Genomic DNA, 57,671 nt, shown 5'->3' with positions numbered 1-57,671 from the left:
ATGGGGTACTCGCCATTCTAGCTTATTTTGGAGCCAAAAGATATGGACTATTTGAAAAATTTAATATAGACTTAGGATCTCTTTTAGGAGATATAAATATCTTGATGCTAGTAGAACTTGCAAGTCTTGTTATCCTAAGCCTACTTATATACATGATCCTTGCAGCCATGTTAGGTTCTCTTGCCAAAAAACAAGAAGATGCCGGCAAAGTCGGGACACCCCTAATCCTTGTCATAGTTTTTGCCTTTGTAGTAGCCCTAAGCTTTATGGGTAAGGAAGAAACTCTCCTAATAAAAGTCCTCTCCTACCTACCTTTTGTATCAGTTTTCTTTATGCCGATGAGGCTTATAAAGGGAAGTGTAGGCCTAGGATACGGGTTTATATCTATACTAATAATGCTTGTTTCTATAGTCCTTGCCTACAAAATAGCAAGCAGGATCTATAAGAAAAATATCTTAAACTACAGCTCAAATTCTCTAATGAAAAAGATTTTTAGGAGAAAATAGAAGGAAGTCTGGATGAAAGTCCAGGCCCTTTTGTTTTAAAAAATCGTTTTCTATGTTAAAATTGTTATATGAAGAAAAGGAGTAATTTATGAACGTATATGAAAAAGCTTTAGAAAAACACGAACAATGGCAAGGAAAAGTTGCTACAGATGTCAAGGCTAAGGTAAATAATGCCGAGGATTTGACCTATGCCTACACACCAGGAGTTGCAGAACCTTGTAGGAAAATCGCCGAAGATAAGAAGAAGGCCTATACTTATACATCAAAGGCTAATACAATCGCAGTAGTAAGCGATGGGTCTGCTGTTCTAGGACTTGGTAATATTGGTCCTGAAGCTGCTATGCCAGTTATGGAAGGTAAGGCTGTCTTGTTTAAGGAGTTTGGTGATGTAAATGCTGTGCCAATTGTCCTAGATACTCAAGACGCTGATGAGATAATTAATGTCGTAAAAAACATAGCTCCAGGCTTTGGCGGAATCAATCTAGAGGATATATCATCTCCAAGATGCGTCTACATAGAAGAAAAACTTAAAGAAGAGCTCGATATACCAGTCTTTCACGACGACCAACATGGAACTGCAATTGTAACTCTTGCAGCTCTTATCAATGCCCTTAAGATAGTGGGAAAAAATAAAGAAGATATCAAGGTCGTAATATCTGGAGCGGGAGCTGCTGGTTTTTCAATATCTAAGCTTTTAAGAGATTATGGAGTAAATCATATTATAGTTTGTGATTCGAAAGGGGCTATCAACAAAGACCATCTAGAAGGAGATAATCCTGTTAAGGCAAAGATTGCTGAATTTACCAATGAGGAAAACTTTAAGGGAAGCTTAAAGGAAGCTATGGTGGATAGTGATGTTTTTGTAGGAGTTTCTGCCCCTAATATCATAGATGGAGAAGATATTAAGAATATGAATGAAGATGCTATTGTATTTGCTATGGCAAATCCAGTTCCAGAAATCGACTATGACGAAGCCAAGAAAGCTGGTGCGAGAATTCTTGCAACTGGCAGGAGCGATTATCCAAATCAAATCAACAATGTCCTAGCCTTTCCTGGAATATTTAAGGGAGCCTTGAAGGCTCATGCTTCAGCTATAACAGATGAGATGAAGCTTGCTGCGGCAATTGCCCTTGCCCAAATGATTGATGATGATAAGTTAAATGAAGAGTACATCATACCAGGAGCCTTTGAGGAAAATGTAGCTTGTAAGGTAGCCCAGGCTGTGATGGATTATGTTAAATAGTTAAGATATTGGGGCGAAGCTTCTAGCTTAGCCCTTAATTTTTATCTAAAAAGGAGAAATACTTGTAAAATTTTTCTTCCAAGTCCTCGTTTACTTCGTCATTAAAGTCCTTGTAGGCTGTCATTATTTTTCTTCCTTCGTCTGTGAGGATACTCTTTCCCCCGTCTGCTCCACCTCTTTGTCTTTTTATAATATCAAAGCCCAATTCCCTCTCACATCTTTTGATAATCTTAAGTGCCTTGGAATAAGATAGGCCCATGGCTCCTGCGGCTTCCTTTGTCGATTGATATTGATCAATTAGGATTAAGAGTTCATTTATACCTGGTCCGTAGAAGTTTGTTCTATCACTTTTTATAACAAGTTTTATTTTTGCTTTGTACTTTTTCAAGATATATCCTTTCTTTGAAATTAACACTTTTAATTATTATAACACTTCTTTATCATAGCCTTCAATCAGATTGAAAATAAGCCCTTATCTAGTATTATAATATAGTCTAAAACGAAAAGGAGTCTTATGAAAAAAGATATAAAACTAATTGTATTTGACATAGATGGTACTTTAGTAAATGATAAAAAAGAAATGCTTGACGAAAACGTCGCAGCTATCAAAAAACTAAAAGAAAAGGGGGTTAAGATAGTCCTAAACTCTGGCAGGACCTTTAATGCTATGTGGAGGATGCGTCAAAAGCTTGATCTTATGGCCTATGATGACTATTCTATCTGCGGAACTGGAGCCTTTGTAAGGAGAAATGCTGATGGTAAGGCCCTTATATCAAATCCCTTAGGAGAGAAAGATTACGAAAAGATCAAGAGCTTGGTAGGAGAAGAAGACTTACAGATTACAATCCACACCATGAATATCCTCTACTTAAATGCAGAAGTCCCAAATGATGCCTTCTTGTACGATCAATGGCAAGTTTCTATGCCTTGGTTTAAGTTTGAAAAGTTTGAGGACATAGAGGACAGCATATGTAGGATTGCCCTTGCAGGAGAAAAGGACCTTCTCGATAAGTTTACTGAGGAAAATAGGAAAGAGCTTGTCAAAGACTATAAGATTATGAGAAATGAAAAGCGTCTTCTAGAAATCTTAAATAAAAACTCAGGTAAGTCTGAAAGTCTAAAGAAACTAGCCCAAATGCTTGAAATCGACAGAGAGAACATCATGTATTTTGGTGATGGGATGAATGATGTGAAGAGCTTGGACTTTGCAGGATGTGGTGTGGCCATGGCTTCCGGTATGAAAGAAGCCCAAGATGCGGCAGACTTTGTCATAGGATCAAACGAAGAGCCTTCCATAGCTGAGTTTCTTAAGGAGTATTTTAATCTAGATGTCTAGATTTGTAACCTTATCTTCTGGATCATCAGGCAATGTAAGCTTTCTCGAATACAAGGGTTCTCGCATACTAATCGATGCGGGATTTTCCGGAAGAAAAATAGAAAATCTCCTAGGCCAAATAGGGGAGAAAGCAAAGGATCTCGATGGGATATTTCTCACTCACGAGCACAACGACCACATCCAAGGAGCAGGAGTTCTATCGAGAAGATTTGATATTCCAATCTATGCCAACGAGGGAACCTGGAAGGGTTTTTCTAAAAAGGCTAAGAGATTAAAGGAAGAGAATATAAAAATATTTAAGACAAATCAGTTCATAAACTTTAAGTCAATGGATATCCTCCCAATATCCATCCATCATGATGCTATGGAACCTGTTGGATATGTTATCTATCTGGGAAATAAAAAGATAAGCCTTATTTCTGATACAGGAATAATAGATGAGAAAATTGCCTACGAGATCAAGGGATCTGATATATATTATATGGAAGCAAATCACGACCTAGAAGCCCTAAAGCTTGGGCCATATCCACATAATCTTAAGCTTAGAGTTATGGGGAATATGGGACATTTGTCAAATGACCAGTCGGCGGAGGCTCTAGCAGATGCCCTAGTTGGTAAGAATGAGACAGTTTTTCTATCCCACCTATCAGATACCAACAACACCCCAGAGCTTTCAAGACTTACAGTAGATAATTATCTTACAAGTTTGGGACTTGATACAGAAAAAGATATAAGCTTGGAGGTTTGTGAAAGATACATACCTTCAAAAATAGTGGAGTTATAATGGAATTAGTAGAAATTAAAAGATCACTTATAAAAAAATACAGGAAGGAAATCTGGTCGCCTTTTATCAAGGCGGTCAAGGAGTTTTCCTTGATAAATGAAGGAGACAAGGTCGCTGTTGCCATATCTGGCGGCAAGGATTCCTTGATTCTTGCAAAGCTTATCGAAGAATTACATAAGCACTCTAGGGTAAAGTTTGATGTAGAATATATCTCTATGGATCCAGGCTACGATAAGGAAAATAGAGACTTACTAGAAAAAAACCTGGCCTATCTTAATATAGATGCTACAATTTATGATTCGGAAGTTTTCGAAGTAGCCGAGACCATAACCAAGGGAGACTACCCTTGCTATATGTGTGCTAGGATGAGAAGGGGATTTCTCTATGCCAAGGCAAAGGAGTTAGGATGCAATAAAGTAGCCCTGGGCCATCATATGAATGATGTAATCGAGACAACCATGATGAATGTCCTCTATGCAGGAAACTTCAAGACTATGAAGCCTAAGCTTATTGCCCAAAACTTTGAGGATATGGAGCTAATTAGGCCTCTTTATTATCTTCACGAGGATGATATCAAAAGATGGAGGGATTACGTATCTCTATCTGCCCTAAATTGTGCCTGCACAGTCACCAAATCTAGCGAATCTTACACTAGAAAGAAAATAAAAGAATTAATAGCAGAACTTAAAAAAGACAACCCAGATGTAGAAAAGTCAATCCTAAGATCAGCAGAAAATGTCAATTGCGATATGGTCCTAGGCTATCAAATAAAGGGAGAAAAACACTCGTTTTTGGAGGAATTTGAATGATAATAGATTTTATAAAAGTCCTAATCCTTTCTATAGTAGAAGGAGTTACGGAATTCTTGCCAGTATCATCGACTGGGCATTTGATCTTAGTAAATCAATTTGTAAAGCTCGAACCAGAAGGATTTTCCAACGCCTTCAATATAATCATCCAACTAGGGGCAATCCTATCTGTCGTAGTGATTTACTTTAAAAGGCTCAACCCTTGGGATAGGGAAAAGACAGAAAGATACTTTCCTAGAAACTACGATAAGCTAAATGGTCAATCCAGATTCTACTTTAGACTAACCCATCCAGACAAGAAGACAATAGAGCTTTGGAAAAGAGTTATAGTAGGAATCCTTCCAGCCATGATCTTAGGCCTACTCTTTGATGATTTCATAGATGAGCACCTATTTAATCCAATGGTTGTTGCAACTATGCTACTAGTATGGGGTCTAATAATAATCTTTGTAGAAAAAAGAAATAAAGGAAACAAGGGCTTTAGGCACGATAATATAGCTATGGTTTCCTATAAGACCGTGCTTGCTATAGGATTCTTCCAAACTCTTGCCATGATTCCAGGAACAAGTAGGTCAGCTGCAACAATTATGGGAGCCATGATCCTAGGAATATCAAGATCTGCTGCAGCAGAATTCTCATTTTTTCTAGCCATTCCTACTATGCTTGGGGCAACTTTACTTAAAGTAATTAAGAACTTCGGAGGATTTAGTGCCTACCAATGGCTCCTAATCCTTTTGGGCATGGTCCTAAGCTTTCTTGTAGCATATTTTGTTATAAAGAAATTCATGGCTTACATCAGAAACAATGACTTTATTCCATTTGGAATCTATAGAATAATACTAGCTATCGTAGTATTTATTTACTTTTTATTCTTTTAGATGAAAAAAAGATGCGAATGGGCCAAAGGTGATCTCCTTGAAAGATATCACGATGAGGAATACGGAAATATAAGCCACGATGATGATTATATCTTCGAGATCCTTGTCTTGGAATTTATGCAGGCAGGTATTAGCTTTGAAATAATCCTAAAGAAAAGAGAGGCCATGAGAGAGGCCTTCGACGGCTTTAATTATAGAAAAATAGCCTCCTATGATGATCAAAAAATCGAAGAGCTCATGGCAAATGATAAAATAATCCGAAACAAGAAAAAGTTAATAGCCTTGGTAAAAAACGCCAAGGCCTTCATAAAAGTAAGAGAAGAATACGGATCTTTTGATAGGTATCTAGAAAACTTCATCAAAGAGCCCATAGACTATAGGAGAAAAGAAGGAGAAGTAATAGCAAAAAGCAAACTTTCCGATAAACTATCAAAGGATATGAAAGATAAATCATTCTCCTTCGTAGGACCAGTTACAATTCACTCCTTCCTAGAAGCCATAGGAAGAATAAATTGCCACTCTCTTTCTTGCTTTAAACACTAAAACAGCTAGACTAAGTTAATCTTGGTCTAGCTATTTTTATGTTGATATATAAATTTAAAATATTAGGGCCTATCTATAATCGCTAGGACTTTTGTCATAGAATTCCTTAAAGGCCTTAGAAAAATATAAGGGATCCTTAAAGCCTACCGAATAAGCAATTACCTTTACCGATTCCTTGGTATTTTCTAGAAGCTGATAGGCTCTTTTCATCCTAATTTCTTGTAGATACTGTTTGGGAGACATAGATGTGTATTCCTTAAAGATCCTTGTTAGATAGCTTCTATTGACATTAAGCTGAGATGCAATATCCTGGATTGATAAATCGGCCTTGTTATATTGGGTTTCTATTATACGCCTACAATCAAGGCATATTTGTGTGCGACTGCTTACTTGCTTTTTATTAGCTTGTGGAGCAATCTTAATTAACTCATATAAAACTTCGTAGCTTTGACCAATAAGCTTAAGAAGCTTTAGGTTATGGTCGTCTATACTTTCAGAATGCTCGACCATCGATTTTATTATGCTTCCTAGCTTTTTCGTATCACAAGTATCAGATGATTTGATATAAGAAAATTCATGAATGCTAGATAAAGACAGATAATCCTTAATCCTATTGCCGTTTATACCAATCCAATAATAAGACCAAGGCTCGTCCTTATCTGCCTGGTAGTAGGTAAGTTCATTTGCCTTTAATAAAAACAAATCACCCCTCTTCAAAAATATTTTTTCTTTCTTGTAATGAAAATAGCCCGACCCGCTACTTATATAGTGAAGGACATAATTATCCCTTATGGCAGGGCCGAAATCTTGCAAAGATTTGCAGTCTTCGTAACCCACAAAATCAACCGATACATCCATACTAAGTGTATCAAATTCAGAATAAATAACCATAGTACTCTCCAATAGTAACATTTTACCATATAGGAACAACAAAAGTCCATTCAAGGAATCGCTTTCATATTATATAATTTATATAAATAGAGGAGGAATCTATGGGAATTATTATTAAAGATAGGCTCTACTACGTGCATGCTAAGGGCCTGTCGATGATTTTAGAAAATCGTGATGGAGATTTGTTACTTAAACACCTAGGAAAAAGTATTAAGAATTATAATTTTTCGAATAGGGTATTTGAAAAGGACCACGCTTTTTCAGCAACACAAAATCCCGATGACAGGACTTATAGTTACGATACGCAAAGGCAAGCCTTTGGAGTCCATGGCTTTGGGGACTTTAGGCATCCATCGATTAAAATTGAGCATGGTAACAATGAACTTACACTATTTAAAATAAAAGAAAGTCATATTCTAGATTATGAAGTCGATGCAGAAGGACTTCCAAATCCACACTCTAAAAATGGGGCTGAGACTCTTCTTTTAGTTTTGGAGGATGAAGTTAGTGAGCTTGAACTAAAAATCTACTACACAGCATACGAGGATTCTCCAACCATATCTACCTTTACAAGCTTGGTAAATAAGTCAAACCAAGAAGTAGTTATTCACAGAGATTTATCTGCTATGTTTGATATGCCTGCTTCTTCTTATGATATAATAAGCTTACAGGGAGCCTACGCTAGAGAGAAAACTCTCCGCCGCCGAAAGGTAGATCAGGGAATGTTTTCGGTATCTTCAAACCGTGGGGCATCTGGCCACTCTCAAACTCCAGCTATAATCTTATCAGACTCTCTGGCAAATGAAGATTATGGTGAAGTCTGGGCCCTTCAGCTAATGTATAGTGGCAATTTCCAAGCAAGTGTTGAGAAAAGCCAATTAAATGAAGTCAGGGTTTCGATTGGAATTGCTGATGATAATTTCGCTTGGAAGCTTAGACCAGGTGAGAGCTTCGATACTCCAGTAGCCTTACTAACTTATTCAGATAAGGGTCTTACAAAACTAAGCCAGGAAAGTCAAAGCTTTGTACAAAACCATATCATGGCCAAAAACTTTGCTTATGAGAAAAGACCAATCCTAATTAACAACTGGGAGGCTACATACTTTGACTTTGATAAGGATAAGATAGCTAGCTTAACCGATGAAGCAAGTAAGCTTGGAATTGAGCTTTTCGTCCTCGATGATGGCTGGTTTGGCAATCGTTTTGATGACAATAGGGCTCTGGGAGATTGGCAGGTAAATGAAAAGAAGATCGGCTGTAAGCTTAGTGAACTTATAAGCGATGTTCACAAAAAGGGGATGAAATTTGGCCTTTGGGTCGAGCCTGAAATGATTTCTGTGGATAGTAATCTTTACAGAAAGCATCCAGACTGGGCTATCCAAGCACCTAAGAGAGACCATAGTTATTCAAGAAATCAACTTGTCCTTAATTTAGCGAACCCAGAGGTAGTGGCTTATCTTAAAGAAATACTAGATGATCTTCTATCAAATCATGATATCGATTATATAAAATGGGATTATAATAGAAATATTACAAATATTGGAAATGGTAAAGATTATCTCGAAACGATTGAGCAAGCCCATAAATATATGCTAGGATTTTATGATTTAGTTAAGTTCTTGACAGAAAAACATTCAGATGTACTCTTTGAGTCATGCTCGGGAGGTGGTGGAAGAAACGATCTTGGAGTTATGAGATATTTCCCCCAAGTTTGGGCAAGCGATAATACAGATGCTATAAATAGGCTTCCAATCCAATATGGTTCGACCTTCCTTTATCCAACTATAAGTATGGGAGCCCATGTTTCAGCCTCACCTAATCACCAGATGAAGCGAGTAACTCCTCTTAAAACTAGAGGTCATGTCGCTATGATGGGCAATTTTGGTTATGAACTAGATTTAAGCAAATTAAGCGAGGAAGAAAAAAACGGGATAAAAGAGCAAGTAAACTTGTACAAAGAAATTCGCCCTATAATTCAATTTGGAAGACAATACAGGTTAATTAATCCGAGCAGAGAGAGTAATGAAGCTGCTGTAGAATTTGTAAAAGATGATAGGATTCTAGTGACTTATGTAAGGAAACTTTCAACTATAGAAGAGATTGAAACTACTCTTAAGCTAAAGGGTCTTGAAGAAGAAAGCATATATCGTTTGCATGGAACAAATAAGGTATACTCAGGAGCAGAGCTTATGTATGCTGGTCTAACTATAGCAATGGATGAGGGAGATTTCCTAAGTAAACAATATTACTTTACTAAAATTGAAGCTTAAATTTCTAAAAGGAGAAAGAAATGAAAAAAAATAAGAGATTTATTATAAGGAGGATGGTCTTCTTTTTGATCGTTCTCATAAATCTTACTTCCTGTTCTAATAAGGAAGAAAAGTCCGCAGACGGTAGGGTCGTGATCGAATTTTTCAACCAGAAAAAAGAAATGGTCGACACCTTAGAGGAAATAGTAAAAGATTTTGAAAAAGAAAATCCTGACATAAAGGTAAACATGACAAGCGTACCGGATGCCGGAACAGTGCTTAAAACCCGTATGCTTGCGGGCGATAGCCCAGATATCGTTAATATACACCCACAAAATATGGACTTTAAGGAATGGGCCAAGGCGGGCTACTTTAAAGATTTAAGCGAAGCGACTTATCTTTCTAATATAGTAAATGATTATGAGAAAAAGTACGCCATAGATGGAAAAATTTACAATGTCCCTTTATCAGCTAACTTCTATTGTATCTACTACAACAAGACAAAATTCGATGAATTAGGACTAAAGGTTCCTGAAACTTGGGAAGAATTCAAAAAGCTAGTAGAAGATATTAAGGCTAAGGGAGAAGTTCCTTTTGCCGTAGCAGGTAGTGAGGGTTGGACCCTGAATGGGTACCATCAACTTTCCTTGATTAATATTACAGGAAGTGATGAGAAAGCAAACGATTATCTAAGATATTCTGAGGTAAATTCAATTAATGAAAAGGACGATATCCTAGTAAAAGACAGCGAGTACCTAGACTTGCTAGCAGATAAGGGAAATGCTCAAAGAAACTGGGAAGGGGCCTCATACAATGATTCTGTGGTTGCCTACGCAACAGAAAAATCCCTAATGCTTGCTGGTGGATCTTGGGTACTTGCGGCAATTAGCCAACAAAACCCTGAATTTGAAGTAGCTACCTTTGCTTTCCCAGGAGTAAATAAGAGAGAGGAAGTTACAGTAGGAGCAGGAGACTTGGCACTTTCTATATCAGAAAATACTAAACACCCTGAAGAAGCAGACCGCTTTCTAGAATACATGACAAGTAAGGAAGCTATGCAAAAGTACTACGATGTAGATGGGTCACCGGTTGCTGTAAAGGGAGTAAAGGAGAATGAAGATTCGCCACTTGCACCTTTGTATAAGCTTGCTTTTACTGACAGACACTATGTTTGGTTGGGTCAAGAGTGGAATAGTGAAGAGGACTTCTTCCAAGCTACAACTAATTATCTACTAACACAAGACAGGGCCCAATTAGCTAAGGAGCTCAATGCTTTCTTTAATCCGATGAAAGCTAGCAATAAAAAGGAGTAAATAACATGAGAAAGTTTTTAAATAAACATTGGGGTTGGACCTTTTTAATCATACCTTTGATATTACAAGCCATATTTTTCTATTTTCCAATGTTACAGGGAGCTTTTTACAGCTTTACCAACTGGACAGGGCTAACCTATAACTTTGATTTCGTAGGAATAAATAACTATTCAATCCTTATGACTGATGAGAAGTTCTTTAAGGCTTTAGGCTTTACCTTGATACTTACTGTATGCCTTATAGTTGGAGAAATAGTATTTGGTATATTAATAGCTAGAGCCCTAAATTCAAAAATCAAGGGACAAACTTTTTTTAGAGCCTGGTTCTTCTTCCCAGCTGTCCTATCAGGCCTAACCGTATCTTTGATTTTCAAACAAATCTTTAACTACGGACTTCCAGCCATAGGAGAATCCTTAAATATAGAATTTCTAAAGACTAGTCTTTTGGGAACGACTTACGGTTCTATCTTCGCTGCTATATTTGTAATGCTCTGGCAGGGAGTTGCTATGCCAATAATAATTTTCCTATCAGGTCTACAGACAATTCCAACAGAAATAAAAGAAGCGGCGGCTATTGATGGGGCAACTAGTAGACAGACATTTTGGAGCATAGAACTACCCTACCTCTTGCCAAGCATATCTATGGTCTTTATCATGGCCCTTAAGGCAGGGCTTACAGCCTTTGATCAAATCTTTGCACTTACAGGAGGAGGTCCTAGCAATTCCACAACCTCTATAGGACTTTTAGTTTATAACTACGCCTTTAAGAGCAACCAATACGGCTACGCCAATGCCATAGCCCTTATACTATTTTTGCTTATAGCCATAGTTTCTATTGTCCAAATTAAGATTTCAAAACGTTACGAAGTATGAGGAGATAAATATGAAAATAGAAGAAAATAATAATAGATTCTGGAAGTATGTTCTCTTGATAGTGGGATCTTTCCTAATATTGATTCCTCTACTAGCTACGATTTTCAGTTCCTTTAAAACGACCAAGGATATAATGCAAAACTTCTTTGGCTTTCCAAATCCAGTTACCTTGGATAACTTTAGACGCTTGATAGAAGATGGAATTGGAAAATATTTCTTAAACTCAACTATAATTACAATAGCATCAGTTGTCCTAGTAACTATATTTATACCAGCTGCTGCTTATTCAATAGCAAGAAATATGTCAAAGTCCCGTGCATTTAATATTATGTATATCCTTCTAATTTTAGGGATTTTTGTACCCTTCCAAGTCATTATGATTCCTATTACAGTTATGATGAGTCGTATTGGAATGGCAAATATCTTTGGCCTAGTAATCCTATATCTAACCTATTCAATCCCACAAACCTTGTTCCTCTATGTAGGCTATATCAAGCTAAGTGTGCCAGATAGCTTGGATGAGGCAGCTGAGATTGATGGAGCGGATAGATTTACAACTTATAGGAAAATTATATTTCCTATGCTAAAGCCAATGCACGCTACAGCCCTTATAATAAATGCCCTTTGGTTTTGGAATGACTTTATGCTACCACTTTTGATACTTAACAAGTCATCAGACCTTTGGTCATTACCTCTTTTCCAATACAACTACACAGGCCAGTATCTAAGTGACTACGGTCCAAGCTTTGCATCTTATGTTGTTGGTATTATTACAATAACAATAGTTTATCTAATATTCCAAAAGAATATTATTTCAGGAATGAGCAAGGGTGCTGTTAAATAGGCATATCTACTTATGAGAAAATAGGAGAAACTTATGGGAATTCAAAACAAAACTATGCTTATTACTTATTCAGATAGTTTAGGCAAAGATTTAAAAGATTTAAAAGAAAATTTAGAAAAATATTTTAAGGATGCCGTAGGGGGCGTCCATATATTACCATTTTTTCCATCGACAGGGGATAGGGGCTTTGCTCCAATCGACTATGATGAGGTAGATCCTAAGTTTGGAGATTGGGAAGATATTAAGGCCTTAGGAGAAAGATACTATCTTATGTTTGATTTTATGATCAATCATATTTCTCGAAAGTCAAAATACTATAAGGACTATCAGGAAAAGCATGAAGATAGTGAATATAAAGATTTATTCCTAAATTGGGATAAGTTCTGGCCAGAAAATCGTCCTAGCCAAGCCGATATAGATTTAATCTATAAAAGAAAAGACAGGGCTCCCAAGCAAGAAATTAAATTTAAAGATGGATCTGTTGAAAATCTTTGGAATACATTTGGAGAAGAGCAGATTGACCTAGATGTTAGAACTGAAGTCACTATGGATTTTATAAAGAAAAATATAGATAATCTTTCTAAAAAGGGCTGTGACATCATAAGACTTGATGCCTTTGCTTATGCTATCAAAAAGCTAGATACAAATGACTTTTTTGTAGAACCTAAAATATGGGGTTTACTAGATAAGATAAGAGAGATGGCAGTTAAAAATAATGTAGAAATACTGCCTGAAATTCACGAACATTACAAGATACAGTTTAAAATAGCAAGTCATGATTATTTTATATATGATTTTGCCTTGCCGATGCTAACTTTATATAGCCTTTATTCTGGAAAGGTAGACAGACTTAAAAATTGGTTAGAAAAAAGCCCTATGAAACAATTCACCACCCTAGATACCCACGATGGTATTGGTGTGGTTGATGTAAAAGATATAATGACCGATGATGAGATAGCCTTTACTACAGACCAGCTTTATAAGGTTGGAGCCAATGTTAATAGGAAATATTCAACAGCAGAATATAACAATCTCGATATATATCAGATCAATACTACTTACTATTCAGCTCTTGGAGATGATGATAAAAAATACTTTATAGCTCGCCTTATTCAAGCATTTGCTCCTGGAATTCCTCAAGTTTATTATGTGGGATTTCTAGCGGGGAAAAACGACTTAAAGCTTCTTGAAGAAACAAAAGAAGGGCGAAATATAAATCGTCATTATTATTCCAATGAGGAGATAGCTAGGGAAGTGGAAAGACCTATAGTGAAAGCCCTCCTAATGCTTTTTAAATTTAGAAATAGGTCAGAAGCTTTTGACCTAGAAGGTTCGATATCAGTCGAAAATGAGGGAGAAAACATAATAATAATTACTCGTAAGAATAAAGATGGAAGTGCAGTAGCTAAAGCAAGAATAGATCTTAAGAATCTGGCCTATAAAGTTACTGAAGATGATAAAGAAATAGAATTTTTAAATATATAGTTAGGAATTAGCACATGACAACTTTAAAATTAAATCATATATACAAAAAATATCCGAAATCTACCCACTATGCAGTAGAAGATTTCAATCTAGACATAAAGGACAAGGAATTTATTGTCTTTGTAGGACCTTCTGGTTGTGGTAAGTCTACCACCCTTCGTATGATTGCAGGTCTTGAAGATATAACAGAGGGGGAGCTTTTCATAGATGATGAGCTAGTTAATGAAAAATCTGCTAAAGATCGTGAAATCGCTATGGTATTTCAAAACTACGCCCTCTATCCCCACATGACTGTCTACGATAACATGGCCTTTGCTTTAAAACTTAGAGATCTAAAAAAGGATGAAATTGATAGACGCGTCAAGGAAGCAGCAGAGATTCTTGACTTAACGGAACTATTAAAACGTAAACCAGCTGATCTTTCAGGAGGTCAGAGGCAACGTGTGGCAATGGGTAGGGCAATTGTACGTGAAGCCAAAGTCTTCTTGATGGATGAGCCCCTATCAAACCTAGATGCTAAGCTTAGAGTTTCAATGAGGGCAGAAATTTCTAAGATTCACCGCCGTATTGGAGCAACAACCATATATGTAACCCACGATCAGACCGAAGCCATGACCCTAGCTGATAGGATTGTAATAATGAGCTCAAGGAAAAATCCAGACGGGTCTGGTACCATAGGAAGAATAGAGCAAATAGGAACACCTTATGAACTTTACAATAAGCCAGTCAACAAATTCGTGGCAGAATTTATAGGAAGTCCTTCAATGAACTTCTTTGAGGTAAATATTCTTGGATCTGAAATGATGGATAGTAATGGCCTTTGTATACAAATACCTGAAGGACACAGAAAGACCCTAGAAAAGAAGGGCTATGTTGGCAAGAAAGCTATTTTCGGCATAAGACCAGAAGATATATCAAGCAGCGAAATAGCAAGAGAGACCTACCCAAGTTCAACAATTGATGCGGAAGTAGTAATGTCAGAGCTACTTGGAAATGAAACAATCCTTTATACAAAACAAGGAAATAACGAGTTTGCTTCAAGGGTTGGGGCAATGGAGTACAGAAATCCAGGAGAGCGTGTGAAGCTTAGCATAAATGTAGCCAAGGGACATTTCTTCGATATAGATACAGAAAAGACCATTAGTTAAAAATATTTGTTAGATATTAGAAAAAGACTAAAATGAAATTACGGGGCAAAATTTGCCTTAAAGAATTTAGGAAAGAATTTAGAGAGGTGGAATATGAAAAAACATTGGTGGCATAAGGCAACTATTTATCAGATTTATCCAAGGTCTTTTATGGACTCAAACAATGATGGTATAGGAGATCTCAAAGGAATTATTTCTAAGCTCGATTATCTCGAAAAGCTCGGGATCAATGCGATTTGGCTTTCTCCAGTTTATCAAAGTCCAATGGATGATAATGGCTATGATATTTCTGATTATAGGGCTATTGCAGATATTTTTGGCGATATGGATGATATGGAAGAGCTTTTGGCAGAAGCTAAGAAAAGAGACATTAGAATCATCATGGATCTTGTTGTAAACCATACCTCAGATGAGCATGCTTGGTTTATAGAGGCGAGAGACAATCAGGCTAGCTCTAAGCGTGATTATTATATTTGGAGGAAGAAGAAAAACGGCCTAGAATCTACCTTCTCTGGCTCTGCCTGGGAGTATGATGAGGCTTCAGGAGAATATTACCTCCACTTATTCAGCAAGAAGCAACCAGACCTCAACTGGGAGAATGAAGACTTGCGTCATGAAATCTACGACATGATGAACTTTTGGATTGATAAGGGAATCGGGGGCTTCCGCATGGATGTAATCGACCTACTAGGCAAAGTTCCTGATAAAGAAATCAAGGAAAATGGACCGATGCTTCATACTTACCTTAAAGAGATGAACAAAAATACCTTTGGTAAGCATGATCTTTTGACAGTGGGAGAGACTTGGGGAGCAAGTCCTGAAATTGCCAAGAAATATTCAAATCCAGAAAACGAAGAGCTATCTATGGTATTTCAATTTGAGCATATTGGCCTCCAACACAAGGAGGGTATGCCTAAATGGTTCTATGAAAAGGACCTTGATGTAAGTAAGCTTAAGGAAATTTTCGCCAAATGGCAAACTGAACTAGAGCTTGGCAAGGGTTGGAACTCGCTATTTTGGGAAAACCACGACCTTCCTAGAGTCCTTTCACTCTGGGCAGATGTCGGCGAATATAGGGAAAAATCAGCTAAGGCTCTCGCCATCCTCCTTCATCTTATGAGAGGAACTCCTTATATCTATCAAGGAGAAGAAATCGGCATGACCAATTATCCTTTCAAAGACCTAGCAGAATTTGAAGATATTGAATCAATAAATTACGCCAAGGAATGTCTAGAAAAGGGAGAAGACGAGGAAGAGATCCTAGATAGGGTATCTGTTATAGGTCGTGACAATGCTAGAACTCCTATGCAATGGGACGACTCCAAGAATGCTGGCTTTTCTAAGGCGGATTCAACCTGGCTTCCAGTAAATCCAAATTACAAGGAAATAAATGTAGAAGAAGCCCTAAAAGATCCTGATTCAATATTTTATACCTACCAAAAACTAGTTGACCTAAGGAAAAATAACGATTGGCTGGTAGATGCTGACTTTAAGCTTTTAGAAACTGAGGAGAAAGTCTTCGCCTACACAAGAGAGACAGACTTAGAAAAATACCTCATTGTGGTTAATTTTTCTGGAGAAAGCCAAGACTTTGACTTAGAAGAAAATTATACTGATATTGTAATTTCTAATACAGATGTCAAAGAAGTTAAGGATTCAGGCAAGCTTAAGGCCTGGGACGCGTTTTGTGTGAAAATTAAATAAACAAATGTGGCGGTCTTATCGACCGCCTTTCCTATGCCAATAAATCTATAAAAAATGTAATGACTAGAGGGTTGAAGAGATTTACTGCAACTGCTAGGACTATGGGAAATACGAACATTGCTATATCTGCTGGGCCCTTTTCTTCTATAACTGCTTCCATATTTGCCATGGCATTTGGTGTCTGTCCAAGGCCTACTCCGCAATGACCAGCTGCCATTACTGCAGCATCGTAGTCTTTGCCACAAAATCTGTATGTCACAAGGCTTGTATAGACTCCTATAAAAATCGCTTGGGAGATTAAGATTACAAACATAGGTCCTGCAAGGCCTATTATTGCCGAAATATTTAGGTTGATTAGGGCAAGGGATAGGAAGAGGTTGAGGGAAATATTTCCTACTATATTTACATTAGTAAGGTCCACGTCTTTTCCTAGTAGGTCGTAGATGTTTCTTACGATTAGACCTCCGAATTGGCAGCCTACATAGTAGGGAAAGCTTAGGGAAGTTAGGGCAAGGATTTTGTTTATAAAAGTTCCCAAGAAGGCTGACAGACTTATGAGTATTATGGCCTTCATCAAGGAAGATTGATTTATTATTCTTCTAATATTGTTATCTTTTGATTCGTACAAGGCACCCTTTGACCTAAGCGAGTGACTTTTTATTAGTCTTTTTGCGACAGGTCCTCCTACCAGGCTTCCAACCAAAAGTCCGAAGGTCGCCGCTGCTACCCCTATGGAGGTGCTTCCCACTGCTCCCTTAGCCTCCATGATTTTTCCAAAAGATATGGCAGATCCTATTCCTCCAGTCATTGAAGTCGATCCCATAGCCACACCGTGGAGTGGATTTATGCCCAGGATGAGGGAAATTCCTACAGAGATTACATTTTGTAAGGGTAAGAGGAGGATTATTACGATTGCAAGCTTAAGGCCAATCACTCCCGCCTTTTTCAAACTTTTAAAGGATGCGGCAAGGCCTATGGATGCAAAAAAGATATTCATAAAGAAGTCTTGGAGGGTTCCGTCGAATTTAAAGTCGATCTCGGCCCTTTCCTTGATTATAAATATCACAAGGCTAATAATAAGACCTCCTATTACAGGAGATGGAATGAAAAATTTTCTAAAAAATTCAAATTTATTTTTGATTAAGACTCCAATAATATAGGCAATCATACCAATTCCTAGAGTCTGTATAATGTCTAATTCTATAGTCATAATGTATCCTTTCCTACCTATTAGTTTATCCCTAGTGATAATTTTTACAAGCTCTTACAAAAAAAGCTTGAAAAAGGGCAATCTCGATTTGCTTACAGTATAATGAATGTTATATAATAAGCTAAGGAGAGTGCTTATGAAAATAATATTTTGGGTGTCGGCCTTTGCAATATTCTATCCTATGATAGGCTACCCATTGACACTTTTGTTATTAGATAAAATTATAAAAAGGAAGAACGCTAAAGATTACACATACAAGCCCAAAGTTTCTGTGATTATCTCAGCCTATAACGAGGAGAAAGTCATTGAGAAGAAGCTCAATAATATTATAAAAACTGACTATCCAGATTTTGAAGTTATTATTGCAAATGATGCCTCAAATGACAAGACTGTGGAGCTTAGTGAAAATTTTATAAAAAGTCATCCGGACTTTGATATTAGAGTAAATACCGTAAGAAATCATTTAGGCAAGACCAACGCCCAGGACGAGGCGGTAGAGGTCGCCAAGGGAGAGATTTTAGTCTTTTCTGATGCAAATTCGATCTTTAAGGAAGATGCCATAAGTGAGCTTGTTTCATATTTTACTTCAGACGATATAGAATATGTCTGCGGGTCTCTTATCTACAAGGAAGATGAGACAGCTTCGGTTGTAGCGGAGAATACCTATTGGAATATGGAACTTACTATGAGAAAAATCGAGTCAAATATTAAAACAATAGCTGCAGGAAATGGTGCAATTTATGCTTGTAGGAAGAAGGACTATAGGAATTATAACTTAGTAAGCTCTCACGATTACGAAATGCCCCTTCACGCAGCTCTTAACGGCAAGAGGGCCCTTTATAATGAGGATGCCCTAGCTTTTGAGAAGGCAGGATCTACTACAAGAGATGAGTTTAAGAGAAAGGTCAGGATGCAAAGAAGGATTCTTACAAATATTAGGACCAATCTTAGAAGGCTAAATATTTTCGAATACGGTTGGTTTTCCTTCTTCCATTTCAACCACAAAACCTTGAGATTCTTGCAGGCTTTCTTTCATATAGTATTATTTATAAGTAATATATTTCTTATTAGACAAGGATTTATCTACAAGATAATCCTTCTAGGCCAGATAGTCTTTATAATTCTTGCCGCTTTGGGTCAGGCAAGCAAGTCTAAGAAAAAAATCGTCTATTTTCCAAGATATTATTCTATGATGATGCTTGCCCAAATACTCGGAGCAAAAAACGAGCTTACAGGTAAGAGTAAGGCCACTTGGGAAAAGGCAGAAAGTACGAGGTAATATGAATATAGAAGTTTTGATTTCTGCTATGAATGTATGCGATATTAGTTTTTATAAGAGATTTAACTTAAGTACGGACTGCTTAATTATCAACCAAACAGATCATAATTCCTACGAGGAAGTCGAGGAAGATGGCTTTAGAGTAAGGATGATATCGACTGATACGAGGGGACTTGGTAGGTCGAGAAATCTCGCTATTTTAAATTCTAGGGCAGATGTCGTCTTATTTTGTGATGACGATGAAGTCTTAGAAGATGATTACGAAAGAAAAATCAAGGAAGCCTTTATCGAACATCCTGATGTAGACTTTTTTGTGATGAAGACCATAATTTATAAGGATGGAGCTGAGACTATCAAGGTCAAGGAAGAAAAAGACCTAAAGATCTACAATGCTTTAAGATATGGATCAGTTCATTTCGCTTTTAAGCGAGAGAAAATCCTTGAGAAAAATATATTATTGTCCACATATTTTGGAGCAGGAACTGGAAATGGTGCGGGTGAAGATTCGATCTTTATCGCAGATTGCATTAGAAATAAGCTAAGAGTGAGGACTTCTACTAAACTTATAGCGAAAATCTACAATGACGATTCGACTTGGTTTACAGGCTTTGACGAGAAGTTCTTTTATGATAAGGGAAAACTTTCCAAGGCACTTTTTCCAAGAATGTATAGGTTTTATATAGAATATTTTGTTAGAAACTATCCTGATAAGGTAGGAGAATTAGGCATAAGAAAAGCAAGGCGGTTGATGATTGAAGGCGCTAAGGATTTTGGAGGTTAAAATGAAAGAAAAAAGATCGCTATTTAGTGCAATTCCAGTAGGACTAATCTGTGGAATACTAGCAGCAGTTATATTCTACTTCGCCCTAAGCTATTCAGGTTTTAATGAATATAGGGCAAAAAGTAAGATTATAACTACAGATATTGAGGATGTAAATGAGAATGCAGGAGATGCAAGTACCTACGCAGCCACTATTAACTCAAATAAGATTAAAAATACAGTACTGGACAACCTAGGAATAGATATGTCTTTGGGAATGCTCGATGCAAAACTTAGCATAGAGCCTATAGAAGGCTCATCTGTAGTAGATATTGTAGTTACAGATACAAACAAGCTAAGGGCAGAAGACATAGCAGATGAATACGCAGACCTTGCTGTTAGAGTTATAGGAAATATTTACGGAACAGATGCCCAAGTTATGGAATACTCCTACCGATCTGCAGGCAGGATAAACAATGGCAAAACTTACGCATCTATTGTAGGACTTGGAGTATTTGTCCTAGCGACTCTTATAGGAATGATTAGGGTAAACTCTTTTAATAACAAGATCCTTCTAGCTAAGGCACAAAAAGTAGAAGAGCTTGAAGAAGACCTTGAAGATTACGAAACTTATGAAGATGATTATGGGAAAATTACTTCTGATTCCAAAAGAGAAGTAAAAGACGGAAGAGTAAGTTTTAAGAAAGAAGAAGACTATTCATCCTATGCCTATAATGATGACGATAACGATGATGATAGAGACTTTACAGGTACACAAAAAATTGATCCAATAAATGTCGATGAAGAAGATTTCGGTGAAACTACAATAATAGACCAAGATGAGATCATTTATGGAATCAATAAACAAAATAGGTCTAATAAGGATACTACAAAGAAGGATTATCCAATAATTGGTAAGCTTGCCCCATATAGTAAAGGAGAATTAGATGTTTAGGAAAAAAGACGAAGAGAAAAAAGAAATAGCTCTTCAAGCCTTTTACGATCTTGAAGATGAGATAATAAAAAATCTCGACAATGACGATAGGCTTATAGGATTTACATCTACAACAAACCACACCGACCAGGACCTAAATATTTATATAATGGCCAAACATCTGGCTGAAGGAGGAGATAGGATCCTAATAATCGATGCCAATCTAAGGGAACCTGCCCTAGAAGATTTGACTGATATGAATGAGGAAAGGGGCTTTATCGATGGAGTACTTGGAGGTTATCCAAAAGACGACCTTATCAAATTCGACGAAAAGTTCGACAATATCTACCTGATGTATTCGGGCAAGGTTTCTGATTATGCAGATGAGTTCCTAGAACCATCAGAGATCAAAAACTTCATAGAAAGCCTAAGAGATTCATTCGATTATATCTTTGTAAATACAACTGCAAACAAGGATATACCAGAAGCCAATATGTTCCTTGCTCTTTGCGATAAGGTCCTAGTATTTACTACCTTTGCCAACAAGGACAATGACCTATACGGAGAGTCTATAAAACAACTTGAAAATGTAAATGCAGAAATCCTAGGTATAGTTTTAACCAACTACATCCACAGCGAAACCGAAGTTAAAGAAATGTTTGGAGAAGATTAATGAAAAAGATTAAAGTACTTATGATATTAGCCTTAAGCCTTGTTATGGCTTCATGTGCTAATGACACTTACGAATCTAAGCGTCATCCAGAAGCAAATGAAGAAAGCCAAGTTAGTCAAAAGGCTGAAGATACAAATAGAGAAGAAGATACTGAAGAAGAAAATACTGAAGTAAATGACCAGGGCGAGACTCTAAAAGATGAAACAGAAAAAGATGGGTCTTCGAATGTGATGGCTGGAGTAGATTACCAAGTAGAAGATATTGTAAATATAAGACTTGACCCAACAACAGATTCTGAAATAGTAGGAGAGGCTCATCCTGGAGATGAGATCCTAGTGCTATTAGAAAAAGACGGCTGGTCAAGAGTATCGGTAAATGGCCAAGCAGGCTACATCAAGTCTGACTTGTTAAAGCCAGTGGAATAATTAAGTTACCAAGCAAGAGTTTAGGTCTTTGCTTGGTATTTTTTTGTGAAATTCGGAAATTATCATATTAAATTAAGGAAAATACTATCAAATATAATTTTACTTATGATATAATTATAGACAGAGGTATTATGATAAATTTATTTTTTGATTATCTATTATGGCCCTTGCTTATGGTTATTGCTGCTATAAGCTTTCTTAATTCGATTATGGAAAATAAGAAGAGCAAAATCATTATTTCGGTGATACTTTTGCTTGCGGCTGTAGTGATAATGATGTTAGTTTACAGAAAATTTGACGAGGGGATTTTTATACAGATTTATCTATTCCTATTTTTCTTATCGATAGCCTTGGTAATTCTAGCCCTAAAGAAACAAGAAGATCGGTTTACCCTAATTGGAATAGGTCTGATGCTTGCTATGCTTATAATCTTATTGGCCTTTCCCTTGGAATAATTATTAAAGAGGTATTATGATTAATATTGAGAATCTAAACAAAGTTTATGAAAATGGTTACGAGGCCTTAAAGTCTATCGACTTAGATATAGAAGATGGAGCCTTGGTTACTCTTCTAGGACCTTCTGGCTGCGGTAAGTCTACTATACTAAACATAATAGCAGGAATCCTTGACCCAACTAAGGGAGATATCAAGTTCGATGGGGAAAGTGTAATAAACAAACACCCCAAAGACCGTGATATAGGCATGGTTTTTCAAAACTACGCCCTATATCCTCACATGACCGTTCTAGAAAATATTATCTTCCCACTTACAGTTGGAGATAAGAAAGTAAAAAAGCAAGAAGCAATCAAGATTGCCCAAAAATACATGGATCTCGCCTATATTGGAGAGATAAAAGATAAAAAGCCTGGACAAATCTCAGGTGGTCAACAACAAAGGGTGGCTATAGCACGTGCCCTTATCCAAAATCCAAAGACTCTTCTACTAGATGAGCCTTTAAGTAACCTAGATGCAAGACTTAGGCTTTCTATCAGAGAAGAGATTAGAAATATAGTCAAGGAAGTTGGCGTGACTACGATTTTTGTAACTCATGACCAGGAAGAGGCTCTTTCCATATCTGATTATATAGCCTTGATGGATAAGGGAGTTATCCAACAATATGATAAGCCACAAAATCTCTACCTCAACCCAGCAAATCTCTTTGTTGCGAAATTTATAGGAAATCCTATTATAAATATTTTTGAATTTGAAAAGAAGGATGATAAGCTAATTTCTTCTGACCTAAAGCTTAAGCTAGAGGATTTCGAGAAAGAAAGATTTAAAAAAGAGTTAAATGATGGAGACTATCTAGTAGGCATTAGGCCAGAGCACTTTATCCTTGATGATCATAGTGATATTAGGGTAAGGGTTGATTCTATAGAGATGATAGGAAGATATATGATCCTTCACTTTGACCTAGATAATATATCTTCTAAGATGATAGTAGATAGCAAGCTTAAGATTAAAGCGGGCGATGAGATAGGAATATCTATAGACTATCCATCAATTTATATTTTTGAAGAAGACGGAAGTAGGGTTTACTAATGAAAAAGCTTAAGTATTCTGCGGAAAAAAACAACAAGGCTTGGCTATACCTGGCCCCAGCCCTTATATCTATCCTTGTATTTTCTGTCTATCCTTTGTTTAGGACCTTTGTGATGAGTATGCAAAATAACAACATACTCGCACCTAGCTTTGTAGGCCTTTCAAATTTTCCGATTGTATTAAAAGACCCTCTATTTAAGAGGGCTATGATAAACACCTTAATATATGCGGTAACAGTTGTTCCCTTATCAATAATTATATCTATGCTTATAGCCCTAGTCCTAAATACCAATATCAAGGGAGGTAAGTTCTTCGAGACCTTGTTCTTTATCCCTTACCTAACCAGCGTTATAGCTATAGGTATTGTGTTTAGATATTTATTCCACGGCCAATACGGTTTTATCAATTATGTCCTAGGCTTTGTTGGTCTTGCACCGATAGACTTTCTAAATGATCCTGATTATAATATGACAGCCCTTATAATTTTTGGTGTATGGAACGCCTTGGCCTTTAATATTATAGTAATACTCGCAGGTCTTAGGTCAATTGATAAAAATTATTACAAGGTTGCTGAGATGTTTGGAGCAAGTAGCTGGGAGCAATTTAGGAAGATCACCCTCCCACAGCTTAAGTCAATCATTACCTTCTTGTTTTTGACAAGTTTTATCACAGCCTTTAAGGTCTACAATTCAATCTTTGCCCTCTTTAATGGCAGGGCAGGTGTCGGCAATAGACTTGTAACTGCGGTATTTTATATCTACAACAAGTTCTATGTGGAATACAGATACGGTCAGGCTATGGCTGCAGGAGTGATTTTATTCTTATTCCTCCTCTTACTTACTTTCTTACAGAAGAAGGCAATAGAAAGGTTGGCAAAATAATGCAAAAAGTTTTAAGAATAATTGGATATATTTTTGTTGTAATCATGGCGATTATTACAGTATTTCCATTTCTTTATATGATTTCATCATCGCTAATGAGCTTTCAAGAAGTAACGAGCATTCCGCCTAAGCTTCTTCCACAAAAGCCAATATTTTCAAATTACATCGAGGCTATGAAGGTTGCTCCTTTTGGGAGGTATTTTCTAAATACAGTTTTTGTATCTTTGACCAATACCATAGTTACTTTGATAACTACAACCCTTGCGGCCTTTGCCCTAAATTTTTGTAATTTCAAATACAAAAAACTCCTAGAAGCCTTCATGCTATCGCTCCTAATGATTCCTTTTGAGATTATAATCTTTACTAACTTTTCAACAATTGCAAGATTAGGACTCATAGATACTTATACTGCCCTTATAATTCCTTTTTTGGCATCAGTATTTTATATCTTTTACTTAAAGGAATTTCTCAAATCTATTCCGATGGATTTCTACAAGGCAGCTAAGGTCGATGGGGCAAGTGACTTTGAGTTTATTAGAAAAGTAATGATTCCTATGAGCAAGTCAAATCTCTTTACCATAGGGCTCTTAAACTTTATTACAGGATGGAACTCCTTCTTGTGGCCAATCCTTGTTACAAATACCACAGAGATGCGACTTATATCAAATGGTCTATCAGCCTTCGCTACTGAAGCAGGCCAGTTAATTCACCTTCAAATGGCAGCAAGTACTATTACTATAATGCCAATTTTAATATTATATTTCCTCTTTAGAAAACAAATCTTAAGCGGTGTTTCCTACGGGGGTATCAAAAGATAGAAAAAGGGTATATAATATTAGTGAAGGAAAATATAACAAAGGAGATTTTATGAAAAAGAAATTATCGTTGTTAATGGCTCTAGTTTTGTCACTAGGAGTATTCACAGCATGCGGATCTAATGAAGAAGCAAGTGAAGAAAAGGCAGACAGCAAGGTTGAAGAAAGTGCTGATCAAGCTAAAGATGACAAGAAGGAAGAAGGAAAAGAAGAAGATAAGTCAGAAGGTGAAACAGAAATAGTATTCTGGCATGCTATGGGTGGAGGCCAAGGCGAAGCTCTTGAAGATTTGACTAAGAAATTTGAAGAAGAAAACCCAAATATCAAGGTAACTCTTCAAGGCCAAGGAAAATACGGAGACTTAAACCAAATCCTCGTTGCATCAATGCAATCACCAAAGGAGCTTCCAACAATAACTCAAGCTTATCCTGACTGGATGCTTCAATTCAAAGATGCTGATATGATAGCAAATCTTACAGATTATGTAAAAGATGGTATGGACGATTACGATGACATATTCCCAGGTATAAGGGATGAAATCGAACATGATGGCAAGATCGAAGGACTTCCATTTAACAAGTCAACAGAAGTATTTTGGTACAACAAAGACCTCTTCGATGAACTAGGACTTATGGTTCCAACAAACTACGAAGAGCTTAAGGAAGTATCAAAGAAAATCTACGAAGAAAAAGGAATACCAGGAGTTGGTTTCGACTCTCTATCAAACTTCTACATCACTTATCTTAAAAACAAGGGCATAGATTTTGATAAAGATCTAGATGTAGCTGGACCTGAGTCCGTAGAAGCAGTTGAGTATTATCTAGAAGGAATTAAAGAAGGTTACTTCAGAATCGCTGGAACAGACCAATATATGTCAGGTCCATTTGCTAACGAGCAAGCAGGAGCCTACATTGGTTCAAATGCTGGTGAAGTTTATGTTAAAGAAGGAGTAGACGGTAAGTTCGAATACGAAGCAGCTCCTTATCCAGCAGAAAAAGCCTTCCAACAAGGTACAAATATCTATATGTTTGATAAGGCAAGCGATGAAGAAAAGAAAGCAGCTTTTGATTATATCAAATACCTATCTAGCAAGGATAGCCAAATCGACTTCGCTCTAGCAACAGGCTACATGCCAGCTAGAAAATCTGCTGTAACAGATGATAAGTACAAATCTTCTGATTCTAAGATTGCTCCAATCCTAGATGATGCAAGTGAGAAGTTATTCTCTAGACCACTTGTTCCAGGAAGCCAACAAGCCTACAACGACGTAGCAAGCTTACTTGAAAGTATACTTTCAAATCCAAATGCAGACGTTAAGGCAGAGCTTGAAGCTTTCGCACCACAATTTAAGGCAGACTTCGAAGCTCAATAAGTTTAAGAAAAACAGGCGAGAATTAAGAATCTTGCCTGTTTTTCTTTACTCAATATCTAGTTTAAGCTGGATATTATATTCGTCTTTTATCTTTTCAATAAGTCTTCTCGCAACTTCTTCCATATCCTCGTCCCTTAGAATTTCTTCTGTCTTTACCTTATCATAGGGGAGTAGGACATAAGATATCTTGCTATTTTTGATAATTGCAGCATAACCGTTTCCATCAGCTGCCCTAGTTATTTTCGAAAAATTAGAATTAGCCTCAGACATAGTATATAGATTTTCATCAGAAATATTCATAAAAGCCTCCTATATAGATTATAACCTATTTGTAGGATACTTAATCATCGTAGAAAGTAGGAGCGAATTAAGATTAAAGTAATACGAGATATCAATTTGCTTATATTTAAAAATTATAAAAACAAAACACTTTTCTATAATAAAAATTTGCAAGCAAAAAAGCCAAAGGCATATGTGCCCTTGACTTTAATAGACTTATTTATTTGCAGCATCTACAATAAGTTGTAGGTAGTTTGCTGTATCTTTTAGAGTTGCTCCTGTTACAGAATCAATTGTTCCGTCTTCGTTCTTAGCTGCGATAGCTTCTTCAATTTCTGCTGCAGTTTTTCCAGCAACGAATTTTTCGATTGCTTCAAAGTTGTCCTTGATTGAAACTGTTGATTGAGCTTTTTCTGTCATTAAAGAAGAGTATTTATCGTTGTTTTCAAGTTTAGAAACTAGAGCCTTATTGCTATCAGCATAGCCTTGAGTGAATTCATCTTCTGCATTTGTGATTCCTTCAGCATCTTCCATGTATTGGAATTCGTCGAAGCTTGCTGCAATGATCTTATCGCCTTCCATAGCTAGAACGCAATCAGCGAATGATTTTTCTCCGTGAGGAGCACCTGTAATAGCCTTGAATGTGATTTCTTCAGGATTTTCTGCATGTCCTACAGATACGAATTGATTATCTCTTGCAACTGCAGTTACGTAGTTTAGTAGGGCAGGAGTTGACTTAAATGTTGCTCCTGTTACAGCTTCGATTATTTCGTCTTCACTATTGTCTTTTAGGAATGTTTCAACTTCTTCGATTGTCTTACCCTTTACGAATTCAGATATTCCTTCGTAAGTTTCCTTAAGACTTGTAGGAGATCCTGCTTCTTTCATTTCTGATGAGTATTGCTCTTCGTTATCCATCTTTGAGATAAGGACTTTACCTTCAGCAGTTCCTTCTCCAAATCCCTTATCAGAATTTGGTGTAGCTTCATAACCCTTATCGGCGCCAGCGTATTGGTATTCGTCTATGGATACGTCGACAATCTTATCTCCGCTTGTTGCAACAACTATACGTGGGAATGATCTTGCTCCTTCGCTTTTTGGATATCCTCTGTGAAGAATTACATTGCCTTCAGCTTGTTCAGCATTTTCTGGTTTAACTTCTTCAACCTTTTCTTCCTTGTCGGCTTCTTCTTTGTTATCAGTAGCCTTATCGTCTTTGTTTTCGGCAGGTTCTTCTACCTTAGTATCTTCTTTCTTGTCAGCTTCCTTGTCAGATGTGTTTGCACATGCGCTTAGGACTAAAGCTGTCGCAAGCATAAGAGATGCTATATTAAATTTTTTCATTAGTTTCCCTCCTAACATTAAAAATATCTAATTTATATTATATGTAACTTACTTAAGTTTGCAAGTTAAGCAATGGTAAGCTTTTCTTTCGCTGAAATTTTTGGTATAATTAAGATATAAAATTAAAGATGTTGGCGGAGCTAATTGATTATAGGTAGTTTTTTGAGAAAGAAACTGCCTTTTTTTTAAGGATATTTAAGGAGAAATTATGAACAATATCAACGTAAATAACGAAATCAACAAACTCAAGAAGGTCCTCGTACATAGGCCAGGCAATGAACTTCTAAATCTTACACCAAATGCCTTGGACGAGTTACTCTTTGATGACATACCGGACCTGGATAAGGCCAAGGAAGAGCACGATGAATTTGCAAAAATTTTTAGAAATGAGGGAGTAGAGGTAGTTTATCTTGAAGACTTGATGGCAGAGACTCTCAAAGATAATAAGGACCTCAAAGAAAAATTCCTTGACCAATACCTAAAAGAGGCAGATATAGAAGATGATCTAGTCCTTAGTGAGGCGAGAAAGCTCTTAGCTTCTATCAAAGACGAGAAAGAATTCGTCCAAAAAACTATGGCAGGCCTTACCCTTAATGAGTTAGGAATAAAAAACGACCACGTCCTATTTGACTATAAATACACCGCCATAAATCCCATGCCAAACCTTTACTTTACTAGAGATCCCTTCTCCACAATAGGAAAGGGAGTATCCATCAACACCATGTATTCAGTTACAAGATCGAGAGAGACAATATATGCTGACTACATATTTAACCACCACAAGGATTACAAGGGGACGAAAAACTATTATGGTAGGGGAAAGAAATACCATATCGAAGGCGGCGATATACTAAATATCAACGAAAAACTCTTGATGATTGGAATTAGCCAAAGAACTCAGCTCGCGGCTATCAAGGATCTTGCCCACCATATCTTATTCGATGATGAGGCAAAGATAGAAGAGATTATCGCCATAAATATCCCTAACGAAAGAGCCTACATGCACCTTGATACTGTCTTTACTCAAATCGATTATGACACCTTCACCTACCATCCTGGGATAATTTCTACCTTCCATGCTATTAAATTTAGTAAAAAAGATGATAAGATTGCAGAAGAGATAATAGAAAAATCCTTAGACGACCTTTTAAAAGATGCCTTAAAGCTAGATGAAATAAAGCTACTTCCATGTGGTGGCGGAGATCCAATAGCAGCCCTTAGGGAACAATGGACAGATGGATCAAATACACTAGCTATTGCTCCAGGTAAGGTAATTGTTTATAAGAGAAACACCGTAACCAATCAAATGCTCGAGCTAAATGGCATAGAAGTAATAAAGCTTGACTCATCAACCCTAACTGTGGGTAGGGGAGGACCAAGGTGTATGTCCATGCCACTTGTAAGAGAAGATTAAAGATAAATTAAAAATAAAAACATATAAATTAATAAAAACTAATTTGAAAATCAATAATATGGAAAGTATAATCAAGATATAGAAAGAAAGGCCAACTAGGGTAGAAAATCTACTCTTTTGAAAATTAAAGAAAGAGGCAGAAATGTTTGATTATAAAAACAATAGAGGCAGAAAAGAAGAAAATACAGTAGGAAAAGTTCTATTTACAGCTGCTGCAACAGCGGTAGGAGCTTATCTATACCTCAAAAACAACAACAAAATCGACGAAGTTAGAGATAAGGTAGACGATATAAAAGACGAAATAATAGATGCAGTAAAAGGCGAAGACCTTTTGTAATGTAGCCTACAAGGCTTTTGAAATCGGCAAATCCACTAAAATGAGATTTGTCGATTTTTTATTTAGGAAATATATCATTAGATTATAGGTGGAAAAATCAAAAACAAGTAAAAGACAAGGCAGTAGTTCGCACCTACTGCCTTTTTTGTCTTGAATCTCATGAAGATTCATACTCTACATTTCCTTGAAGTTTAGTCAAGGGCTTTTTTGGAGATTGAAGAGCTTGCTTCTATTAATGATATTATATATTTTATCCTTTAATTTTAAAATATTTAGGTTCGTTAGAAAATAGTTTCCAACTCTTAATTTACCTATGAAGAAAGTTTTACATTTTTTGATTAAGTATATTTACATATAATATAGAATAAATATTTTAACAAGGTACATTAATTTTAAAGGAGTTATAATATGGATATGAGCGAGATTTTAAAAATTGATAACGACTTAGATAGGAACGAAGAATTATATAAGGTATTTGATGAAGATAAACGTCTTAAATCAATAACTGGTCTTGTAGAAAAAATAACTACTTTAACAGAAATAGAAAAACTAATTAGTTCAGACTCAAAAATCCTTGATGTTGGTGCTGGAACTGGAGCCTATAGCCTTCCACTAGGTCAAAAAGCTTGTGAGATAGTAGCCTTTGAGCCATCATCTTCAAATTTCAAACTTTTAGAGTCTAAGTCAAAAGCCTTTGTCAACATAAAAGTCTATAATAAGTCCTCTTTTGACTTAAAAGATCTAGAATCAAATTATTTTGATATAGTGCTTTTATTTGGGCCAATGTATCACCTATCCAAGGAAGAAGACAGAAGGGACGTGCTTAGACAGGCAAAAAGAGTGTGCAAAGATGATGGTTATATATTAATATCTTTTATAAATCATGACACAGTCCTAATAAGCGAAACTATTAACTACAACACAAATATTTTTTCAAGTGATTCATATATTAGTGAGAAACAAAGATTAATAGATAGGCCTTTTGTATTTTTCAAATTAAAGGAAGCAAAAGAAATGATTGAAAAATCAGGCTTAACTATAAAAGAAATAGTTGCAAGCGATGGCTTTTCCGAGATTTTAAGTCAAAAATTGGAAGAAATGACAGAGGAATCATTTGATAACTATCTAGCTTTCCACCTTAATAATTGCAAAAATCCAGAAACACTAGGAGCTAGTAACCACTTACTTTTTGTGTGTGAGAACAAAAAATGAAAAATATAAAATTATATATACCGAAAGAAAATGAATTAGATTTTGCTAAAATTCTATTAAATGATCCCTTTACTATGGCTTACAACAAAGGATATGACCTGCCATTTGCTGGATACGATAAGACTACAGGCTGCATAATTTACGATAGAAGCTTTCGGAGAAGTCGGTATGATATTTATTTTTTTTAATCCAGTTGATTATTTTTACGCCTATATCTATGATGAAGACTTAAAAGCATTTGTAGGTGATGTAAATTTTCATCCTTCAAGCTTAGGATTTCTTACCAGGGATATAGGTATTGTAATTAAAAATGAGTATAGGGTACATGGTTACGGTAAGGCTGGTCTTAAACTTTTAATCGATAAGGCTTTTTCCTTTGAAAACATAAAGACCCTACATAATGATTTTGAGAAAACTAGATTGTATGCATACAAAATTCATAGGGATTGTGGTTTTAGAATTATTGGCGTGGAAAATAATATAGTCGATTTAATTTGTGAAAAAAAGATAAATTAGATAGAAATTTATTTTAATGATTGAGTTTGACAAGCTCCCTTTATTTTGCTATGATAATTGGTGAAAAATTTATGGAGGTATTATGAAAAATTCTAAAAAAATTTACAAAGTAGAAGAAAAAGTTCCATTAAAATTATTGTTACCCTTGTCGATCCAACATACTTTTGCAATGTTTGGCGCTAGTGTCCTAGTTCCTATTTTATTTGGCATTAATCCAGGTATCGTATTATTGATGAATGGTATTGGAACTTTATTATTTATATTAATTACTAAACAAAAAGCACCTGCTTATTTAGGTTCTTCATTCGCATTTTTAGCTCCAGGTACAGCTATTATCGCAAGCGAAGGTTTCCAGTATGCTCAGGGTGCTTTTATTGTGGTCGGAATTCTCGGTTGCCTATTGGCTTATATTATATATAAGTTTGGGACAAGCTGGATAGATGTCCTTCTTCCACCTGCTGCTATGGGAGCGGTTGTTGCCCTTATAGGCTTTGAGCTTGCTGGAAATACCGTAACAGGAGGAACAATCGGGGCGAATCTTATGACAGATACAGCAAGTTCTAAGGACTTTTTGGTCTTTTTTATAACGTTATTTACAGCAATCATTGGATCAGTTGCCTTTAAGGGCTTCTTCTCAACAATTCCAATCTTAATCTCAATTATGGTAGGCTATATCGCTGCGGTATTTTTTGGCATGGTAGACTTTACTCCAGTAAGAGAAGTAAGCCTATTTACTCTACCAGAATTCAGGGCTCCTAGGTTTTCAGCTAGTGCAATTCTTGCTATGCTTCCAGTAATCCTAGTAATTACGAGCGAGCATATTTCTCACCAAGTAGTAACAAGCAATATCATAGGAATAGATTTGTTGAAAGAGCCAGGTCTACACAGATCAATCTTTGCCGATAATTTCTCATCAGCCCTATCAGGATTTGTGGGCGGTGTTCCTACTACAACTTACGGAGAAAACATCGGAGTTATGGCTATCACAGGAGTGTATTCAGTTCAAGTTATTGGGGGAGCTGCAGTTATTTCGATAATTATGGCCTTCTTTGGACCATTGGCTGCAATTATTCAGACCATTCCAGGAAATGTAATAGGAGGAGTTACCTTCTTACTTTATGGAATGATAGGTACAAGCGGTATAAGACTATTGGTAGATCAGAAGGTAGATTATTCTAAATCTTCTAACCTAGTTTTGACATCAGTAATATTTATAGCAGGTCTTTCAGGACTTTCTTTAAAGTTTGGAGCAATAGAGCTACAGGGAATGGTCCTAGCCTCAGTTGTAGCGGTTGTACTTTCTGCCTTTATGAGCCTTCTTAGAAAATTAAATCTAATTAATCAGTAAAAATAAAGCTCCCCAGTTAAGGGGAGTTTTTGGTTGATATTATTGTAAAAATAAGTGTTCGATTAAAATCTTAGTTCCAAGACCTATGAGGATTATTCCTCCTGTAAGCTCTGCTATCTGCTTACTCTTCATACCAAGTTTTGATCCAATCTTAAAGCCTATAACTGAAAGTAGGGCAGTTACAATTCCTATTGTAGATGCAGACTTTACTATATCTATATTTAAAAAGGCAAGTCCTACTCCTACTGCTAGGGCATCAATAGAGGTTGCAACTCCCATCTTTGATAGGGAAAGAAAGTCAAAGCCACGGTTGACCTCACAATAGGCATTTCTCGATTCTTTTATCATCTCAAGTCCTAAGATTAGAAGCAAGAAAAAGGCTATCCAATGATCAATTGCCTTGATAGCGCTAGCAAATCTTCTTCCTAACAAGAAGCTAATAACTGGCATAAAGGCCTGGAAAAAGCCAAAACAAAAACCAACCGACAAACTGTTTTTTATAGAATGTGTCTTTTCAGATAAGCCCTTGCAGATACTTGCGGCAAAAGCATCCATGGCAAGGCCAACTGACAAGATTAACAATGATGCTGTATCCAAAAATCCCCCTTTATCTTCCTTAAGTAAATTGCTTATATATTTAACCAGAAAGCTAACTTAATGCAAGTATACAAAGAAAAAACGGCCATGTTGGCCGATCTCACTCAGATAACTTATTCAAATTGGCTAATTATACTTTCTGCTCTTGCTATAATATCATTACTTCTACTTAGTAGGTCATTTGCTTTATCGCCAATTGTGCGAGCTATAGCAGGATGTTCGTTCATTAAATACTCAATTGCTTTTATAGTGATTTTTTGCTCTTCAATAGTGTATTTTAATTCTTGGACTGCTAGCACTTTCTTACCATATTCTTTTAGATTATTCTTAGCGTTATTAAGTCCGATTGTAGCATTTCTAAGCTCCTCATAGCTTGCGTTATTATTGTTTAGGACTGATTTAGCATATTCTAAGGCTTGGTTATATTCTTTCTTTAGGCTTTCTTTGTTTATTATTCCATATGCTTTAGATGAGAAAATATTTTTGCTATCATTAACTCCTTCTTGTAATTGTTGTCTTTGAATTGTTATATCGTCTTCAGCTGCATAGCTTATGCTTACTGGAGATATGTTATTAAAACCTGGGACTATTGCTAGAAAAGCAAAATTTATTGTAAATATTATGGCTAGTATTTTTTTCTTAATCATTTTTTCTCCCTTTTCTTATTTAATTCGTTCTGTATTTTTCCGAGATTTGCTTAGATTTTTTGATTACCGTAGCAGATTTTCTAGTTAAGCTCTTATCTTATCATTGTAAGTATTCTTCAACTGTTTAAAAGCATCTTAGTATATTTTCTTTAGTTTTCCTCTTGACTAGTTTCGTAAGAATTTCATACATTTGTTTGGTTATGGTCGATTCCTAAAACGAACATTAACGATAGCCATTAGCAGTTTTCTATTTTAAAGATCATTCATTTCCATAAAAACTCCTTTTTCTAGTTCTATTCTTCATTATTATACCATATAGCCATTGAGCTTTCAGCATCTTTCTAATCTTTCTTAAAAATTAATTTGTTTTGATTCTTATATGTATTCTTACCCATTTTGTGATATAGTATAGTATATATTATGGAGGCTATATGAAAAAAATTGGAAAAGTTATATTGGCTCTTGTCCTAACGGCAGGAGTTGGTTTTACAGGCTATGTTGTTGGCCTAAATCGTGATTTAAACGCTACAAATAAGAGTGAAGACCAAGCGCATATCGAAGATATGCATATGCTAGAGAGCTTACTTGATAAGAACTACCTCTTTGATTATGAAAAAGAAGATCTCTATGAAGGATCTCTTAAGGGAATGTTTGCCAATCTTGGCGACCCTTACACCCAATATTATAGCAAGGATGAGTTTTCCAAGCTTATGGAAAATCTTGATGGAAGATATAAGGGAATTGGAGTTTTGGTTCAAGCGAGCAAAGAAGGCTTTATCAAAGTCGTTCAAGTCTTCGACGGATCTCCTGCTTCTGAAGCTGGTCTTAAGGAAGGAGATTATATAATTAAGGTCGAAGGTAAGGAATATTCCGCAGATCAAATGGAAGAAGCTGTCGCTATTATGAAAGGTGAGGAAGATACTAATGTCAAAATCACTGTTAGAAGAATGGAAGAAGATGGCAAGAACTTCAAAGATATAGATATGGAAGTCGCAAGACGTGATGTCAAAGTCGATACTATTGATGAAAGTATCATTGAGGAAAAAGATAAGAAAATCGGCTACATCCATATCAAATCCTTTGATGATGTAACAGGAGAAGACTTCGAGGATTCTTATAAGAAGCTAAAGGATAATGGTATGGAAGGGCTTGTCTTAGACCTTAGGAACAATCCTGGTGGATCTCTTGACGTTTGCCTCGATATAGCAGATAAATTCCTAGATAAGGGAGTAATAGTTACTACAGAAGATAAGAAGGGAGAAGTAATCACTGAAGAAAGTGACGAAGAAAAAGACGATATCCCAATGACAGTCCTAGTAAATGAAAACTCTGCTTCAGCAAGCGAAATCTTATCTGGAGCACTTAAAGATAGAGATAGGGCTAAGATTATCGGTAAGAAGACTTTTGGTAAGGGAATTGTACAGAAACTTTTCCCATTAGATGATGGGTCAGGGGCTAAGATTACAATAAGCGAATACCACACACCATCAGGTGCAAAAATCAATAAGGTCGGAGTAGAGCCAGATATCGAAGTAGAAAATAGTGAAGAATCTCTTGAGATTTCAAGGAAGAACTTCTCAAAGGATGATCAATTCAAAAAGGCCCTCGAAGTCCTCTTAGATCAAATGGGTGAATAGATGCAAAACTATGCTGATTATTCAAAAAGAGTAGAAGAGTTAAATTCACTTCTAGAAAAGCGTGATGGGACCAATCTTTCAAAGCTTTTAAGAAGGACAAATCCTGTCGACATAGAAGAATTCATATCGACCCTAGGTGCTGAGGATGCCTTAATAGTCTTTAGGCTCCTTAAAAAGGAAGATGCCATAGAAGTTTTTGCAGAGCTTCGTCCAGAAGATAAGGATAAGATAAAAAAGGGTCTAAATGATACGGAATTTCATTCGCTTTTGGGCCAACTAGACTTTGACGATATGATCGACACCCTAGAGGAGATGCCAGCTTCTGTCGTTCAAAAAATTCTAAGAAATACCGATATAGAAAAGAGAAAGAAAGTAAACCAATATCTTAAGTTTCCAGAAGATTCTGCAGCGAGCCTGATGACTCCAGAATTTGTGGAGCTTAAGATAACAATGACTGTAAAAGAGGCTCTACAGACTATAAAAAAGGTTGGCAATAACAAGGTCACCGTCTATACCTGCTATGTTACAGATTCTACCAAAAAGCTTTTAGGCTATGTGTCTTTGAGAAATCTCGTCACAAGTGATGGGGAGACTCTAATATCGACTCTTCTCTATGAGGATGTAATCACAGTTAGGACAGACGACGACCAAGAAGACGTAGCTAGGGCCTTCCAAAAATACGGCTTCACCGCCCTACCAGTAGTAGATAAGGAAGATAGGCTTGTAGGAATTATCACAGTAGATGACATCATGTGGATAATCGAGCAAGAAGCTACAGAAGACTTCCAAATCATGGCAGCTACTACACCGGAAGAGGAAGAATATAGCAAGATGAGTGTTTGGGACCTTGCCAAAAACAGGATTCCCTGGCTGATGTTTCTTATGATCTCATCTGCTTTTACCTCAAGTATACTTAAAAACTACGAGGCGGTTATTAAGTCTATAATTGCTCTTAATATGTTTATACCGATGTTAACCGACTCTGGAGGAAACGCTGGAAGTCAGACCTCAACCCTTGTAATCCGTGCCATGGCCACAAAGGATATTGAATTATCCGATTGGGCCAAGGTCGTTTGGAAGGAATGTAGGATTGGAATGGTCTGTGGCCTATTTTTAGCCATGGTAGGATTTTTCAAATGCTATTTATTTGATAAGGTAGGAATTGAGATTGCCCTTATGGTTTCTGTTACACTTTTCTTTATAGTTGTTACTGCCAAGGTGGTGGGATCTCTTCTTCCTATAATTGCTAAAAGACTTGGAGCAGACCCTGCTATAATGGCAAGTCCTCTTATCACGACTATAGTGGATTCCTTGGGCCTAATAGTTTACTTTAACATAGCTCAAATGTTTATGGATGTAGCACCATTGTAGGAAGAATTATGAAATATAAGAAAAAATATTCTATAGGACATATGTTCTGTGACCGCTATGGCTATTTGACCATGAGAAATCTAGCAAGTTTGATGTTTGATGTTAGCTTCGAGCAAGCAAGTATTCTCGAAAAAGATATCGATATGGAAAAGTTCAGATGGATTGCTTATTCGTGGGAGATAGATATCAAAAAACACGTAAAGCTTGATGATAAGATAGAAATCACAACCATACCCACCCATATGAATAGGTTTTATGCCTATAGGGATTTTGTGGTAGAAAAGAATGGAGAAATTCTTGCCCTAGCTAAGTCGGTGTTTTTATTGATGGATATAGATAGGCTTCGTCCGGTGAAAATCCTTGATGAGCTAGTAAAGGCCTATGGCAGGGAAGAGGAAGTATTTATTTCTTACGACGTAAAACTAGAAAAAGACCTTGACTATATCAAGGATATACAAATTAGAAAGGCAGATATAGATACAAATTTCCATGTAAATAATGCAGTTTACTTTGACTATATCAATGAACTTTCGGATGTCTTTGCTAAAGACATAGGCTATATCAAATTAGTTTACAGAAATGAAATTAGAAATAAAAAAGGCGTAAGGGCCTTAGGTAAAAAATCGAAAGATGAATTCTCCTTTGCCCTAGAAGAGGAGTCCGCTAAGACCTACGCTTATGGAAAGATGAGATTAGATGTATAAAGAAGGATATGGGAATATTCCCAACAAGGACAAGATAATAGATTATTTAGAAAAAGCCTTTAGGGATAAGTCTGATAGGTGGATTATTAAATCCTGGCTTTGCGGAAAAACTGCAGAAAAAATGGCTAAAGACTTGGGACTTGATCCAGATATAGCCCTAGCTTCTGCCTCACTTGCTCAGATTGGCAAGTCTTCTGCTTGTAAAAATGAATTTCTAGAAGGATTCAAGATCCTTAGGGCTGATTCATATTATTTTCCAGCGAAGGTTGCCATAAGCCAGAGCTTTCCCCTAAAGAACTTAGAGCTTTACAAAGATATTTACGACCTAGATCCAAAAGAGAAGGAATTTTTAAGAAATTTCTTATATAGTTATGAGTACACAGACTATGACTATCTAGTCCAGTATCTTTATATGATATTTGATGAGAACTTTGTAGGACTTAAGAAAGGGATGGATCTTTTCTTAGATGAATACTATCCAGCTAATTTTAGGGAAAGATATTATGAATTAGAAGAATATTTCCTCCCTAAACTTAAGAAAGACTTGGAAGATTATATTATAAGAGTCAAAAAATCCAAGTTTCCCTACAAGCTTTTTAGGGACTAGGATTATTAAAATTTAAAGAATATACAAGCTAGATCCTGTTTGCAAATATGAGTAACAGCAGTATATTATTAGTGAATTTATTTTACCAAACCCAAGGAGGCTGTTGCAATCTCGCAAGAGTCTCCTGATTTTTTTATAGGAGTTTTTATGAAAGTAAAAGTGTGCAAAAAATGCTCAAACGTTGATATAGATAAGCTAGAAAAACTTAGCGACGAATATGGATTCAAACTAAAGACAGGCTGTATTGGTCATTGCAAGAAGGGGCAGAAAGATACATCCTTTGGAGAGATTAAGTCAAAATTTGTTAAGGTAAAAGACTCTGATGAATTTATGAAAAAGGTCGAAAAAAAGGCTATTAAGGCAAATGAATCCAAGAAAAAGAAAAAAGACAAGAAGAAAAAAGATAAAGAGAAAAAGAAGAGTAAATAAATCTATATGGAACTTAAGAATAACAAACACTACGATGACGAAACTCTAAAAAGATGGATAGAAGACGAATCCCTCACAGATGAGCTTAACAAGAAGGCAGATGCTATTAGAAAAGAAATCTATGGAGATAAGGTCTTTGTCAGGGGTCTAATAGAGTTTTCAAATATATGCAAGAACGATTGTTACTATTGTGGAATAAGAAAGTCCAACGACAAGGTCGAAAGATATAGGCTTAGCGAAGAAGAGATTCTAGCTTGTGCAGACCTTGGCTATAAGCTTGGATACAGGACTTTTGTCCTCCAGGGAGGTGAGGATGGTCATTTCACAGATGATATGTTCATTGACATTGTAAAAAAGATCAAAAATCTCCACGATGATGTGGCCATCACCCTATCTTTGGGAGAAAGATCTTACGCATCTTATAAGAAATTGTTTGAGGTTGGAGCCGATAGATATCTTCTAAGGCAGGAGACTTCAGACAAGGACCATTACTCGAGGCTTCACCCAGAAACTATGAGCTTTGAAAGTAGGAGACAAGCCCTAAGAGACTTAAAAGAAATTGGCTTTCAAGTTGGAGGAGGCTTTATGGTGGGATCTCCCTACCAAAGAACAGAAGATATTATAAAGGACTTGAGATTCCTAGAAGAGCTGGAGCCTGCCATGATTGGAATTGGTCCTTATATGACCCAGCATGACACTCCCTTCAGGGACTTTCCTAATGGATCATTTGAGATGACCCTAAGACTTGTCTCAATCCTTAGGATTCTTTTCCCTTATGCCCTAATACCGGCTACAACTGCCCTAGGAACAATCAATCCCTTGGGAAGAGAAAGAGGTCTTCAAGCAGGGGCCAATGTCCTAATGCCTAATCTTTCACCAACCATGGTTAGGGAGAAATACTCTCTCTATGATAATAAAATCTGTACAGGAGATGAGGCGGCAGAATGCAGGTCATGCCTTGAACTTAGGATAAAAAATGCAGGATACGAAATCGTAACCGACAGGGGAGATGTAATAACCTACGATAAGAAAACAAGAAAATACTCATAAGAAAAGACCTAAAAGCCTTAAGTACAAGTAAAAGCTTTTAGGTCTATTTTATTCTGGCAAAGATACGTCTTCGAGGATTCCCTTAAGATAGGCTATGGTTATGCCGTAATTGGTCATAGGGATATTTCTTTTCTTGGCCTCAGATACCTTGCTTAGCATGGTAGTCCTATTGAACATACAAGCACCACAAGATATGATTAGGTCATATTTGTCGTAGTCGATTGGATCATCGCCCCTATTAAATTCTATTTTAAGCTCTGGATATTTTTTCTTTAACATCTTTGGAATCTTGACGGTTCCTATGTCCTCATCGATTGGAGGATGGGTGCAGGCTTCTGATATTAGTATTTTTTCTAAAGGCCTATCAAGTCTTTTTACAGAATCTATAAAATAGTCTAAGTCTCCCTTAAAGGCAGAAAATAGAATGGAGAAGCTAGTAAGTCTTGTTCCTTCTTCTAGTAGATCTTTTGTTTCCTTAAAAACCTGTGAGTCACAGATTACAAGGTCTGGCTTATCCTTTAAGGCCTTTAGTGTGTTTTCTAGGCTATCGAGGTCACAAGCTATGGAAGTAGCCTTCTTATCTATAAGCTCTCTTATAGTCATAACCTGAGGCTTGATGAGCCTTCCCTTTGGGGCCGCCTTATCCTGTGGGATTACTAGAAGGACTACATCACCGCTATTTACGAGATTTCTGGTGATGGTTAGGTCTTCTTTTTTGTAAAGATTTTTTATCTTAGCGAAGATCTTTAGCCTGTCATCCTTATTTATCACATCGATTGGGATAGGGGAGAGAGCCTTGTATTTTTCGTAAATCTTAGCCCCTTCATCCCTATCTTGCTTGCCTGCTACATAGATTATTGGCTTATTTTTCTTTTTTATTTCCTTTAAGATTTCAAAATCTTCATCAAGGCTTAAGCAGTATATAAAGATATCGCACTTATCTATTATAGCTAGACTTTTGGCAATTCTCTTACTGCCGAGAACACTTTTATCAAACACTCCAGCCGTATCTATGAAAAGGACCGGACCAAAGTCTGTTATCTCCATGGCTTTTCTTACTGGATCTGTCGTAGTTCCAGCAACTTCCGATACAATCGCAGTATCAGTTCCTGTCATATAATTTAAGAGGGTAGACTTGCCGGCGTTGGTCTTACCGAATATTCCAATGTGAACTCTCTCACTGTTTTGCGTTTTCATATTAGATATAAAGGTCTCTTTGTCCTTGTTTAATTTTTTCTAGATTTTCTCTAGTTGACTCACGAACTTCTGGATTTGGAATGTTATTAAGCTCTATTTGGATAAGGGCTTCGGCATCTTTTGCTGTCTTATCACTTGCGTAATCTATTACATATTCTTCGAGAGTTGTTAGGGCGTTTGGATGGCAAATATTGCCGATTCCGTGTTTTTTGACCATGCCCATAAAGGTCTCGCCAGTTCTACCCATCCTGTAGCAAGCTGTACAGAAGCTTGGAACGTGGTCTTTTGATATTAGCCAGTCGATTACTTCATCTAGTGTTCTGTTATCTGATAGTTCGAATTGATCACTACCCTTTGTTTCATTTTCTGTATATCCTCCTACAGAAGTCTTGGAACCTCCAGAGATTTGGGAAATACCTAGATCTAAGAGCTTAGCACGTACCTTTTCACTTTCCCTAGTAGATACGATCATACCAGTATATGGTGCTGCAACTCGTATGCAGGCTACGATTTTTTCAAACATTTCATCAGATAGGGAATTGTCGAAGTCGTTTGGATCTATATCATCAGCTGGTTGGATTCTAGGAACAGATATTGTGTGAGGACCAACATTAAATCTCGCCTCAAGGTGTTCTGCGTGCATCAATTGACCAACGAATTCATACTCATAAGAATCAAGGCCATACAAAACTCCAAGTCCTAGATCGTCGATTCCTCCCTCGAAGGCCCTATCCATAGCTTCAGTGTGATATTCGTAGTTTGACTTAGGGCCAAACTTGTGGAGGGATTCGTAATTTTCCTTGTTGTATGTTTCTTGGAAGAGGATATAGGTTCCTATTTCTGCCTCGTGAAGTTTCCTGTAATTTTCAACAGTAGTAGCTGCTATATTTACATTGACCCTTCTTATAGCTCCGTTTTTGTGTTTTATGTTATAGATTGTGTCAATTGACTCTAGTATGTATTCTAGAGGATTGTTTACTGGATCTTCTCCAGCTTCTAGGGCAAGTCTCTTGTGTCCTAAGTCTTGAAGGGCTATAACCTGCTCACGAATTTCTTCTTGGCTTAGCTTTCTTCTTGGAATAGTTCTGTTTTGTCCGTGGTAAGGACAGTAAGAGCAACCATTTACACAATAGTTAGACAAATACAAAGGTGCGAAAAGCACTATTCTATTTGCGTAAAACTTATGTTTAAGCTCTTTCGCAAGATTAAAGATCTCCTCGTTTAGGTCTTCTTCCTTACAAGATAAAAGCACAAAAGCTTCCCTGTGACTTAGGCCCTTAGCCTTTTTTGCCTTATTTAAAATATCTATGATAAGCTCTCTGTTATGGGCATTTTCTCTTCCATAATCGAGAGTCTCTAAAATTTCTTCATGGTTAATAAATTCACTAGCCTTGCTAGATTTTGGATTATATACTACCATATTACCTCCCTTTATAAATTCACTTATATTATAATACTTATCGGCCTAAAATGAAAATTTATCTATATTTTAAGGGTAAATTTTCCCTAAAAAATATAAAAATCTGCTATAATTAAATTGTTATCATCCCTATACTGGTAACAGTTAGGAGGTGTTAAAATGTCAAAATTACATTCCTTATTGTTTGCTATCGCGATAAATATAGCTAGTTACTATGTTTGTAAGTGGTTAGATAGCAAGTTTTTAGATGATGATAACTAGCCCAAAATAAAAAGCAGGAGTTGCAGCTCCTGCTTTTTATGTGTTAAAATTAATTACATTCCCTATGTGATATCATTATACTAAGCTATGATCCTTTAAGCAAATTTTAGTTATAGATATAATAAAACTAATACTTATACAAATTATTTTAAATTATTTGACAAGGAAAAAATACCATGGTATTATAGGATTATCAAATAAATACAGTTTTGACACCATTTGAAAAGAAGAGTAGTCTAGAAAGATGTTCTACAGAGAGCCCCGTTTGGTGAAAGGGGTGGATGTTGATTTAGATGAAGATGGCCTTTGATGGGATAGTTCGATATTAGAGCTATACGGGTCTTCCCGTTACAGAAGTAGAGTATGTCTGTACTTGATGAGTGCCTATGCGTGTGAGCGCATATGAATTAAGGTGGTAACGCGAATTTTCGTCCTTAGTTTCCTTCGGGAAGCTGGGGACTTTTTTTATTACAATATTAGGAAGGGAAATATGATTGAGCTAAAGAATATTACAGTCGACTTTGATGGCTTTAAGGCAGTCGATGATGTAAGTATCAAAATTGAAAAACAAGATGCCTACGGGATTGTGGGCTTTTCTGGAGCGGGTAAGTCAACTCTTGTAAGGACTATCAACCTCCTTCAAAGGCCTACTGAAGGAGAGGTTGTAGTAAAGGGAGAAAATCTCCTAGACTTATCAAAGAAGGATTTAAGAGATAGGAGAAAGAAGATAGGAATGATCTTTCAACATTTCAATCTTTTGAATAATATTACAGTTTTGGATAATGTAATCTTTCCAATCAAGAGAGATAAAATTTCAAAGGAAGAAAAAATTAAAAAGGCCAAGGAACTTCTAGAGCTTGTAGGAATTGGCGATAAGGCAGACGCATACCCTAGAGAGCTTTCTGGAGGGCAAAAGCAAAGATGTGCTATAGCCCGTGCCCTTGCCTCAGATCCTGAGATCCTTCTTTGCGATGAGGCGACAAGTGCCCTAGATCCTAAGACTACCAAGCAAATCCTAGTCCTCCTTAAAGAGCTTAATGAGAAGCTTAAGCTTACTATTGTAATCATTACCCACCAGATGGAAGTTGTAAAAGATCTTTGCAACAAATGTGCTGTAATGCAAGGAGGAAGGGTCATCGAAGAGGGAAATACCTTGGATATTTTCTCCGATCCAAAAGAAGAACTTACAAGAGAATTTGTAGAAACTTCAACTAATGTTGAAGCTACCATAGAAGAAGTTAAGGAAAACATAGGAATCTTAAAAGAAGACGAAATCTTAGTCCAACTTAACTACAAGGGAGCAAGTACAACAGAGCCGCTTATAAATGAAATCTATGATAAGTTTGGAATAAAGACCAATATCCTTGCAGCAAATATAGAATTTATTAGCCAAACACCAGTTGGGAATCTCATAGTAACATTTAAGGGATCTGACGGTAGTCTCGATGAAGTACTTGCTTATCTAGAAGAAAGAGACGTTAGAATTAGAATTTTAGGAGGTAGAGATGGGATACTTTGATTATGCCCTATCTATATCAGATAGGATTGTAAAAGAAACTTGGGCCACCCTACACATGCTTGTCGTTTCTGCAATATTTGCAGGAATCTTTGGCCTCATACTAGGAGTAATCCTCGTTGTGACAGATAGGGGAAGAATACTAGAAAATAAAAAACTTTACTCAGTACTTGATAAGATAACCAACACCTTTAGGGCAATCCCCTTTGTAATCTTACTTGCCCTAATTGCACCAATAACTAAGCTTATAGTTAACACTAGGATAGGTCCTACAGCAGCTATAGTTCCATTAATATTTTCAACAGTGCCATTTTTTGCAAAACAAGTCGAACAGGCTCTTGCAGAAGTAGATCCTGGAGTAATAGAAGCAGCAGAAGCGATGGGTAAGGGACCGGTTGAGATAATCTGGTCAGTTTATCTTAGAGAAGGACTTCCTTCCATAATTAGAGCATCATCAATCACCCTAATCTCCCTACTAGGCCTTACAGCAATGGCTGGCCTAATCGGTGGAGGAGGAATCGGAGACCTTGCCATAGCGGTAGGCTATCAAAGATACAAGGACGACGTGGTCCTAATATCAGTAGTAATAATCTTAATCATAGTATTTATAATCCAAGGAGTATCAAATATACTCATCAGAAAGACCAGTCATTAGGAGGAAATATGAAAAAAATATTTGGACTACTTTCAGCCCTATCCCTGGCGGTCTTAATCACAAGCTGTGGCGGGGCAGAGAAAAACGAAAGCAAGGAAGCTCTTAAGCTTGGAGTAGTAGGTGAGAGAAATGTCGAATACGAAGACGCCATCAAAAGATACGAGAAGGATACTGGCAAAAAGATTGAGCTTGTAAGATTTAACGACTACAATCAACCAAACGATGCCCTAAAGGACGGAGACATCGACCTATCATCCTTTGCAACCTATATATTTATAGAAGACTATAATAAAAACCAAAATGCAGACTTCACTTATCTTGCAGATACAATAATATCGCCAATGGGAGTTTACTCACAAAAGATTAAAGATATAGAAGAAGTTCCTGAAGGAGGAAAGATTGCCATACCAGTTGAAGTATCAAATAACTCCAGGGCCCTATACATCTTGGAATCTGCAGGAGTAATTAAGATCAAAGATGGAAGCGGAGACTTTATAACTCTAGATGATATAGAAGAAAATCCTAAAAATATTGAATTTGTAGAGCTTCCAGCAGACCAAGTATCGAGGGCCCTAGAAGATGTGGATGCAGCTCTAATAAACTCTGACATGGCAATGGAGGCGGGACTTTCCCCAACAGAAGATTCAATCTTTCTTGAAGATCCAGAAAATGAAAGAGCCAAGAACTTTATAAATGTAATTGCAGTCAAAGAAAATAACAAAGATAACAAAGATATCAAAAACTTCATAGAAAACTATTATCTAACAGATGAAACTAAAAAGGTCATAGAAGACGAATTCAAGGGAGCAGTAATCCCAATATTTAAACTAAGATAGGTTATTAAGATTTATATCTTTAATAATATAAATGTAAATTATAGGAGGAAATAATGAAAAAATTTACAAAAATCGCCCTAGCACTTGCTCTAGTCCTAGGATTTAGCGCATGTGGAGCAAACAAGGAAGCAAAACCAGCGGACAGCAAAGAACAAGTAAAAACAGAAGAGAATTCAAAGAAAAAAGAAGATGGAACAATCAAAATAGGTGTAGTTGGTGAATACAACGACGTCCTAAACGAAGTAATCAAAAGATACGAAGAAGGAACAGGCAAGAAGGCAGAGCTTGTAGTATTCTCAGACTACAGCCAACCAAACGAAGCCCTTCTAGCAGGAGATATCGACCTAAACGCCTACCAACACTATAAATTCCTAAACGAATTCAATGAATCAAAGGGTTCAGATTTAGTATCAATTGGAGATACAATGCTTGCCCCAATGGCCCTATACTCAAACAAACTCAAATCAATTGACGAGCTAGAAGATGGAGGCAAAATCGCCATACCTAACGATCCAACAAACGGAGCAAGAGCCCTCTTCCTACTTCAAGAAGCAGGCCTAATCAAAGTAGAAGGCGAAGCAGGCGACCTAATAGGACTCGACAAAGTAACAGATAACCCTAAAAACCTAGAACTAATAGAAATGGACGCATCCCAAACAACAAGAAGCCTAGACGACTGCGACCTAGCAGCAGTAAACGACACCTTCGCCCTAGACGCAGGACTCGACAAAGAAACAGCAGTATTCAAAGAAAACCCAAAAACAGAATCAGTAAAACAATACATCAACCTAATAGCAGCAAGAAAAGAAGATGAAAACAACGAACAATACAAAGAATTCGTAAAATACTACCAAACAGAAGAAACCAAAAAAGACATGGAAGAAATAACAAAAGGATCATGGATACCTGCTTGGTAAGCGCCGCTGACGCGCCGCTACCCGCCCTGGTAGGGTCGCAAAGTAGCGAAGCGCTTTGCGATTCAAAGTCTATCTTGTTTAGAAAAAACAAGGCAGATACATAGGAGCAAGAAATCTCCTAAATGGAGATTTCGAAGCGGAGTAAAACCAAAGAAAAAGTACGCTTTCGAGAGAAGAAAATAGCGTCATCTCACTTATTTAAAAACCAACATGACTTGAATCCACAGCGGATTAATCCTAGAAAAAGTCAATCTGACCCGCAGCCTCAGCGCTTTGCAATCCAAATTCTAACTTTTTATAACATCAAATCTATAAAAAAGATTTGGATTTAGCTTTTGACTTCCCTAATCCATGTGAATTTATCAATTCCAAAACAATACACATTAGCATAAAATGCTGGCTCATTATTTTCTAAAAGCATTTGTCTCTCCAAGATTTGAAATAATAATTATGGAAAATATGGGCTGGTATTTTTTTACCCAAAAGGAGCTAGAAATGAAAATTTTAAAAGAAAATAAATCTTCCCTAATACTATTACTGTCGATGTTTATTGGAGCTATTCTAGGACTTATCTTAGGAGAATCTGCAAAGAGCCTTCAAGGAGTAGCCAATATCTTCCTAAATCTCTTGTATGTATCAATAGTTCCAATGATTTTCACATCAATTGTATCTTCGATTACTGGGATGAAGACTACCAAGACTATCGGAAAGATATTAGGACTCATGTTTATTATATTTATTATTACAGGATTATTTGCAGCAATTTACATGCTTGTCTTTACTCAAATATTTGACCCAAACAAGAATGCTGTCCTTAATTTCAAGGATTTTGAAATAGAGAAGAGTCCCAGTATCGATTTTCTCGCCATGCTTACAGTGGATGATTTTTCTAAATTACTTTCCAGGGAAAATCTGATGGCCCTTATAGTCTTTTCCTTCTTCGTAGGACTTGCTATTTCTAAGCTTGCTGATGAGGCAAGGCTTGTAAAGGACTTTATAGACCAATCCTCTAAGGTCGTTACAAAGATTATATCATATATAATGAAGCTTGCTCCAATTGGCTTGAGTGCATATTTTGCAGTCCTTTTAGGAGAAAATGGCAAACAGATTGTAGGTCCCCTATCAAGGACAATCCTGATATTTGCCCTTGCTTCAATCATATATTTCTTCTTTGTAAACTTCATCATGGCCTTTATCGGGGGAGGACTTAAATCTTGCAAAAGGCTATTTACATACATGTGGCCACCAGTTCTTACAGCCTTTGGGACAAGTTCCTCTGCGGCAGCCCTTCCTCCAAATCTTGAGGCAGGAAGAAAAATTGGAATCAGAGAAGATGTGAATTCAATAGTCCTTCCCATAGGGGCAAATCTCCACAAGGATGGAACGGTCTTGATTCAAATAATAAAGATTGCCCTCTTGTGCCCTATATTTGGCATAGACTTACTAGATCCTTCTAATCTCTTGACAGCTATAGCAGTATCAGTCATAGCCTCATCAGTTATGGGGGCAGTTCCAGGAGGAGGCTATACTGGAGAGATATTCCTCATATCAGCCTTTGCCTTCCCTCAAAGCTCGATTCCAATCATGGTCCTAATAGCAACCATAGTAGACCCCCTAGCCACAGCTATCAACACAAGTACAGACCTTGGGGTTGCTATGATAGTAGAAAGATTTGTAAAATAAAGTAGGGGGCTGTTGCAGAATGAATAAATCGTACTGTTATCGTTAGAAGAACCTCCACGGAAAGTCTCACTAAGCCGACGGGCTAATCGACTCCATCAGTCGGCAGGCAGCAATAGGCCTACCGGCCAGGAGAGGTAAAATTTCCTAAGAGAACCTTCTAACGATAGTACGATGATTATTCATAGTTTTGCAACAGCCCCTTTTACGTAAAATCTTTTCTATTTTTCTGTACGAATATCGTGTTTATAGTCATAGGGACAGGGTAAGTGAATAAGGTGGGGGCTTTATGAAATAAAACTTAAAGCCTTAAATTAAAATAATAGGGGAAGATTAATTATGGATAGATTAAATGAAGAAAATTTAGATAGGATTATCGATGAATTGCTTAAGGGTGATGAAACATCTACAGAGGAGAAAAAAATCTTATTTAGATACAAGAAAAACCATGATAAAAGCTTTATGAATAGGGTCCATTATCTTAAGGAAGATCTTTCAATCCTAAATCTAGAAAAAGGCATAGCTAATGGCCTAAGCCCTAATGTTTTTAATTTATACAAGGAATTAATAAGACAGCATCCCAAGACTGGACCTGCATCAATATTTAATGGACTGATAAAGTGAAATATCCATAATTTAGAAATGCTTCTAAGCCATGAATATCTTAAAATTAAAAGCAGGAGGTCTAACTTATCTCAAATCGAAAATTGACGAAACAAGTTAGCTTATAAGCTCCTGCTTTTTTAATCTTTATTTAATTGTCTCTACATCTGAGATCTTGTATGGGGTGTGTTGGTAGACATAGTGGTTAATCCAGTTGTTAAAGAATATGTATCCAGTTGACCTCCATCTCTGGATAATTTTTTTATTTGGATCATCGTCTAGATAATAGTTTTCGGCAGGCTTGGTCCCAAGTCCCTTTTTTATGTCCCTCCTATATTCATCATCTAGGGTATTAGTATCGTATTCTAGATGATTTAGGTTAAAGACAAATCTGTTGTCGATACTCTTAATTATAGTAGATCCCATCTTATCATCGGCTAGGAGGACTTTAAGCTTTGGAATTCTTTCGACTTCTTCCTTTCTGATTGTCTTATATCTTGAGTTTGGCATATAAAAGCTATCGTCAAAGCCCAGAAAGAGAGGATCGGAGCTTTGCTTATAGTACCTGTTAACTGTAAATATTTTCTTATCCAAGGAGTCGATATTCACACCGTAGTAATAATCAAGGGCTGCTATGGCAGACCAGCAGATGAAAAGAGTCGAGTAGACATTTTTCTTTGCAAATTCAAATATTTTTTTAAGCTCCTCCCAGTAGATTATATCGTCGTAGGCCTTATGCTCTAGGGGAGCTCCGGTTATGATTAGGCCGTCGTATTTTTTATCCTTTATTTCTTCATAGCTTACATAAAACTTCTCCAGATGTTTTTGATAATTCGAAGACTTGTAGCTTGCCATCGCTATCAAGTCTATTTCGATTTGGAGGGGAGTGTTTGAGATTAGTCTTAAAAGCTGAACTTCTGTTTCCTTCTTGGTAGGCATGAGATTAACTATGCCGATCTTAAGGGCCCTTATATCCTGTGACTTGGCCCTATTTTCTTCCATGGTGAATATGTTCTCTTTGCCGAGAGTTTCTTTGGATATTAAATATTCTGGTATTATTACTGGCATCTTATCTCCTTACAGCCTTATCTAGGGCTTGGATTATATCTTCGATTAGATCATCCGCATCTTCTATTCCTATTGAAAGTCGGATTAGGCTCTTTGATACTCCAACCTTTTCGAGCTCTTCATCAGATAGTTGCCTGTGAGTAGAAGAAGCTGGGTGGAGGGCAAGGCTTCTTACATCTGCCACATGGACAGCGAGCGTGATTAGGTTAAGAGAGTCGATGAATTTGCTAGCCTCATCTCTTCCTCCTTTTATCTCAAAAGATACGACGCCAGAGCCTCCCTTAAGATATTTCTTGGCATAAGGATATGATGGGGAGGATTCTAGGAAAGAGTAGGAAACAGATTTTACCTTTTCATTATTTTCAAGAAATTGTGCGACCCTTAGGGCATTTTCTGAATGTTTGTTCATTCTCAAAGCTAGGGTATCAAGGCCTAGAATTGTGAGAAAGGCGTTTTGTGGAGAGATAACCGCTCCGAAATCTCTTAGTCCAACTGTCCTAAGTCTTGCCCCGTAAGCAGCGTTTTTAAATTGTTCAGCAAAGATAAGTCCGTGGTAGGATTCATCAGGCTTGGTAAGTCTATTAAAATCTCCCTTTTCCCAATCAAAGTTTCCAGAATCTACAATAAGACCACCAAGGGCTGCTGCGTGACCATCTATATATTTAGAAGATGAGTAAGTTACAATATCGCAACCGAAATCAATTGGCCTAAGAAGGACAGGGGTTGCTAGGGTATTGTCTAGGATCAATGGAATATTATGCTCGTGGGCAATATCTGCATAGGATTTTATATCTAGAACACTTGCCTTAGGATTTGATATAGTTTCTCCAAAAACTAGCTTTGTTTTATCATCAATGGCAGCCCTAAGCTCATCCAAGTCGTTGTAATTTACAAATTTAGTTTCTATGCCCAAATCCTTTAGGGTACTTGCAAAAAGGTTGTAAGTTCCTCCATAAATATTATTTACAGCGACTATATTATCTCCAGCCTTGGCTATATTTAGGACAGCTAGTAGGTTGGCGGCTTGTCCTGATCCTGTCCCTACTGCACACACTCCTCCGTCAAGGTCGGCTATCTTCTTCTCTAGGGCATCTATAGTAGGATTTCCAAGCCTAGTATAGAAAAATCCACTTTCCTTTAGGTCAAATAGGTCAGCAATCTCACTTGTCTTCTCGTAAGAAAATGTAGTTGACTGAACTATTGGAGGGAGGTTGCTCTCTCCATTTTTTGCTTCATAACCTGCTCTGACACATGCTGTATCGATGTTTTTGTATTTACTCATAATAGTAACTCCTTAAATAAATTTCATAAAATTTATATAAAAAAAGTCCCTAGGTCAAAAGACCTAAGGACGAAAATCCGTGTTACCACCTTAATTTAATATATGCTCACACATATAAACTTATCAGGTACAAACATACCCTTGCTTTGTAACGTAAGCTAACGTAGACCTCTAATATCGAAGCCTCCTAGATAAAGACCATCTTCATACAACTTCCATCTACTTCTTTCACCAAAACGAAGCTCTCTGTAATCAAGTCCTTGTACTACTCTTCTTTATATAAAGTTTATGATAATTCAATTATATTACTAATTATTGAAATGTCAACTGCAAAAATAATCCCAAGTTGTATAATCTATATTAGAAGAGTTAAGGAGGCTTTATGACGAAAGTATATGACTTTACAGTTTTAGATAAAGATGATAAGGAAATATCCCTTAGTAAATATGAGGGAAAGGTTCTTCTAATAGTAAATACAGCTACCCACTGTGGTTTTACCAAGCAATACGACGCCCTCGAAGCCTTGTATGAGAAATATAAGGATCAAGGTTTTGAGATTTTGGACTTTCCTTGCAATCAATTTGCAAATCAAGCTCCAGAATCTGACGAGGAGATAGATTCTTTCTGTGCCCTAAACTTTGGGACAAGTTTTGATAGGTTTAAGAAAATCGACGTCAATGGGGAAAATGAAGACCCGCTTTACACTTTCCTTAAGGAAGAAAAGAAAGGACTTGGAAAAGCCATCAAGTGGAACTTTACTAAGTTTTTGATAGATAGAGATGGAAATGTAGTAGCACGCTTCGGATCAAACAAGAAGCCAGAGAATATGGAAAAAGATATAGAGAAATTGTTAGGATAGGAAAATGGACAAATTTGTAAAACTAGCTTTCGATTCCTTAAAGCATTATCTAGATACAGGAAAATATCTCGACAAGTACGATGAGGAATTTGAAGATAACCACAACGGTGTAATCATAGAAATAAAAATGAGAGATAAGAGAGAAAGGGCAGGATCAATTTATCCAACCAGGAAAAACATAGGCCTAGATATAATCAATGAGACAGTAAATCTCGGAATTTTCAACAATGCCTTGGCTATCAGAAAGGATGAACTAGACGATATTTATATTCAAGTTCTTGAGATTAATAAGGTAAAACCTATTGCCAAAATCGAAGACTTCGGAGTCTATCACGGCCTCTTACTAAATTATAACAACAACCCTGTTATAGTTTATAGAAATGACTACGAAAGCGACTATCAGATGTATGAGGATGCCAAGGACAGGGCCAATATCGACGAGTTTGATGTTTATAACTTAGAGAAGTTTAAGATAGTTAGACACATATAGGAATTAATATTTGACAAAAAACAGTCTTAGTATTATATTATAATATAAATATGACGTTAAGAAGAAGAGTAGCCCTCTATCAATCTAAAAGAGAGGCAGGTTAGGTGAAAGCTGCTAGAGGCGTTTTGGGTGAAGATCATCTTCTAGTCTAATAAATGAATTAGTAGTTTATTACGTTACAATTGCGTTAAATTGTCTATTAAAACGGTGGACCGTCCTTTTTAAGGACGGTTTTATTTTTTAGAAATTAAAGGAGTTATTGATGGCAGAATTTAAATCTTTAGACAGTAAAGATGTTAGGAAAAGAGAAGGAGAAGTAGAAAAGTATTGGCAAGAGATAGACCTACTTGATGAGACTTTCAAAACCCGTGAGGGAGCCTGCGAATACATAATCTACGACGGACCTCCAACAGCAAATGGAAAGCCAGGAATCCACCACGTTATCGCTCGTACCCTTAAGGATATGACAAGCAGATACAAAAACATGCAAGGCTTTAAGGTCCTAAAAAAGGCAGGTTGGGACACCCACGGTCTTCCTGTAGAAATAGAAGTAGAAAAGACCCTAGGCTTTCATGACAAAAACGATATAGAAGAATACGGAATAGAAAAGTTTAACAAGCTATGTAAGGAATCTGTCTGGAAATACTCAGACCTTTGGAGAGAGATGTCAGATAGGATGGCCTATCTCTACAACATGGATGATCCTTATATCACAATGGATAACGACTATGTAGAAACTGAATGGTACCTCCTAGATAAGGCCTTCAAAAATGGCTATATCTACGAGGGAGCAAAGGTTATGCCATACTGTCCACGTTGTGGTACAGGTCTTGCAAGCCACGAGGTTGCCCAAGGCTACCAAATGGATAAGACCATAACCCTTACAGTTAAATTTAAGAAAAAGGGAACTGACAACGAGTACTTCCTAGCATGGACCACAACTCCATGGACCCTCCCATCAAACGTGGCCCTATCTGTTCACCCAGAGCTTACTTACGCTAAGCTTTACGTAGCAGAGGAAGATTCTTACTATTATTGTGCCAAATCTCTAGCTGAAAATCTTATGGGAGAAAGAGAATACGAAGTCGTAGAAGAATTCCCAGGCAAGGATATGGAATATTGGGAATATGAGCAACTTATGCCATTTGTAAATGTAGGAGATGATAAGGCCTTTATCGTAACCCTTGCCGACTACGTTTCTGCAGAAGATGGTACAGGTATAGTTCACTCCGCTCCAGCCTTTGGTGAGGACGACTACCAAATAGGAAGAAAATATGGACTTGCCTTTGTCCAACCAGTTGACCTTGAAGGTGCATTTACAGAAACTCCTTGGAAGGGTGAATTTATCTTTGATACAAACGAAAAAATCTGGAGACATCTCCAAGAAGAAGGCAAGGTATTTAACAAACAAACTATAGAGCACAACTACCCACACTGCTGGAGATGCCACACACCACTAGTATATTATGCAAAACCATCCTGGTATATAGAAATGAGCAAGTTCTCAGATGCCATGGTAGAAAACAACAAAAGCGTAAACTGGTACCCACAAACTATAGGAGATAAGAGATTTGGAAACTGGATCGAAAATGTAAAAGACTGGGCTATATCTAGGTCAAGATACTGGGGAACTCCACTAAATATCTGGAAGTGTGACGAATGCGGGCACACAGATACAGTTGGATCAAGAGCCGAGCTAAAGGAACGTGCTATAGAGGACATATCAGAAGATATAGAACTTCACAGACCATATGTAGATAACGTATCTATCAAATGTGATAAGTGCGGAGGCACCATGCATAGGGTTCCTGACGTAATCGACGTTTGGTTTGACTCAGGAGCAATGCCATTTGCCCAACTTCACTATCCGTTCGAACACAAGGAAGACTTTGAAGAATACTTCCCAGCAGACTTTATCTGTGAAGGAATCGACCAAACAAGAGGCTGGTTCTACTCACTAATGGCAATATCTACCATCACAATAGGCAAGGCACCTTACAAAAACGTCCTAGTAAACGACCTTGTAGTAGATAAGAACGGTCAAAAGATGAGTAAATCCAAAGGAAACACCCTTGACCCATTCGCCCTCTTTGATAAATACGGGGCAGATGCCGTAAGATTCTACTCACTTTATGTATCTCCACCATGGATGCAAACCAAGTTTGACGAAAAGGGCCTAATCGAAGTTAAGAATAACTTCTTTAGAACATTCGAAAATGTCTACAACTTCTTCGGCCTCTACGCTGAAACAGACAAATTAAGTTCAGAAGAAATAGCAGGATTTAGCGACCTAAAACTTGAAAAAATAGATAAATGGCTCTACTCCAAACTAAATACCCTAATCAAAAACTACACAGAAGCAATGGACGCCTTTGACTACAACAAGGTAGTTCACATGATTTCAGACTTCGTAGTAGAAGATTTATCAAACTGGTATATCAGAAGAAATAGAAAGAGATTCTGGAACTCAGAGCTTACAGATAGCAAGAAAGCAGTGTACAAGACTACATTTGACGCAATCCTTACAATATCCAAGCTAATCGCTCCAATCACACCATTTATAGCTGAAGAAGTCTATAGATCGCTTACAGGAGAAAAGACTGTTCATACAACACTTATCCCTAAGGCAGACGAGAAAATGATCGATACAGACCTTGAAGAAAGCATGGACCTTGTAAGAAAGATAGTTAACCTAGGTAGGGCTTCAAGAGAGAAAGAATCAATCAAAGTTCGTCAACCTCTAGCTAAAATCATAGTAGACGGAGCCTACAAGGAAAAAATCTCAGACCTTAAAGGCTTAATCAAAGAAGAGCTAAACATAAAGGATGTCGACTTCGAAGATGACCTATCAGATTTCATGGACTACTTCCTAAAACCAGACTTTAGGGTAGTAGGAAGAATCTTCCAATCCAAGGTCAACGACTTCGCCAAATTCCTAGCATCCACCGATGCCAAGAAGTTCATAGAAGCTGTTGAAGATAAGTCTCAAGAAATCACCCTAGGAGATGAGACTTACGAAGTCACAAAAGACTATCTCGATATCAGAATCTCTGCCAAAGAAGGATTCGATGTAGAAATGGACGGAAATGTCTTCGTAATACTCGATACAGAAATCACTGAAGACCTCCGTGATGAGGGATATGCGAGAGAATTTACCTCCAAGGTTCAAAACATGAGAAAAGATAGTGGATTTGAAGTAACAGATAGAATCAATATCTACTACCAAGCAGACGATGAACTAAACAAATCTCTAGAGAAATTCAAAGAAGAAATTACAAAAGAAACTCTAGCAGATAAGTTCGAAAGAAAAGACCTCACAGGTGAAGAAATCGAACTAAATGATAAGACAGTAAAAATTGAGCTTGAGAGATTATAAACTTAGGATCTATCATTTATAATATGGAGTAAATTCCTTAAAACTAATGAAATTAAGTCGGCATGAAGAAATTAAACTTTGTGCCGATTTTTTTTATATAAATTCATATAATAGTTGAAATGGAACTAAATTGTTTGCATATTTAATCTTGAGTATATAGTCTTTGTATTTAATAGTATTATTGAGATCTATATTAAAATAGATAGTAAAATAGATAGTGATGATAGTACATAAAGTAATAATATTTTCAAATATTATATAATAAAATAGATTTATAAATCTTTTGTTTTATAGTCTTTCTTTGCTCATGAATGATATAATGATTCATAAGAAGAGTATTAATCGACATATTCTCAAATAAACGGCTTTTATACATACTGACTACTTAAGCTATGTGCAAACAATAGTATTTATTAAAGACTTGGAAGGAGTTTTGTGATGATAGATTCATATAGACTAGACAATAAAAATATATTAAAAGGGAAGTGGGCTACTTCTTTAAGTGAGTTGATTTCAGATGATGGGATTCTATCTGATAAGGCTGTGTCGGGTAATTTAGAATTGAATAATGGGAAAATAACTTTAGATTTAAATGGAAGGTTAGCAGGTGTTCCATTGAGCCATATTGATGAAATTGAAAAAATATATGGGTACTTAAGTAATAATCTGTATGTAGTCTTAGAAAGATGTTATTTTACTAGCCAAAATATTATTTCTAATGGATATAATGTTGAGAGATATATTTCGAATTATGCATATATAATTTCATTACCTAATAATGATTTATCATTTCTTAAGGACAAAGATGTTTGTGCAACTAGAACCAAGTTTAGCTTCTCTTATCTAGATGATTGGTATAATATTGATCCTCCTGTATTAAACGATAATACTAGTAGAGACTCTTTTTCTATAAAATACGTTAATGAATATTCTAATAAAAACAGTTTTAATATTTTAAATAATGAATTTACTATAAAAATTAAGAGAGATATTAGGAGAATTTATAAAGTTAATAAAGATTCTACTGTTAAAATGAATTATTATATAGAAGTTATATCAAATAATTATGAAGCGAAAACTATTAGTGAGTTCTATGAAATCTCACAATGGTTTATGAGAATGATTGATTATTTATCCCAATCTAAAAGAAAATTTTTACACTTCAAATTTTATCTAGAAGATGAAAATAATAAATTTAAATCTATATCTTTAGAAAATGGAGATTATGCTTATGTGTATCCAATATATTATGGTCAGTATATATTTCCTCAATTAGATGCGCAAGCACAAGAACCAAAATTTTATTCATTGAGGTTGAGTGATATAAAAGAAGATTTAGAAACTATAATTTGCAGTTGGTTTAAATGTAAAGAGAAACTTAGACCTATAATAGATTTATATATCCAAAATAATATTCCTAGCTTAGATATAGAAAGTATTCTTGTAAATCAAACAAGAATGATGGAAATATTTTATAATAATTTATTTAATAGTTCTAGAGAAATAAAAAATAAATATACATC

At 36.5% G+C, this 57,671-nt stretch carries 56 protein-coding genes and 1 other annotated feature (1 of these 57 running past the window's edge); of the genes, 45 read left to right on the top strand and 11 right to left on the bottom strand.

The genetic code is table 11. From position 1 onward, the window contains the following. On the top strand, window positions 1–506 hold the 3' end of the coding sequence (locus RCH56_RS00280) for an ABC transporter permease (protein WP_306483015.1). The gene continues 523 nt to the left of window position 1, outside the view; the window shows 506 of its 1,029 coding nt (coding positions 524–1,029); its start codon lies beyond the left edge, outside the window; its stop codon occupies window positions 504–506. An 88-nt stretch (window positions 507–594) separates the two neighbouring features. Continuing rightward, entirely contained in the window at window positions 595–1,749 is a 1,155-nt protein-coding gene (locus RCH56_RS00275; RefSeq protein ID WP_306482996.1) for an NADP-dependent malic enzyme, read from the top strand. Window positions 1,750–1,783: 34 nt separating this feature from the next. On the opposite strand, the gene RCH56_RS00270 is transcribed toward RCH56_RS00275, so the two are convergent. Beyond that, window positions 1,784–2,137 (bottom strand): winged helix-turn-helix domain-containing protein, encoded by a 354-nt coding sequence (locus RCH56_RS00270; protein WP_306482995.1) that lies wholly within the window; start codon window positions 2,135–2,137, stop codon window positions 1,784–1,786. A gap of 126 nt (window positions 2,138–2,263) precedes the next feature. Between RCH56_RS00270 and RCH56_RS00265 the strand changes: the two genes are divergently transcribed. The 5 genes from RCH56_RS00265 to RCH56_RS00245 are packed head-to-tail and all read left to right on the top strand — an operon-like array spanning window position 2,264 to window position 6,099. After that, window positions 2,264–3,085 carry a Cof-type HAD-IIB family hydrolase gene (locus tag RCH56_RS00265; protein WP_306482994.1) on the top strand — a complete coding sequence of 274 codons (822 nt, stop codon included), beginning with the start codon at window positions 2,264–2,266 and terminating at the stop codon, window positions 3,083–3,085. Next, complete coding sequence (locus RCH56_RS00260; protein ID WP_306482993.1) at window positions 3,078–3,869, top strand: MBL fold metallo-hydrolase; 792 nt, start codon at window positions 3,078–3,080, stop codon at window positions 3,867–3,869. Before RCH56_RS00265 ends, RCH56_RS00260 begins: the two co-directional genes overlap by 8 nt. Further along, window positions 3,869–4,678, top strand: coding sequence for an ATP-binding protein (locus RCH56_RS00255; protein ID WP_306482992.1), 810 nt, complete (start codon window positions 3,869–3,871; stop codon window positions 4,676–4,678). The genes RCH56_RS00260 and RCH56_RS00255 overlap by 1 nt, the downstream gene beginning before the upstream one ends. After that, window positions 4,675–5,556: an undecaprenyl-diphosphate phosphatase gene (locus RCH56_RS00250; protein WP_306482991.1), complete on the top strand. Its 882-nt coding sequence runs from the start codon at window positions 4,675–4,677 to the stop codon at window positions 5,554–5,556. Before RCH56_RS00255 ends, RCH56_RS00250 begins: the two co-directional genes overlap by 4 nt. After that, a complete protein-coding gene (locus RCH56_RS00245) occupies window positions 5,557–6,099 on the top strand; it encodes a DNA-3-methyladenine glycosylase I (RefSeq protein ID WP_306482990.1) in 543 nt (180 codons plus the stop codon). A gap of 69 nt (window positions 6,100–6,168) precedes the next feature. Here RCH56_RS00245 and RCH56_RS00240 read toward each other — a convergent pair whose 3' ends face one another. After that, on the bottom strand, window positions 6,169–6,990 hold the full coding sequence (locus RCH56_RS00240; RefSeq protein ID WP_306482989.1) for an AraC family transcriptional regulator: 822 nt from the start codon (window positions 6,988–6,990) through the stop codon (window positions 6,169–6,171). 101 nt (window positions 6,991–7,091) lie between these two features. On the opposite strand from RCH56_RS00240, the gene RCH56_RS00235 reads away from it, so the two are divergent. The 7 genes from RCH56_RS00235 to RCH56_RS00205 all read left to right on the top strand — a co-directional run bounded on the left by RCH56_RS00235 (window position 7,092) and on the right by RCH56_RS00205 (window position 16,605). Beyond that, window positions 7,092–9,260, top strand: a complete 2,169-nt coding sequence (locus RCH56_RS00235; RefSeq protein ID WP_306482988.1) for an alpha-galactosidase — start codon at window positions 7,092–7,094, stop codon at window positions 9,258–9,260. 20 nt (window positions 9,261–9,280) lie between these two features. Continuing rightward, entirely contained in the window at window positions 9,281–10,552 is a 1,272-nt protein-coding gene (locus tag RCH56_RS00230; RefSeq protein ID WP_306482987.1) for an extracellular solute-binding protein, read from the top strand. A gap of 5 nt (window positions 10,553–10,557) precedes the next feature. Beyond that, window positions 10,558–11,424 (top strand): carbohydrate ABC transporter permease, encoded by an 867-nt coding sequence (locus tag RCH56_RS00225; protein ID WP_306482986.1) that lies wholly within the window; start codon window positions 10,558–10,560, stop codon window positions 11,422–11,424. 10 nt (window positions 11,425–11,434) lie between these two features. Further along, a complete protein-coding gene (locus RCH56_RS00220; protein WP_306482985.1) occupies window positions 11,435–12,268 on the top strand; it encodes a carbohydrate ABC transporter permease in 834 nt (277 codons plus the stop codon). Between the two features lie 33 nt (window positions 12,269–12,301). Further along, a complete protein-coding gene (gene gtfA / locus RCH56_RS00215) occupies window positions 12,302–13,753 on the top strand; it encodes a sucrose phosphorylase (protein WP_306482984.1) in 1,452 nt (483 codons plus the stop codon). A 14-nt stretch (window positions 13,754–13,767) separates the two neighbouring features. Continuing rightward, entirely contained in the window at window positions 13,768–14,901 is a 1,134-nt protein-coding gene (locus tag RCH56_RS00210; protein ID WP_306482983.1) for an ABC transporter ATP-binding protein, read from the top strand. A gap of 93 nt (window positions 14,902–14,994) precedes the next feature. Continuing rightward, window positions 14,995–16,605, top strand: a complete 1,611-nt coding sequence (locus RCH56_RS00205) for an alpha-glucosidase (RefSeq protein ID WP_306482982.1) — start codon at window positions 14,995–14,997, stop codon at window positions 16,603–16,605. Between the two features lie 31 nt (window positions 16,606–16,636). Here the strand turns inward: RCH56_RS00205 and gltS are convergent, their stop codons facing one another. After that, window positions 16,637–17,815, bottom strand: coding sequence for a sodium/glutamate symporter (gltS, locus tag RCH56_RS00200; protein ID WP_306482981.1), 1,179 nt, complete (start codon window positions 17,813–17,815; stop codon window positions 16,637–16,639). 136 nt (window positions 17,816–17,951) lie between these two features. Between gltS and RCH56_RS00195 the strand changes: the two genes are divergently transcribed. From RCH56_RS00195 to RCH56_RS00150, 10 genes are all read left to right on the top strand, one after another. Continuing rightward, the gene (locus RCH56_RS00195) at window positions 17,952–19,094 is read left to right on the top strand and encodes a glycosyltransferase (RefSeq protein ID WP_306482980.1); all 1,143 of its coding nucleotides are present in this window, start codon (window positions 17,952–17,954) and stop codon (window positions 19,092–19,094) included. A 1-nt stretch (window position 19,095) separates the two neighbouring features. Continuing rightward, window positions 19,096–19,875, top strand: coding sequence for a glycosyltransferase family A protein (locus RCH56_RS00190; protein WP_306482979.1), 780 nt, complete (start codon window positions 19,096–19,098; stop codon window positions 19,873–19,875). 1 nt (window position 19,876) lies between these two features. Continuing rightward, on the top strand, window positions 19,877–20,809 hold the full coding sequence (locus RCH56_RS00185; RefSeq protein ID WP_306482978.1) for a chain-length determining protein: 933 nt from the start codon (window positions 19,877–19,879) through the stop codon (window positions 20,807–20,809). Then, window positions 20,802–21,461 carry a CpsD/CapB family tyrosine-protein kinase gene (locus RCH56_RS00180; protein ID WP_306482977.1) on the top strand — a complete coding sequence of 220 codons (660 nt, stop codon included), beginning with the start codon at window positions 20,802–20,804 and terminating at the stop codon, window positions 21,459–21,461. Before RCH56_RS00185 ends, RCH56_RS00180 begins: the two co-directional genes overlap by 8 nt. Continuing rightward, a complete protein-coding gene (locus RCH56_RS00175) occupies window positions 21,461–21,886 on the top strand; it encodes an SH3 domain-containing protein (RefSeq protein ID WP_306482976.1) in 426 nt (141 codons plus the stop codon). The genes RCH56_RS00180 and RCH56_RS00175 overlap by 1 nt, the downstream gene beginning before the upstream one ends. 131 nt (window positions 21,887–22,017) lie before the next feature. Further along, window positions 22,018–22,341 (top strand): hypothetical protein, encoded by a 324-nt coding sequence (locus RCH56_RS00170; protein ID WP_306482975.1) that lies wholly within the window; start codon window positions 22,018–22,020, stop codon window positions 22,339–22,341. 16 nt (window positions 22,342–22,357) lie between these two features. Beyond that, window positions 22,358–23,428, top strand: a complete 1,071-nt coding sequence (locus RCH56_RS00165) for an ABC transporter ATP-binding protein (RefSeq protein ID WP_306482974.1) — start codon at window positions 22,358–22,360, stop codon at window positions 23,426–23,428. Continuing rightward, on the top strand, window positions 23,428–24,309 hold the full coding sequence (locus RCH56_RS00160; protein ID WP_306482973.1) for a carbohydrate ABC transporter permease: 882 nt from the start codon (window positions 23,428–23,430) through the stop codon (window positions 24,307–24,309). Before RCH56_RS00165 ends, RCH56_RS00160 begins: the two co-directional genes overlap by 1 nt. Then, window positions 24,309–25,127 (top strand): carbohydrate ABC transporter permease, encoded by an 819-nt coding sequence (locus RCH56_RS00155; RefSeq protein ID WP_306482972.1) that lies wholly within the window; start codon window positions 24,309–24,311, stop codon window positions 25,125–25,127. The genes RCH56_RS00160 and RCH56_RS00155 overlap by 1 nt, the downstream gene beginning before the upstream one ends. A gap of 49 nt (window positions 25,128–25,176) precedes the next feature. Continuing rightward, a complete protein-coding gene (locus RCH56_RS00150; protein WP_306482971.1) occupies window positions 25,177–26,496 on the top strand; it encodes an ABC transporter substrate-binding protein in 1,320 nt (439 codons plus the stop codon). A gap of 45 nt (window positions 26,497–26,541) precedes the next feature. Here the strand turns inward: RCH56_RS00150 and RCH56_RS00145 are convergent, their stop codons facing one another. Then, window positions 26,542–26,796, bottom strand: a complete 255-nt coding sequence (locus RCH56_RS00145; protein ID WP_306482970.1) for a type II toxin-antitoxin system Phd/YefM family antitoxin — start codon at window positions 26,794–26,796, stop codon at window positions 26,542–26,544. A gap of 195 nt (window positions 26,797–26,991) precedes the next feature. Beyond that, window positions 26,992–28,119 (bottom strand): peptidoglycan-binding protein, encoded by a 1,128-nt coding sequence (locus RCH56_RS00140; protein WP_306482969.1) that lies wholly within the window; start codon window positions 28,117–28,119, stop codon window positions 26,992–26,994. 208 nt (window positions 28,120–28,327) lie between these two features. Here RCH56_RS00140 and RCH56_RS00135 point away from each other — a divergent pair, with 208 nt between their 5' ends. From RCH56_RS00135 to uraA, 5 genes are all read left to right on the top strand, one after another. Next, a complete protein-coding gene (locus RCH56_RS00135; RefSeq protein WP_306482968.1) occupies window positions 28,328–29,533 on the top strand; it encodes an arginine deiminase in 1,206 nt (401 codons plus the stop codon). A 142-nt stretch (window positions 29,534–29,675) separates the two neighbouring features. Further along, window positions 29,676–29,870, top strand: coding sequence for a hypothetical protein (locus RCH56_RS00130; RefSeq protein ID WP_306482967.1), 195 nt, complete (start codon window positions 29,676–29,678; stop codon window positions 29,868–29,870). Between the two features lie 414 nt (window positions 29,871–30,284). Beyond that, a complete protein-coding gene (locus RCH56_RS00125) occupies window positions 30,285–31,082 on the top strand; it encodes a bifunctional 2-polyprenyl-6-hydroxyphenol methylase/3-demethylubiquinol 3-O-methyltransferase UbiG (protein ID WP_306482966.1) in 798 nt (265 codons plus the stop codon). Window positions 31,083–31,250: 168 nt separating this feature from the next. Next, window positions 31,251–31,598, top strand: a complete 348-nt coding sequence (locus RCH56_RS00120; RefSeq protein ID WP_306482965.1) for a GNAT family N-acetyltransferase — start codon at window positions 31,251–31,253, stop codon at window positions 31,596–31,598. An 82-nt stretch (window positions 31,599–31,680) separates the two neighbouring features. Next, the gene (uraA, locus tag RCH56_RS00115; RefSeq protein ID WP_306482964.1) at window positions 31,681–32,946 is read left to right on the top strand and encodes a uracil permease; all 1,266 of its coding nucleotides are present in this window, start codon (window positions 31,681–31,683) and stop codon (window positions 32,944–32,946) included. Between the two features lie 39 nt (window positions 32,947–32,985). On the opposite strand, the gene RCH56_RS00110 is transcribed toward uraA, so the two are convergent. Next, entirely contained in the window at window positions 32,986–33,543 is a 558-nt protein-coding gene (locus tag RCH56_RS00110) for a manganese efflux pump MntP family protein (protein WP_306482963.1), read from the bottom strand. Between the two features lie 113 nt (window positions 33,544–33,656). Then, the gene (locus RCH56_RS00105; RefSeq protein WP_306482962.1) at window positions 33,657–34,190 is read right to left on the bottom strand and encodes a hypothetical protein; all 534 of its coding nucleotides are present in this window, start codon (window positions 34,188–34,190) and stop codon (window positions 33,657–33,659) included. A gap of 431 nt (window positions 34,191–34,621) precedes the next feature. On the opposite strand from RCH56_RS00105, the gene RCH56_RS00100 reads away from it, so the two are divergent. The 6 genes from RCH56_RS00100 to hydE all read left to right on the top strand — a co-directional run bounded on the left by RCH56_RS00100 (window position 34,622) and on the right by hydE (window position 39,988). After that, on the top strand, window positions 34,622–35,827 hold the full coding sequence (locus RCH56_RS00100) for a S41 family peptidase (RefSeq protein WP_306482961.1): 1,206 nt from the start codon (window positions 34,622–34,624) through the stop codon (window positions 35,825–35,827). Then, window positions 35,828–37,198: a magnesium transporter gene (gene mgtE, locus RCH56_RS00095; RefSeq protein WP_306482960.1), complete on the top strand. Its 1,371-nt coding sequence runs from the start codon at window positions 35,828–35,830 to the stop codon at window positions 37,196–37,198. An 8-nt stretch (window positions 37,199–37,206) separates the two neighbouring features. Then, window positions 37,207–37,902, top strand: coding sequence for an acyl-[acyl-carrier-protein] thioesterase (locus RCH56_RS00090; protein ID WP_306482959.1), 696 nt, complete (start codon window positions 37,207–37,209; stop codon window positions 37,900–37,902). Next, complete coding sequence (locus tag RCH56_RS00085; RefSeq protein ID WP_306482958.1) at window positions 37,895–38,509, top strand: hypothetical protein; 615 nt, start codon at window positions 37,895–37,897, stop codon at window positions 38,507–38,509. The genes RCH56_RS00090 and RCH56_RS00085 overlap by 8 nt, the downstream gene beginning before the upstream one ends. 147 nt (window positions 38,510–38,656) lie before the next feature. After that, a complete protein-coding gene (locus RCH56_RS00080) occupies window positions 38,657–38,938 on the top strand; it encodes a hypothetical protein (protein ID WP_306482957.1) in 282 nt (93 codons plus the stop codon). A 6-nt stretch (window positions 38,939–38,944) separates the two neighbouring features. Beyond that, window positions 38,945–39,988, top strand: coding sequence for a [FeFe] hydrogenase H-cluster radical SAM maturase HydE (hydE, locus tag RCH56_RS00075; protein WP_306482956.1), 1,044 nt, complete (start codon window positions 38,945–38,947; stop codon window positions 39,986–39,988). Window positions 39,989–40,036: 48 nt separating this feature from the next. Here hydE and hydF read toward each other — a convergent pair whose 3' ends face one another. Both hydF and hydG read right to left on the bottom strand, forming a co-directional pair. Further along, the gene (gene hydF / locus RCH56_RS00070) at window positions 40,037–41,185 is read right to left on the bottom strand and encodes a [FeFe] hydrogenase H-cluster maturation GTPase HydF (RefSeq protein ID WP_306482955.1); all 1,149 of its coding nucleotides are present in this window, start codon (window positions 41,183–41,185) and stop codon (window positions 40,037–40,039) included. Window position 41,186: 1 nt separating this feature from the next. Next, window positions 41,187–42,605: a [FeFe] hydrogenase H-cluster radical SAM maturase HydG gene (hydG, locus tag RCH56_RS00065; protein WP_306482954.1), complete on the bottom strand. Its 1,419-nt coding sequence runs from the start codon at window positions 42,603–42,605 to the stop codon at window positions 41,187–41,189. Between the two features lie 471 nt (window positions 42,606–43,076). Next, window positions 43,077–43,305, top strand: a binding site (T-box leader). 51 nt (window positions 43,306–43,356) lie between these two features. Here hydG and RCH56_RS00060 point away from each other — a divergent pair. The 6 genes from RCH56_RS00060 (at window position 43,357) to RCH56_RS00035 (ending at window position 49,094) form a co-directional block, all read left to right on the top strand. After that, window positions 43,357–44,385, top strand: a complete 1,029-nt coding sequence (locus RCH56_RS00060) for a methionine ABC transporter ATP-binding protein (protein ID WP_306482953.1) — start codon at window positions 43,357–43,359, stop codon at window positions 44,383–44,385. Then, window positions 44,372–45,037 carry a methionine ABC transporter permease gene (locus RCH56_RS00055; protein WP_306482952.1) on the top strand — a complete coding sequence of 222 codons (666 nt, stop codon included), beginning with the start codon at window positions 44,372–44,374 and terminating at the stop codon, window positions 45,035–45,037. The genes RCH56_RS00060 and RCH56_RS00055 overlap by 14 nt, the downstream gene beginning before the upstream one ends. Before the next feature lie 8 nt (window positions 45,038–45,045). Then, on the top strand, window positions 45,046–45,873 hold the full coding sequence (locus RCH56_RS00050; RefSeq protein WP_306482951.1) for a MetQ/NlpA family ABC transporter substrate-binding protein: 828 nt from the start codon (window positions 45,046–45,048) through the stop codon (window positions 45,871–45,873). A 53-nt stretch (window positions 45,874–45,926) separates the two neighbouring features. Further along, window positions 45,927–46,790 carry a MetQ/NlpA family ABC transporter substrate-binding protein gene (locus RCH56_RS00045; protein ID WP_306482950.1) on the top strand — a complete coding sequence of 288 codons (864 nt, stop codon included), beginning with the start codon at window positions 45,927–45,929 and terminating at the stop codon, window positions 46,788–46,790. Window positions 46,791–47,285: 495 nt separating this feature from the next. Next, window positions 47,286–48,473: a dicarboxylate/amino acid:cation symporter gene (locus RCH56_RS00040; RefSeq protein ID WP_306482949.1), complete on the top strand. Its 1,188-nt coding sequence runs from the start codon at window positions 47,286–47,288 to the stop codon at window positions 48,471–48,473. Window positions 48,474–48,809: 336 nt separating this feature from the next. After that, window positions 48,810–49,094 carry a hypothetical protein gene (locus RCH56_RS00035; protein WP_306482948.1) on the top strand — a complete coding sequence of 95 codons (285 nt, stop codon included), beginning with the start codon at window positions 48,810–48,812 and terminating at the stop codon, window positions 49,092–49,094. 126 nt (window positions 49,095–49,220) lie between these two features. On the opposite strand, the gene metA is transcribed toward RCH56_RS00035, so the two are convergent. Beyond that, window positions 49,221–50,141, bottom strand: a complete 921-nt coding sequence (gene metA / locus RCH56_RS00030) for a homoserine O-succinyltransferase (protein WP_306482946.1) — start codon at window positions 50,139–50,141, stop codon at window positions 49,221–49,223. A 1-nt stretch (window position 50,142) separates the two neighbouring features. Beyond that, complete coding sequence (locus tag RCH56_RS00025; protein ID WP_306482944.1) at window positions 50,143–51,423, bottom strand: O-acetylhomoserine aminocarboxypropyltransferase/cysteine synthase family protein; 1,281 nt, start codon at window positions 51,421–51,423, stop codon at window positions 50,143–50,145. Window positions 51,424–51,805: 382 nt separating this feature from the next. On the opposite strand from RCH56_RS00025, the gene RCH56_RS00020 reads away from it, so the two are divergent. From RCH56_RS00020 to RCH56_RS00005, 4 genes are all read left to right on the top strand, one after another. Then, window positions 51,806–52,282 carry a glutathione peroxidase gene (locus tag RCH56_RS00020; RefSeq protein ID WP_306482943.1) on the top strand — a complete coding sequence of 159 codons (477 nt, stop codon included), beginning with the start codon at window positions 51,806–51,808 and terminating at the stop codon, window positions 52,280–52,282. 4 nt (window positions 52,283–52,286) lie between these two features. Further along, window positions 52,287–52,772: a hypothetical protein gene (locus tag RCH56_RS00015; RefSeq protein ID WP_306482942.1), complete on the top strand. Its 486-nt coding sequence runs from the start codon at window positions 52,287–52,289 to the stop codon at window positions 52,770–52,772. A gap of 262 nt (window positions 52,773–53,034) precedes the next feature. After that, window positions 53,035–56,148, top strand: coding sequence for an isoleucine--tRNA ligase (ileS, locus tag RCH56_RS00010; RefSeq protein ID WP_306482941.1), 3,114 nt, complete (start codon window positions 53,035–53,037; stop codon window positions 56,146–56,148). 438 nt (window positions 56,149–56,586) lie between these two features. After that, on the top strand, window positions 56,587–57,671 hold a 1,085-nt coding region (locus RCH56_RS00005), incomplete at its 3' end, for a hypothetical protein (protein WP_306482940.1).

Source organism: Anaerococcus sp. (assembly GCF_030825785.1).
Taxonomy (GTDB): Bacteria; Bacillota; Clostridia; order Tissierellales; family Peptoniphilaceae; genus Anaerococcus.
This window is presented reverse-complemented; position numbering and strand designations above follow the sequence as displayed.

Bases quoted from the DNA above. Each gene is read 5' to 3' on its own strand.
- RCH56_RS00160 (WP_306482973.1), top strand. From the start codon at position 23,428: ATGAAAAAGCTTAAGTATTCTGCGGAAAAAAACAACAAGGCTTGGCTA.
- RCH56_RS00195 (WP_306482980.1), top strand. From the start codon at position 17,952: ATGAAAATAATATTTTGGGTGTCGGCCTTTGCAATATTCTATCCTATG.
- RCH56_RS00080 (WP_306482957.1), top strand. From the start codon at position 38,657: ATGAAAGTAAAAGTGTGCAAAAAATGCTCAAACGTTGATATAGATAAG.
- RCH56_RS00020 (WP_306482943.1), top strand. From the start codon at position 51,806: ATGACGAAAGTATATGACTTTACAGTTTTAGATAAAGATGATAAGGAA.
- RCH56_RS00120 (WP_306482965.1), top strand. From the start codon at position 31,251: ATGATATTTATTTTTTTTAATCCAGTTGATTATTTTTACGCCTATATC.
- RCH56_RS00275 (WP_306482996.1), top strand. From the start codon at position 595: ATGAACGTATATGAAAAAGCTTTAGAAAAACACGAACAATGGCAAGGA.
- hydF (WP_306482955.1), bottom strand. From the start codon at position 41,185: ATGAAAACGCAAAACAGTGAGAGAGTTCACATTGGAATATTCGGTAAG.
- RCH56_RS00185 (WP_306482978.1), top strand. From the start codon at position 19,877: ATGAAAGAAAAAAGATCGCTATTTAGTGCAATTCCAGTAGGACTAATC.
- RCH56_RS00125 (WP_306482966.1), top strand. From the start codon at position 30,285: ATGAGCGAGATTTTAAAAATTGATAACGACTTAGATAGGAACGAAGAA.
- uraA (WP_306482964.1), top strand. From the start codon at position 31,681: ATGAAAAATTCTAAAAAAATTTACAAAGTAGAAGAAAAAGTTCCATTA.
- RCH56_RS00055 (WP_306482952.1), top strand. From the start codon at position 44,372: ATGGGATACTTTGATTATGCCCTATCTATATCAGATAGGATTGTAAAA.
- RCH56_RS00060 (WP_306482953.1), top strand. From the start codon at position 43,357: ATGATTGAGCTAAAGAATATTACAGTCGACTTTGATGGCTTTAAGGCA.
- RCH56_RS00170 (WP_306482975.1), top strand. From the start codon at position 22,018: ATGATAAATTTATTTTTTGATTATCTATTATGGCCCTTGCTTATGGTT.
- RCH56_RS00165 (WP_306482974.1), top strand. From the start codon at position 22,358: ATGATTAATATTGAGAATCTAAACAAAGTTTATGAAAATGGTTACGAG.
- RCH56_RS00040 (WP_306482949.1), top strand. From the start codon at position 47,286: ATGAAAATTTTAAAAGAAAATAAATCTTCCCTAATACTATTACTGTCG.
- RCH56_RS00245 (WP_306482990.1), top strand. From the start codon at position 5,557: ATGAAAAAAAGATGCGAATGGGCCAAAGGTGATCTCCTTGAAAGATAT.
- RCH56_RS00210 (WP_306482983.1), top strand. From the start codon at position 13,768: ATGACAACTTTAAAATTAAATCATATATACAAAAAATATCCGAAATCT.
- hydG (WP_306482954.1), bottom strand. From the start codon at position 42,605: ATGGTAGTATATAATCCAAAATCTAGCAAGGCTAGTGAATTTATTAAC.
- RCH56_RS00140 (WP_306482969.1), bottom strand. From the start codon at position 28,119: ATGAAAAAATTTAATATAGCATCTCTTATGCTTGCGACAGCTTTAGTC.
- metA (WP_306482946.1), bottom strand. From the start codon at position 50,141: ATGCCAGTAATAATACCAGAATATTTAATATCCAAAGAAACTCTCGGC.
- RCH56_RS00205 (WP_306482982.1), top strand. From the start codon at position 14,995: ATGAAAAAACATTGGTGGCATAAGGCAACTATTTATCAGATTTATCCA.
- mgtE (WP_306482960.1), top strand. From the start codon at position 35,828: ATGCAAAACTATGCTGATTATTCAAAAAGAGTAGAAGAGTTAAATTCA.
- RCH56_RS00025 (WP_306482944.1), bottom strand. From the start codon at position 51,423: ATGAGTAAATACAAAAACATCGATACAGCATGTGTCAGAGCAGGTTAT.
- RCH56_RS00105 (WP_306482962.1), bottom strand. From the start codon at position 34,190: ATGATTAAGAAAAAAATACTAGCCATAATATTTACAATAAATTTTGCT.
- RCH56_RS00035 (WP_306482948.1), top strand. From the start codon at position 48,810: ATGGATAGATTAAATGAAGAAAATTTAGATAGGATTATCGATGAATTG.
- RCH56_RS00240 (WP_306482989.1), bottom strand. From the start codon at position 6,990: ATGGTTATTTATTCTGAATTTGATACACTTAGTATGGATGTATCGGTT.
- RCH56_RS00255 (WP_306482992.1), top strand. From the start codon at position 3,869: ATGGAATTAGTAGAAATTAAAAGATCACTTATAAAAAAATACAGGAAG.
- RCH56_RS00180 (WP_306482977.1), top strand. From the start codon at position 20,802: ATGTTTAGGAAAAAAGACGAAGAGAAAAAAGAAATAGCTCTTCAAGCC.
- RCH56_RS00190 (WP_306482979.1), top strand. From the start codon at position 19,096: ATGAATATAGAAGTTTTGATTTCTGCTATGAATGTATGCGATATTAGT.
- RCH56_RS00145 (WP_306482970.1), bottom strand. From the start codon at position 26,796: ATGAATATTTCTGATGAAAATCTATATACTATGTCTGAGGCTAATTCT.
- RCH56_RS00230 (WP_306482987.1), top strand. From the start codon at position 9,281: ATGAAAAAAAATAAGAGATTTATTATAAGGAGGATGGTCTTCTTTTTG.
- RCH56_RS00175 (WP_306482976.1), top strand. From the start codon at position 21,461: ATGAAAAAGATTAAAGTACTTATGATATTAGCCTTAAGCCTTGTTATG.
- gltS (WP_306482981.1), bottom strand. From the start codon at position 17,815: ATGACTATAGAATTAGACATTATACAGACTCTAGGAATTGGTATGATT.
- RCH56_RS00050 (WP_306482951.1), top strand. From the start codon at position 45,046: ATGAAAAAAATATTTGGACTACTTTCAGCCCTATCCCTGGCGGTCTTA.
- RCH56_RS00265 (WP_306482994.1), top strand. From the start codon at position 2,264: ATGAAAAAAGATATAAAACTAATTGTATTTGACATAGATGGTACTTTA.
- RCH56_RS00045 (WP_306482950.1), top strand. From the start codon at position 45,927: ATGAAAAAATTTACAAAAATCGCCCTAGCACTTGCTCTAGTCCTAGGA.
- RCH56_RS00100 (WP_306482961.1), top strand. From the start codon at position 34,622: ATGAAAAAAATTGGAAAAGTTATATTGGCTCTTGTCCTAACGGCAGGA.
- RCH56_RS00220 (WP_306482985.1), top strand. From the start codon at position 11,435: ATGAAAATAGAAGAAAATAATAATAGATTCTGGAAGTATGTTCTCTTG.
- RCH56_RS00150 (WP_306482971.1), top strand. From the start codon at position 25,177: ATGAAAAAGAAATTATCGTTGTTAATGGCTCTAGTTTTGTCACTAGGA.
- RCH56_RS00135 (WP_306482968.1), top strand. From the start codon at position 28,328: ATGAACAATATCAACGTAAATAACGAAATCAACAAACTCAAGAAGGTC.
- hydE (WP_306482956.1), top strand. From the start codon at position 38,945: ATGGAACTTAAGAATAACAAACACTACGATGACGAAACTCTAAAAAGA.
- RCH56_RS00250 (WP_306482991.1), top strand. From the start codon at position 4,675: ATGATAATAGATTTTATAAAAGTCCTAATCCTTTCTATAGTAGAAGGA.
- RCH56_RS00130 (WP_306482967.1), top strand. From the start codon at position 29,676: ATGTTTGATTATAAAAACAATAGAGGCAGAAAAGAAGAAAATACAGTA.
- RCH56_RS00225 (WP_306482986.1), top strand. From the start codon at position 10,558: ATGAGAAAGTTTTTAAATAAACATTGGGGTTGGACCTTTTTAATCATA.
- RCH56_RS00090 (WP_306482959.1), top strand. From the start codon at position 37,207: ATGAAATATAAGAAAAAATATTCTATAGGACATATGTTCTGTGACCGC.
- RCH56_RS00085 (WP_306482958.1), top strand. From the start codon at position 37,895: ATGTATAAAGAAGGATATGGGAATATTCCCAACAAGGACAAGATAATA.
- RCH56_RS00235 (WP_306482988.1), top strand. From the start codon at position 7,092: ATGGGAATTATTATTAAAGATAGGCTCTACTACGTGCATGCTAAGGGC.
- RCH56_RS00015 (WP_306482942.1), top strand. From the start codon at position 52,287: ATGGACAAATTTGTAAAACTAGCTTTCGATTCCTTAAAGCATTATCTA.
- ileS (WP_306482941.1), top strand. From the start codon at position 53,035: ATGGCAGAATTTAAATCTTTAGACAGTAAAGATGTTAGGAAAAGAGAA.
- gtfA (WP_306482984.1), top strand. From the start codon at position 12,302: ATGGGAATTCAAAACAAAACTATGCTTATTACTTATTCAGATAGTTTA.
- RCH56_RS00155 (WP_306482972.1), top strand. From the start codon at position 24,309: ATGCAAAAAGTTTTAAGAATAATTGGATATATTTTTGTTGTAATCATG.
- RCH56_RS00260 (WP_306482993.1), top strand. From the start codon at position 3,078: ATGTCTAGATTTGTAACCTTATCTTCTGGATCATCAGGCAATGTAAGC.